The organism is Actibacterium lipolyticum (assembly GCF_900184935.1).
GTDB lineage: Bacteria > Pseudomonadota > Alphaproteobacteria > Rhodobacterales > Rhodobacteraceae > Actibacterium_A > Actibacterium_A lipolyticum.
The window spans coordinates 280,354-337,811 of record NZ_FXYE01000001.1; the positions used below are offsets into that span (position 1 = coordinate 280,354).

General features: G+C 57.4%; 54 protein-coding genes (2 of these 54 only partly in view). 20 read left to right on the plus strand and 34 right to left on the minus strand.

Annotation, left to right across the window (positions count from 1 at the left end; genetic code table 11):
* From lpdA to mdh, 9 genes are all read right to left on the minus strand, one after another.
* Nucleotides 1–687 carry the beginning of a dihydrolipoyl dehydrogenase gene (gene lpdA / locus COL8621_RS01430; RefSeq protein ID WP_093965560.1) on the minus strand. 702 nt of this gene lie to the left of the window's left edge, so 687 of the gene's 1,389 nt are visible here — the first part of the coding sequence; the start codon lies at nt 685–687; its stop codon lies beyond the left edge, outside the window.
* Between the two features lie 132 nt (nt 688–819).
* Complete coding sequence (locus tag COL8621_RS01435) at nt 820–1,230, minus strand: MAPEG family protein (RefSeq protein WP_093965561.1); 411 nt, start codon at nt 1,228–1,230, stop codon at nt 820–822.
* Entirely contained in the window at nt 1,227–1,544 is a 318-nt protein-coding gene (locus COL8621_RS01440) for a nucleotidyltransferase domain-containing protein (protein WP_141137799.1), read from the minus strand. The genes COL8621_RS01435 and COL8621_RS01440 overlap by 4 nt, the downstream gene beginning before the upstream one ends.
* Nucleotides 1,541–3,034 carry a 2-oxoglutarate dehydrogenase complex dihydrolipoyllysine-residue succinyltransferase gene (gene odhB / locus COL8621_RS01445; protein ID WP_093965563.1) on the minus strand — a complete coding sequence of 498 codons (1,494 nt, stop codon included), beginning with the start codon at nt 3,032–3,034 and terminating at the stop codon, nt 1,541–1,543. Before odhB ends, COL8621_RS01440 begins: the two co-directional genes overlap by 4 nt.
* Before the next feature lie 7 nt (nt 3,035–3,041).
* Nucleotides 3,042–6,002, minus strand: coding sequence for a 2-oxoglutarate dehydrogenase E1 component (locus COL8621_RS01450; protein ID WP_093965564.1), 2,961 nt, complete (start codon nt 6,000–6,002; stop codon nt 3,042–3,044).
* Nucleotides 6,003–6,065: 63 nt separating this feature from the next.
* A complete protein-coding gene (gene sucD, locus COL8621_RS01455; protein WP_093965565.1) occupies nt 6,066–6,947 on the minus strand; it encodes a succinate--CoA ligase subunit alpha in 882 nt (293 codons plus the stop codon).
* A gap of 5 nt (nt 6,948–6,952) precedes the next feature.
* Nucleotides 6,953–8,146, minus strand: a complete 1,194-nt coding sequence (gene sucC / locus COL8621_RS01460) for an ADP-forming succinate--CoA ligase subunit beta (RefSeq protein WP_093965566.1) — start codon at nt 8,144–8,146, stop codon at nt 6,953–6,955.
* Nucleotides 8,147–8,382: 236 nt separating this feature from the next.
* A complete protein-coding gene (locus COL8621_RS01465) occupies nt 8,383–9,390 on the minus strand; it encodes a glycosyltransferase family 2 protein (RefSeq protein ID WP_093965567.1) in 1,008 nt (335 codons plus the stop codon).
* Between the two features lie 63 nt (nt 9,391–9,453).
* The gene (mdh, locus tag COL8621_RS01470; protein WP_093965568.1) at nt 9,454–10,416 is read right to left on the minus strand and encodes a malate dehydrogenase; all 963 of its coding nucleotides are present in this window, start codon (nt 10,414–10,416) and stop codon (nt 9,454–9,456) included.
* A gap of 154 nt (nt 10,417–10,570) precedes the next feature.
* On the opposite strand from mdh, the gene COL8621_RS01475 reads away from it, so the two are divergent.
* The 9 genes from COL8621_RS01475 to COL8621_RS01515 all read left to right on the plus strand — a co-directional run bounded on the left by COL8621_RS01475 (nt 10,571) and on the right by COL8621_RS01515 (nt 17,207).
* A complete protein-coding gene (locus COL8621_RS01475; protein WP_093966857.1) occupies nt 10,571–11,326 on the plus strand; it encodes a sulfite exporter TauE/SafE family protein in 756 nt (251 codons plus the stop codon).
* Between the two features lie 106 nt (nt 11,327–11,432).
* The gene (locus COL8621_RS01480; protein ID WP_093965569.1) at nt 11,433–12,290 is read left to right on the plus strand and encodes an HpcH/HpaI aldolase/citrate lyase family protein; all 858 of its coding nucleotides are present in this window, start codon (nt 11,433–11,435) and stop codon (nt 12,288–12,290) included.
* Entirely contained in the window at nt 12,290–12,838 is a 549-nt protein-coding gene (locus COL8621_RS01485; RefSeq protein ID WP_093965570.1) for an NnrU family protein, read from the plus strand. The genes COL8621_RS01480 and COL8621_RS01485 overlap by 1 nt, the downstream gene beginning before the upstream one ends.
* 5 nt (nt 12,839–12,843) lie before the next feature.
* A complete protein-coding gene (locus tag COL8621_RS01490; RefSeq protein WP_093965571.1) occupies nt 12,844–13,047 on the plus strand; it encodes a DUF1737 domain-containing protein in 204 nt (67 codons plus the stop codon).
* A 2-nt stretch (nt 13,048–13,049) separates the two neighbouring features.
* Complete coding sequence (locus tag COL8621_RS01495) at nt 13,050–14,081, plus strand: MaoC family dehydratase (protein ID WP_093965572.1); 1,032 nt, start codon at nt 13,050–13,052, stop codon at nt 14,079–14,081.
* Between the two features lie 213 nt (nt 14,082–14,294).
* Nucleotides 14,295–14,678 (plus strand): succinate dehydrogenase, cytochrome b556 subunit, encoded by a 384-nt coding sequence (sdhC, locus tag COL8621_RS01500; protein ID WP_093965573.1) that lies wholly within the window; start codon nt 14,295–14,297, stop codon nt 14,676–14,678.
* A 10-nt stretch (nt 14,679–14,688) separates the two neighbouring features.
* Complete coding sequence (gene sdhD, locus COL8621_RS01505) at nt 14,689–15,060, plus strand: succinate dehydrogenase, hydrophobic membrane anchor protein (protein ID WP_093965574.1); 372 nt, start codon at nt 14,689–14,691, stop codon at nt 15,058–15,060.
* Nucleotides 15,061–15,075: 15 nt separating this feature from the next.
* The gene (gene sdhA / locus COL8621_RS01510; protein WP_093965575.1) at nt 15,076–16,881 is read left to right on the plus strand and encodes a succinate dehydrogenase flavoprotein subunit; all 1,806 of its coding nucleotides are present in this window, start codon (nt 15,076–15,078) and stop codon (nt 16,879–16,881) included.
* Complete coding sequence (locus tag COL8621_RS01515) at nt 16,881–17,207, plus strand: hypothetical protein (RefSeq protein ID WP_093965576.1); 327 nt, start codon at nt 16,881–16,883, stop codon at nt 17,205–17,207. The genes sdhA and COL8621_RS01515 overlap by 1 nt, the downstream gene beginning before the upstream one ends.
* Nucleotides 17,208–17,310: 103 nt before the next feature.
* Here the strand turns inward: COL8621_RS01515 and COL8621_RS01520 are convergent, their stop codons facing one another.
* Genes COL8621_RS01520 through COL8621_RS01530 form a run of 3 tightly spaced genes read right to left on the minus strand, consistent with a single transcriptional unit; the run spans nt 17,311 to nt 20,085 of the window.
* Nucleotides 17,311–18,153, minus strand: coding sequence for a Stf0 family sulfotransferase (locus tag COL8621_RS01520; RefSeq protein ID WP_093965577.1), 843 nt, complete (start codon nt 18,151–18,153; stop codon nt 17,311–17,313).
* Entirely contained in the window at nt 18,150–19,070 is a 921-nt protein-coding gene (locus tag COL8621_RS01525) for a polysaccharide pyruvyl transferase family protein (protein WP_093965578.1), read from the minus strand. The genes COL8621_RS01520 and COL8621_RS01525 overlap by 4 nt, the downstream gene beginning before the upstream one ends.
* A gap of 43 nt (nt 19,071–19,113) precedes the next feature.
* A complete protein-coding gene (locus COL8621_RS01530; protein WP_093965579.1) occupies nt 19,114–20,085 on the minus strand; it encodes a glycosyltransferase in 972 nt (323 codons plus the stop codon).
* Nucleotides 20,086–20,232: 147 nt separating this feature from the next.
* Between COL8621_RS01530 and COL8621_RS01535 the strand changes: the two genes are divergently transcribed.
* The 3 genes from COL8621_RS01535 (at nt 20,233) to COL8621_RS01550 (ending at nt 23,896) form a co-directional block, all read left to right on the plus strand.
* Nucleotides 20,233–21,012, plus strand: coding sequence for a succinate dehydrogenase iron-sulfur subunit (locus tag COL8621_RS01535; protein WP_093965580.1), 780 nt, complete (start codon nt 20,233–20,235; stop codon nt 21,010–21,012).
* 132 nt (nt 21,013–21,144) lie between these two features.
* On the plus strand, nt 21,145–22,797 hold the full coding sequence (locus COL8621_RS01540; RefSeq protein WP_093966858.1) for an FAD-binding dehydrogenase: 1,653 nt from the start codon (nt 21,145–21,147) through the stop codon (nt 22,795–22,797).
* Nucleotides 22,798–23,044: 247 nt separating this feature from the next.
* On the plus strand, nt 23,045–23,896 hold the full coding sequence (locus tag COL8621_RS01550; protein WP_093965582.1) for an urea carboxylase-associated family protein: 852 nt from the start codon (nt 23,045–23,047) through the stop codon (nt 23,894–23,896).
* Here COL8621_RS01550 and COL8621_RS01555 read toward each other — a convergent pair.
* The 4 genes from COL8621_RS01555 to COL8621_RS01570 form a co-directional block, all read right to left on the minus strand.
* Complete coding sequence (locus tag COL8621_RS01555) at nt 23,893–24,342, minus strand: hypothetical protein (protein ID WP_093965583.1); 450 nt, start codon at nt 24,340–24,342, stop codon at nt 23,893–23,895. The two genes, COL8621_RS01550 and COL8621_RS01555, sit on opposite strands and share 4 nt — an antisense overlap.
* Nucleotides 24,343–24,367: 25 nt before the next feature.
* Nucleotides 24,368–25,351 carry an aldo/keto reductase gene (locus COL8621_RS01560; RefSeq protein WP_093965584.1) on the minus strand — a complete coding sequence of 328 codons (984 nt, stop codon included), beginning with the start codon at nt 25,349–25,351 and terminating at the stop codon, nt 24,368–24,370.
* A 23-nt stretch (nt 25,352–25,374) separates the two neighbouring features.
* Nucleotides 25,375–26,079, minus strand: coding sequence for a purine-nucleoside phosphorylase (gene deoD / locus COL8621_RS01565; RefSeq protein WP_093965585.1), 705 nt, complete (start codon nt 26,077–26,079; stop codon nt 25,375–25,377).
* A 363-nt stretch (nt 26,080–26,442) separates the two neighbouring features.
* Nucleotides 26,443–28,452, minus strand: a complete 2,010-nt coding sequence (locus COL8621_RS01570; protein ID WP_268875513.1) for an ethylmalonyl-CoA mutase — start codon at nt 28,450–28,452, stop codon at nt 26,443–26,445.
* Nucleotides 28,453–28,743: 291 nt separating this feature from the next.
* On the opposite strand from COL8621_RS01570, the gene ccrA reads away from it, so the two are divergent.
* Together ccrA and COL8621_RS01580 are read left to right on the plus strand one after the other, a co-directional pair.
* Nucleotides 28,744–30,030 (plus strand): crotonyl-CoA carboxylase/reductase, encoded by a 1,287-nt coding sequence (ccrA, locus tag COL8621_RS01575; protein ID WP_093965587.1) that lies wholly within the window; start codon nt 28,744–28,746, stop codon nt 30,028–30,030.
* A 346-nt stretch (nt 30,031–30,376) separates the two neighbouring features.
* A complete protein-coding gene (locus COL8621_RS01580) occupies nt 30,377–31,858 on the plus strand; it encodes a hypothetical protein (RefSeq protein ID WP_093965588.1) in 1,482 nt (493 codons plus the stop codon).
* Between the two features lie 159 nt (nt 31,859–32,017).
* On the opposite strand, the gene COL8621_RS01585 is transcribed toward COL8621_RS01580, so the two are convergent.
* Nucleotides 32,018–34,384, minus strand: coding sequence for a hypothetical protein (locus COL8621_RS01585; protein WP_093965589.1), 2,367 nt, complete (start codon nt 34,382–34,384; stop codon nt 32,018–32,020).
* 397 nt (nt 34,385–34,781) lie between these two features.
* Between COL8621_RS01585 and COL8621_RS01590 the strand changes: the two genes are divergently transcribed.
* The 3 genes from COL8621_RS01590 to COL8621_RS01600 all read left to right on the plus strand — a co-directional run bounded on the left by COL8621_RS01590 (nt 34,782) and on the right by COL8621_RS01600 (nt 37,321).
* Nucleotides 34,782–35,321: a hypothetical protein gene (locus COL8621_RS01590; protein ID WP_141137800.1), complete on the plus strand. Its 540-nt coding sequence runs from the start codon at nt 34,782–34,784 to the stop codon at nt 35,319–35,321.
* Between the two features lie 215 nt (nt 35,322–35,536).
* On the plus strand, nt 35,537–35,731 hold the full coding sequence (locus tag COL8621_RS01595) for a hypothetical protein (RefSeq protein WP_093965591.1): 195 nt from the start codon (nt 35,537–35,539) through the stop codon (nt 35,729–35,731).
* A gap of 51 nt (nt 35,732–35,782) precedes the next feature.
* Nucleotides 35,783–37,321 (plus strand): ATP-dependent DNA helicase, encoded by a 1,539-nt coding sequence (locus tag COL8621_RS01600; RefSeq protein WP_093965592.1) that lies wholly within the window; start codon nt 35,783–35,785, stop codon nt 37,319–37,321.
* Nucleotides 37,322–37,400: 79 nt separating this feature from the next.
* Here COL8621_RS01600 and COL8621_RS01605 read toward each other — a convergent pair whose 3' ends face one another.
* The 14 genes from COL8621_RS01605 to trpS all read right to left on the minus strand — a co-directional run bounded on the left by COL8621_RS01605 (nt 37,401) and on the right by trpS (nt 50,024).
* Complete coding sequence (locus tag COL8621_RS01605; protein ID WP_093965593.1) at nt 37,401–38,165, minus strand: TIGR02186 family protein; 765 nt, start codon at nt 38,163–38,165, stop codon at nt 37,401–37,403.
* Nucleotides 38,165–39,079, minus strand: a complete 915-nt coding sequence (locus COL8621_RS01610; RefSeq protein WP_093965594.1) for a sulfite exporter TauE/SafE family protein — start codon at nt 39,077–39,079, stop codon at nt 38,165–38,167. Before COL8621_RS01610 ends, COL8621_RS01605 begins: the two co-directional genes overlap by 1 nt.
* Nucleotides 39,080–39,132: 53 nt before the next feature.
* Nucleotides 39,133–40,098: an ABC transporter permease gene (locus COL8621_RS01615; RefSeq protein ID WP_093965595.1), complete on the minus strand. Its 966-nt coding sequence runs from the start codon at nt 40,096–40,098 to the stop codon at nt 39,133–39,135.
* Nucleotides 40,098–41,192, minus strand: coding sequence for an ABC transporter permease (locus COL8621_RS01620; RefSeq protein ID WP_093965596.1), 1,095 nt, complete (start codon nt 41,190–41,192; stop codon nt 40,098–40,100). Before COL8621_RS01620 ends, COL8621_RS01615 begins: the two co-directional genes overlap by 1 nt.
* A gap of 1 nt (nt 41,193) precedes the next feature.
* The gene (locus COL8621_RS01625; protein WP_093965597.1) at nt 41,194–42,759 is read right to left on the minus strand and encodes an ABC transporter ATP-binding protein; all 1,566 of its coding nucleotides are present in this window, start codon (nt 42,757–42,759) and stop codon (nt 41,194–41,196) included.
* Between the two features lie 11 nt (nt 42,760–42,770).
* Entirely contained in the window at nt 42,771–43,760 is a 990-nt protein-coding gene (locus COL8621_RS01630) for a BMP family lipoprotein (protein WP_093965598.1), read from the minus strand.
* A 166-nt stretch (nt 43,761–43,926) separates the two neighbouring features.
* A complete protein-coding gene (locus COL8621_RS01635; RefSeq protein ID WP_093965599.1) occupies nt 43,927–44,337 on the minus strand; it encodes a GNAT family N-acetyltransferase in 411 nt (136 codons plus the stop codon).
* On the minus strand, nt 44,334–45,032 hold the full coding sequence (gene tsaB, locus COL8621_RS01640; protein WP_093965600.1) for a tRNA (adenosine(37)-N6)-threonylcarbamoyltransferase complex dimerization subunit type 1 TsaB: 699 nt from the start codon (nt 45,030–45,032) through the stop codon (nt 44,334–44,336). Before tsaB ends, COL8621_RS01635 begins: the two co-directional genes overlap by 4 nt.
* Nucleotides 45,032–45,592: a NifU family protein gene (locus tag COL8621_RS01645; protein ID WP_093965601.1), complete on the minus strand. Its 561-nt coding sequence runs from the start codon at nt 45,590–45,592 to the stop codon at nt 45,032–45,034. The genes tsaB and COL8621_RS01645 overlap by 1 nt, the downstream gene beginning before the upstream one ends.
* 77 nt (nt 45,593–45,669) lie before the next feature.
* Nucleotides 45,670–46,125, minus strand: coding sequence for a universal stress protein (locus COL8621_RS01650; protein ID WP_093965602.1), 456 nt, complete (start codon nt 46,123–46,125; stop codon nt 45,670–45,672).
* Nucleotides 46,126–46,188: 63 nt separating this feature from the next.
* Nucleotides 46,189–47,052, minus strand: a complete 864-nt coding sequence (locus COL8621_RS01655; RefSeq protein ID WP_093966859.1) for a branched-chain amino acid aminotransferase — start codon at nt 47,050–47,052, stop codon at nt 46,189–46,191.
* 282 nt (nt 47,053–47,334) lie between these two features.
* The gene (locus COL8621_RS01660) at nt 47,335–47,823 is read right to left on the minus strand and encodes a VOC family protein (RefSeq protein WP_093965603.1); all 489 of its coding nucleotides are present in this window, start codon (nt 47,821–47,823) and stop codon (nt 47,335–47,337) included.
* Between the two features lie 105 nt (nt 47,824–47,928).
* The gene (locus tag COL8621_RS01665; RefSeq protein WP_093965604.1) at nt 47,929–48,993 is read right to left on the minus strand and encodes a hypothetical protein; all 1,065 of its coding nucleotides are present in this window, start codon (nt 48,991–48,993) and stop codon (nt 47,929–47,931) included.
* Nucleotides 48,993–50,024, minus strand: coding sequence for a tryptophan--tRNA ligase (gene trpS / locus COL8621_RS01670; RefSeq protein ID WP_093966860.1), 1,032 nt, complete (start codon nt 50,022–50,024; stop codon nt 48,993–48,995). Before trpS ends, COL8621_RS01665 begins: the two co-directional genes overlap by 1 nt.
* A gap of 76 nt (nt 50,025–50,100) precedes the next feature.
* On the opposite strand from trpS, the gene COL8621_RS01675 reads away from it, so the two are divergent.
* The gene (locus COL8621_RS01675; RefSeq protein ID WP_093966861.1) at nt 50,101–50,787 is read left to right on the plus strand and encodes a rhomboid family intramembrane serine protease; all 687 of its coding nucleotides are present in this window, start codon (nt 50,101–50,103) and stop codon (nt 50,785–50,787) included.
* A 1-nt stretch (nt 50,788) separates the two neighbouring features.
* Here the strand turns inward: COL8621_RS01675 and murJ are convergent, their stop codons facing one another.
* Genes murJ through COL8621_RS01690 form a run of 3 tightly spaced genes read right to left on the minus strand, consistent with a single transcriptional unit; the run spans nt 50,789 to nt 56,287 of the window.
* Nucleotides 50,789–52,330, minus strand: coding sequence for a murein biosynthesis integral membrane protein MurJ (murJ, locus tag COL8621_RS01680; RefSeq protein ID WP_093965605.1), 1,542 nt, complete (start codon nt 52,328–52,330; stop codon nt 50,789–50,791).
* Nucleotides 52,330–55,146 carry a [protein-PII] uridylyltransferase gene (locus COL8621_RS01685; RefSeq protein WP_370804542.1) on the minus strand — a complete coding sequence of 939 codons (2,817 nt, stop codon included), beginning with the start codon at nt 55,144–55,146 and terminating at the stop codon, nt 52,330–52,332. The genes murJ and COL8621_RS01685 overlap by 1 nt, the downstream gene beginning before the upstream one ends.
* The gene (locus tag COL8621_RS01690; RefSeq protein WP_093965607.1) at nt 55,106–56,287 is read right to left on the minus strand and encodes a penicillin-binding protein activator; all 1,182 of its coding nucleotides are present in this window, start codon (nt 56,285–56,287) and stop codon (nt 55,106–55,108) included. The genes COL8621_RS01685 and COL8621_RS01690 overlap by 41 nt, the downstream gene beginning before the upstream one ends.
* Nucleotides 56,288–56,385: 98 nt before the next feature.
* Between COL8621_RS01690 and rsmI the strand changes: the two genes are divergently transcribed.
* Nucleotides 56,386–57,246: a 16S rRNA (cytidine(1402)-2'-O)-methyltransferase gene (gene rsmI / locus COL8621_RS01695; RefSeq protein ID WP_093965608.1), complete on the plus strand. Its 861-nt coding sequence runs from the start codon at nt 56,386–56,388 to the stop codon at nt 57,244–57,246.
* Nucleotides 57,243–57,458 carry the 5' portion of a YraN family protein gene (locus COL8621_RS01700; RefSeq protein WP_093965609.1) on the plus strand. The gene runs 138 nt beyond the window's last position, so the window shows 216 of its 354 coding nt (coding positions 1–216); it begins with the start codon at nt 57,243–57,245; its stop codon lies beyond the right edge, outside the window. Before rsmI ends, COL8621_RS01700 begins: the two co-directional genes overlap by 4 nt.

A 57,458-nucleotide genomic window follows, 5' to 3' on the forward strand; every position in this document is an offset into this window, starting at 1 on the left:
AAGGATAAAGTTGATGCCCTGCTTTTTCAGGATGCGCTGGAAGGTTTTGGAAACCTCGGCGTCCATGCCCGGTGTGATATGGTCAAGGAATTCAACCACGGTCACTTCGGAACCCAGACGCGCGTAGACGGAGCCCATTTCCAACCCGATAACACCCGCGCCGATCACGACGAGTTTCTTCGGGATTTTTGGCAGTTCTAGCGCACCCGTGGAGGTGACGACGACTTTCTCGTCAATCTCAATCCCTGGAAGCGAGGAGGGTTCGGAACCCGACGCGATGACGATGTTCTTCGCCTCGTGTACTTCGTCGCCAACCTTGACCTTGCCAGCCTCAGGAACAGAGCCCCAACCTTTCAGCCAATCGACCTTGTTCTTTTTGAACAGGAATTCGATGCCCTTGGTGTTCTGGCCGATCACGTCGTCCTTGTAGGATAGCATCTGTTTCCAATCGACCGAGGGGGATTTGCCCTTCAGGCCCATCGCGGCGAAGTTATGTTCCGCCTCGTGCAGTTGGTGCGACGCGTGCAGCAATGCTTTGGATGGGATGCAGCCAACGTTCAGGCAGGTGCCGCCCAGAGTTTCGCGCCCTTCGACGCAAGCCGTTTTCAGGCCCAGCTGTGCGCAGCGGATGGCGCAGACATAGCCGCCGGGGCCGCCGCCGATTACGATGACATCATAGTTTGCCATTTTTACTCTCCTTGGCCCGGGTGGGCATTTTATCAGTCTGTGCTGCAGTTTCGAGGTGGGGAAGGGGGCTGTCTGCCCCCTCTGGGCCGATGGCCCATTCACCCCCGAAGGTATTTGCGCCAAGATGAAGCATCATATTAATGCTGCCAAAAGCATGGCGACGGTGGCAAGGAACCCGACGCTCCAGATTAGTGAGCGCCACGGGGTCAGGCCGAACGCGTAGGCGGGGACGTAGAGGATGCGCGCGCCGAGGTACGTCCAGGCGCATGTCGCGGTGAAGCTGGTGGATTGGTCAGACAGGGTGATGACCACGACCGCGAGCGTGAACAGGATCAACCCTTCGAAGTGGTTGTTCATGGCGCGGTAGAGGCGTGCGGTGCGAATGCTTAGTTGGTCTTCTAGGCTGCCGCCCAGCCGTGCGCGATCCCGCGGGCCGAGGGTTTTGCCCTGACCAAGTTCAATGTTCGCAGGAATGGACATGAGTGCAAATTGGATAACTTGCAGTAGGCCGGCGAGGGTGAGGGCGGTGAGTTCTGGGGTCATTTCGTTCTTTCGAAAGCTAAGACGCCGTGAGCTTCAATTGCTTGCTGCACGATTTGGTTCGGCAAGGAGCCGCCCCCGCGCAACAGATGTATTTTGAATGGTGACATCTTCTGCAAATCCGCTTCCCATTCGTCGCTTTCAAAAAGCCAGTCGCCGTATCCGAACCTCTCAGTCAGCGTGATAGCGACGTCCAAGTCGCTATCTGGTCGTTCAGTTTTCGTTGCTCGACTGCCGACGATGAAGGCTGTCTCAATTTTTGGATTGGCCGCAGCCCAAGCTGCGACCATTTCGATTTGTTGTTTGAGCGAACTCAAAGATCCATCAGCAACCGGCGCGGATCCTCGAGCGCTTCTTTGACGCGGACAAGGAAGGTCACGGCGCCTTTACCGTCGACAATGCGGTGGTCATAGGACAGGGCCAGATACATCATCGGACGGATCACGACCTGACCTTTGATTGCCATCGGGCGGTCCTGAATCTTGTGCATGCCGAGGATACCGGACTGCGGTGGGTTCAGGATCGGCGAGGACATCAGCGAGCCGTAGACACCACCGTTGGAGATGGTGAACGTGCCGCCCTGCATTTCGGCCATCGACAGTTTGCCGTCACGGGCGCGCGCGCCTTTTTCGGCGATCGCTTTTTCGATGTCGGCGAAGGACATTGCGTCGGCGTCACGGATCACCGGAACCACAAGGCCGGTGGGTGTGCCAGCGGCGATGCCCATGTGAACGAAGTTCTTGTAAACCACGTCGGTGCCGTCGATTTCGGCGTTCACCTCGGGGATTTCTTTCAGGGCGTGAACACAGGCCTTGGTGAAGAACGACATGAAGCCAAGCTTGACGCCGTGTTTCTTCAGGAACAGGTCTTTGTATTCGTTGCGCAGGGCCATCACCTCGGTCATGTCGACCTCGTTATAGGTGGTCAGCATGGCTGCGGTGTTTTGGCTGTCTTTCAGGCGCTTGGCGATGGTCTGGCGCAGGCGGGTCATCTTTACCCGCTCTTCGCGGGCGGCATCGTCTGCGTGGACGGGTGCGCGTGGCGCGGCGGCGGGGGCCGCAGCGGCGGCAGGTGCGGTGACTGCTTTCAACACATCTTCTTTCATGATGCGGCCATCGCGGCCCGAGCCGGTGACCTGATCAGCCGAGATGCCTTTTTCAGCCATCAGTTTCTTGGCGGCTGGTGCATCTTCTACGTCTTTACCGGTTGCAGCGGCGGCAGGAGCAGCAGCAGGCGCAGCCGCTGGTTTGGTCGCAACAGCGCCGGAACCAGAGGTCATGATTGCCAGCTTGGCCGATGCTTCGACGGTGTCACCCTCTTTCGCGAGGATTTCAGTGATCGTGCCAGCAGCAGGTGCGGGAACTTCGACCGATACTTTGTCGGTTTCCAGCTCGCACAGCATTTCGTCTTGGGCAACGGTGTCGCCGACCTGTTTGAACCATGTGGAAACGGTTGCCTCGGTGACGCTTTCGCCCAAGGTCGGGACCATCACGTCAATCGCTTCGCCTGTATCGCTGGAGGCGGCCGCTTCGGCGGGTTTGGCAGCCGGGGCAGGGGCCGCAGCTTCGCCGCCTTCGGAGATGGTTGCCAGCAGCGCATCAACGCCGACGGTTTCGCCTTCGGCTGCTACGATCTCTCCCATGGTGCCTGCGGCGGGGGAGGGCACTTCGACGGTGACCTTGTCGGTTTCCAGCTCGCAGAGCATTTCGTCAACCTCAACGCGGTCGCCGGGGTTCTTGAACCATGTGGCAACGGTTGCTTCGGTGACGCTTTCACCAAGGGTGGGTACGCGGACTTCTGTGGACATGTTCTATTTACCCTTCGATGGTCAGCGCTTCGTTTACGAGCGCTGTTTGCTGTGCTTTGTGCATGCTTGCCAAACCCGTCGCGGGCGAGGCGGAGGCGTTACGGCCAACAAAGCGCGGGCGCTTGTGCTTGGCCTTGATGCGGGTCAGAACCCATTCAATATTCGGTTCAACGAACGTCCAGGCGCCCTGGTTCTTCGGCTCTTCCTGACACCAGACAACTTCGGCGCCCTTAAAGCGTTCCAGCTCCTTGACCAGAGAGATCGCCGGGAACGGATAGAACTGTTCAAGACGCAGCAGATAGATATCGTCGATGCCGCGTGCGTCACGCTCTTCCAGCAGGTCATAGTAGACTTTGCCGGAACAGATAACGACGCGCTTGACCTTGTCGTCTGCGACCAGCTTCGTTTCCGAAGCGCCGGTTTCAGCGTCATCCCAAAGAACGCGGTGGAAGGACGAACCCGTTGTAAATTCGTCTGCTTTGGAAACGGCCAGCTTGTGGCGCAGCAGCGATTTAGGCGTCATCAGAACCAGTGGTTTACGGAATGTCCGGTGCAACTGGCGACGTAGGATGTGGAAATAGTTCGCCGGGGTCGAACAGTTGGCGACGATCCAGTTATCTTCGGCCGACATCTGAAGGAAGCGTTCCAGACGGGCAGAAGAGTGTTCTGGGCCCTGACCTTCGAAACCGTGTGGCAGCAACATCACAAGACCCGACATCCGCAGCCATTTGCGTTCGCCCGAGCTGATGAATTGGTCAAACATGATCTGCGCTCCGTTGGCGAAATCGCCAAACTGGGCTTCCCACATGACCAGCGCGTTCGGTTCGGACAGCGAATAGCCGTATTCGAAACCAAGCACCGCGTATTCCGAAAGCATCGAGTCGATGACTTCGTAATGCGCCTGACCTTCGCGGATGTGGTTCAGCGGGTAATACCGCTCTTCCGTATCCTGATTGATAAAGGCCGAGTGGCGCTGAGAGAACGTGCCGCGGGTCGAATCCTGCCCGGCCAGACGTACAGGGTAGCCTTCGGTCATCAAGGAACCGAACGCCAATGCCTCTGCTGTGGCCCAGTCAAAACCTTTGCCCGATGCGAACATCTCTTTCTTGGTGTCCAACAGGCGGCCCACAGTTTTGTGGATCGGGAACCCGTCAGGCGCGGTGGAAAGGGCAGCGCCCACGTCTTTCATTGTCTCTTCCGAGATCGACGTTTCACCGCGCTGATAATCTTCGCCCTCGCGGTCCAGATGGGACCAGCGGCCATCAAGCCAGTCGGCTTTGTTTGGCTTGTATTCCTTGCCCGCCTCGAACTCAGTGTTCAGGTGGGACTGGAACGCGGCCTTCATATCCTCGATCTCTCCCTCGGGGATCAGGCCGTCTTTGACAAGGCGATCGGTGTAAAGCTGAAGGGTCGTCTTCTGCTTTTTGATCTTCTTGTACATCAGCGGGTTGGTGAACATCGGCTCGTCGCCTTCGTTGTGACCAAACCGGCGATAGCAGAAGATATCGATAACCACGTCTTTGTGGAACTTCTGACGGAATTCAGTGGCAACCTTGGCTGCGTGAACCACGGCCTCTGGATCGTCACCATTCACGTGGAAGATCGGCGCCTCAACCATCAGCGCGATATCCGTTGGATAGGGGCTGGAGCGGCTGAAATGCGGCGCAGTCGTAAAGCCGATCTGGTTGTTCACAACCAAGTGGATTGTGCCGCCGGTGCGGTGACCCACAAGGCCGGACATGCCGAAACATTCGGCCACAACACCCTGACCCGCAAACGCGGCATCGCCGTGCAGCAGGATCGGAATAACCGCTTCGCGATTGGCATCGTTCAGCTGGAACTGTTTCGCACGCGCCTTGCCCAGAACAACCGGGTTCACGGCCTCAAGGTGCGATGGGTTCGCGGTTAGCGACAGGTGAACAACGTTGCCGTCAAATTCACGGTCAGAAGATGCGCCAAGGTGGTATTTCACATCGCCCGAACCATCAACGTCTTCGGGCTTAAAGCTGCCGCCCTGAAATTCGTTAAAGATCGCGCGGTAAGGCTTTGCCATCACGTTGGCCAGCACCGAAAGACGCCCACGGTGGGGCATCCCGATAACGATGTCTTTGACACCAAGGTTACCGCCGCGTTTGATGATCTGTTCCATCGCGGGGATCAGGCTTTCGCCGCCATCAAGGCCGAAACGCTTGGTGCCCATGTATTTCACGTGCAGGAACTTTTCAAAGCCCTCAGCCTCGACCAGCTTGTTCAGGATCGCGCGGCGACCTTCACGGGTAAAGGTGATCTCTTTGCCGAACCCTTCGATGCGCTCTTTCAGCCAGCTGGCCTGCTCTGGGTCGGAAATGTGCATGTATTGCAGGGCAAAGGTGCCACAATAGGTGCGTTTCACGATGTCCAAGATTTCGCGCAGGGATGCGATCTGAAGGCCCAGAACGTTATCGATAAAGATCGGGCGGTCCATGTCGGCTTCGGTGAAGCCATAGGATTTTGGGTCCAGCTCTGGGTGCGGCGTGTGTTCGTGCATCCCAAGCGGGTCAAGGTCAGCGACCAGATGGCCGCGAATACGATAAGCGCGGATGATCATCAGCGCGCGGATCGAATCCAGCACGGCGCGTTTGATCTGTTCGTCCGAAACGGACACGCCCTTTTCGGCGGCCTTGGCTTGAATTTTCTTGCCGGCGTCTTTGACCTCGGCAGCGGCTGCGGGCCATTGCCCATCCAGCGCGGCGGTCAAATCGTCATTCGGCTGTGGGGGCCAGTCGGTGCGCGCCCACGATGGGCCCGTGGCCTCTGCCTTTACGTCCAGTTCAGCATCGCCAAGGGTGGCGAAGAACTGCTGCCACGCCTCATCAACCGCGTTCGGGTCGTTGGCATAGCGGGCATACATCTGTTCCAGATATTCCGCATTATGCCCCTGCATAAAGCTGGAGGCATGGAAGACGTCGTTAGGGCTTTGGTCCGTCATGGCTGCACCTGATAAATTATGGGCCACGCCCCTGATATGGGGCGCGGCATTCGTAAGTTGGAATTAGCCGATTGCCTTAAGCACAGCTTCGCCAAGACCGGCGGGGCTGTCTGCGACAACGATACCGGCCGATTTCATGGCTTCGATCTTGTCCTCAGCACCGCCTTTACCGCCAGCGACAATCGCGCCAGCGTGACCCATGCGGCGGCCCGGAGGCGCCGTGCGGCCAGCGATGAAACCAGCAGTTGGTTTCCAACGGCCTTTTTTCTTTTCATCGGCTAGGAACTGAGCGGCTTCTTCTTCGGCAGAACCACCAATCTCACCGATCATGATGATCGATTGAGTTTCTGGGTCGGCCAAGAACATTTCCAGCACGTCGATATGTTCGGTGCCTTTGATGGGGTCGCCGCCGATGCCAACAGCCGAAGACTGGCCAAGGCCGGAATCCGAAGTCTGTTTCACGGCTTCGTATGTCAGCGTACCGGAACGGGACACAACGCCAACCGAACCACGCTTGTGGATGTGGCCGGGCATGATGCCGATCTTACATGCGTCAGGCGTGATAACGCCGGGGCAGTTGGGGCCGATCAGCGTGGATTTAGAAGTTTCCAGCGCGCGCTTAACCCGCATCATGTCCAGCACCGGAATGCCTTCGGTGATGCAGACGATCAGTTCCATTTCAGCGTCGATCGCTTCAAGGATCGAATCCGCCGCGAAGGGCGGGGGAACATAGATCACCGATGCGTTAGCTTCGGTCACGTGCTTTGCTTCGTGAACCGAGTTGAACACGGGCAGGTTAAGATGCGTCTGGCCACCTTTGCCCGGCGTCACACCGCCGACCATCTTGGTGCCATAAGCAATCGCCTGTTCCGAGTGGAAAGTACCCTGCGAACCGGTAAGGCCCTGACAGATTACCTTTGTGTTTTCGTCTACGAGAACTGCCATCAGTCTTACCCCTTCACCGCTTTAACGATCTTCTCGGCGCCGTCTTTCAGGTCATCCGCAGCGATCACGTTTAGGCCGGAGGTCTTGATGATCTCTTTACCCTTCTCGACGTTCGTACCTTCAAGGCGAACGACAAGCGGGACTTCAAGACCAACTTCTTTCACCGCAGCGATAACGCCTTCGGCGATAACGTCACAGCGCATGATGCCACCAAAGATGTTCACCAAGATGCCTTTGACCTGAGGGTCAGAGGTGATGATCTTGAACGCTTCGGTCACTTTCTCTTTCGTGGCGCCGCCGCCAACGTCAAGGAAGTTCGCAGGTTCAGCACCATACAGTTTGATGATGTCCATCGTCGCCATGGCAAGGCCAGCGCCGTTCACCATGCAGCCGATTTCACCGTCCAGCGCGATGTAGTTCAGATCGAACTTCGATGCGGCCAGCTCTTTGGGGTCTTCTTCGGTTTCGTCGCGCAGGGCGGCGATATCGGCGTGGCGATAGATTGCGTTGCCGTCGAAGCCAACCTTGGCGTCCAGAACTTTCAGATCACCGCTATCTGTAACGATCAGCGGGTTGATCTCCAGCATCTCCATATCCTTCTCCATGAAGGCTTTATAGAGAAGGCCCATCAGCGAAACGCACTGCTTAACCTGCTTGCCCTCAAGGCCAAGCGTGAACGCGATGCGACGGCCGTGGAAAGGCTGATAGCCCGTTGCAGGATCAACCGAGAAGGACAGGATCTTTTCAGGGGTCGCTGCTGCAACCTCTTCAATGTCCATGCCGCCTTCGGTGGAGCATACGAACGAAACGCGGCTGGTCTGGCGATCAACCAGAAGGGCCAGGTACAGTTCGGTTTCAATGCCGGAGCCATCTTCGATGTAGATGCGGTTGACCACTTTGCCCGCTGGGCCGGTCTGGTGCGTCACAAGTGTGCGACCCAGCATCTTTTGTGCTTCTTCGGCGGCTTCCGAAACGGATTTGGCAAGGCGGACACCGCCCTTTTCGCCAGCATCGGCTTCTTTGAAGGAACCCTTGCCGCGGCCACCCGCGTGGATTTGTGCTTTGACGACCCAGAGCGGACCTTCAAGTTCACCTGCAGCGGTTTTCGCTTCGTCGGCTTTCAGTACGACACGGCCATCAGAGACCGGGGCGCCATAGTCACGAAGGAGTGCCTTCGCTTGGTATTCATGAATGTTCATGAAACTGTCCCGTCTTAGTACAATTCTTGGCCTTAATGGCACAGTCGCTGAACGCCGAAAAACGTTTTCGATCAATATGCGTGGATTTTGACAGGTATTGTGAGTTTGTGATCACACTCTCAAAAAGCGTGATCACAAAACGATATCGGGCGCCGATTCTTATCATCGCAGGCGTTTGAACGTTGGTCGCGCTAACAGGCGTTCCCAGTCTGCGCGGCTAGATAACCCCAATGCATTTAACTAAAATTGAACAGTTCGAAGATTTGCGCATCGTGCTGGCGAAGCATGTCATCAAAATGCTGGGGCGAAAGGTCGAACGCGACGCTGGGAAAATGGCGTTTGATCGCGGGGGCGGGGTCGAACGTGGTGTAATCCAACATGCCGCGGGATCGCAGTTCGGGTTCAAGTGCTGGGTCCACGACCTGAATGATGTTGTGAAGCTGCATGATGCGGTCAAAAGACCGTCTGTTTCGACGCACAAATTTGATCTGTTCAAGCCGTCCAGCGCCAAGTTCGGTACGCTTTTTAATCGCGATACCCTTCGTCTTTTTGGCCAGCTTTTCGGCCCAATGCAGCGGGGTCAAACCATCAAAATGCAGCAATTTCGTTTCTAACGCCCATTTGGGGTCAGTCTGCGGCATGGGTTTGGGGTGGTGAATGCCCACTTGGCAGCCCAATCCAGTGCGCACGAATGTCTTGCTGCCTGTGTAGCCCCCGAACCCGTCCTTGGTATAGGCAGCGCTGACGCCGAAAAGTGATGGGTCGTTGCGGTGCTCTTTAGGTCGATTGCGAAAAACGCCTTCGAAGATCGAGTTGTCCGGAACCGCGCCAAGGTAAGCGCGTTCAGAGTTCGGCGTTTGGACGCAGCCAACTGAGCTTGGAAGGGCTGACAGCTTGGTGCTGATGTCGCCGGTGCTGATCAGGAATTCGTCGGCGTCGCAATGCAACAGCCAATCAAGGTCGCAGGTTTTGTAGATAAGGTTGGCGTTCAGAACCTGCCGGCGCGGATGGCGCGACGGGCGTTCGATGCCATGAGAAATCTGCCAGTAATTCTCAGTGCATGTGAACACCTGACAATGGTCGGTCGCGGATAGGATTTCCTCAATCTCGGGCGCTGGCTTGTCCAGAAAGATGAAGATGCGCGACGCGCCGAGCGACAGATAGTGCGCGACGAAGGCAAGGATCAGGTCCTTGGGCTCGTCCACAGTGGCGACGACGCCCCATCTTTGAAGGTCGGCACTCATATAGCGCCGACCCAATGTTTTTGATTTCGCAGCACACGCCAACAGGTGACGTGTGGCGAAACTTTAAGCGAGGGAGTCGTCAATGCCCTTACACGCTTCAACAAGGCCCTTAACCGCATCAAGCGATTTGTCGAACATTGCTTGCTCATCTTTGTTGAGCTTGATGTCGACGACCTTTTCAATACCGCCAGCGCCGATGATGGTAGGAACACCAACATACATGCCGTCCAGGCCGAATTCGCCGTCACAGTACGCTGCGCAAGGCAGAAGACGCTTTTGGTCTTTCAGGTACGCTTCGGCCATTTCGATTGCCGATGTCGCCGGGGCATAGAAAGCCGAGCCAGTTTTCAGCAGGCCAACAATCTCTGCGCCGCCGTCACGGGTGCGCTGAATGATTGCGTCCAGCTTGTCTTGCGTGGTCCAGCCCATTTCGACCAGATCAGGCAGAGGGATGCCAGCAACGGTCGAATAACGCGACAGTGGAACCATCGTATCACCGTGGCCACCCAGAACGAACGCGGTAACGTCCTTCATGGAAACGCCGAATTCGACCGACAGGAAGTGACGGAAGCGGGCGGAATCAAGAACGCCAGCCATGCCAACGACCTTCTGGTGTGGCAGACCAGAAAATTCGCGCAGCGCCCAAACCATCGCGTCCAGCGGGTTGGTGATGCAGATCACGAACGCATCTGGTGCGTTGTCGCGGATGCCTTCGCCAACGGCTTTCATGACCTTCAGGTTGATGCCCAGCAGGTCGTCACGGCTCATGCCCGGCTTGCGCGGAACACCAGCGGTAACGATGCAGACATCAGCGCCCGCGATATCGGCGTAATCAGTGGTACCCTTCAGTGTGGCATCGAACCCTTCGGAAGGGCCGGATTCGGCGATATCAAGCGCCTTGCCTTGAGGAGTGCCTTCAGCGATGTCGAATAGTACAACGTCGCCAAGTTCCTTGATCGCGGCCAGATGAGCGAGCGTGCCGCCGATCTGTCCCGCACCGATAAGGGCGATCTTGGGTCTGGACATGAGTTAGTTCCCCGTCAGTTGAAATTGCGCGATGCGTAGCCATTCGCGGCGCTTCACGCAAGGGCGCTGCGCTGCGGCATGCCAGAACTTCGCCTTTTGCTGGCGCTAACACTGCGCTATGGCTGAAAAAAGAGCAGTTTCAGCAGGTGTCGCAGTGTTTGAACTTGATTTGATGTTTTTTGCGCTGGCGATACCCGCAGTGATCTTTGCGGGGATTTCTAAGGCCGGTTTTGGGTCTGGTGCGTCTTTTGCCGCGACGCCGATTCTTGCGCTGGTATTGCCGCCAGCTGCGGCGATCGGGTTGATGTTGCCCCTGTTGATGTTGGTCGATCTGGTCACGCTTGGCCCTTACCGCGGTCAGTGGCGTTGGCCTATCGCCAAGCGGATGATCTTGGGCGCGGTGCCGGGCGTCGCGCTGGGCGCGCTGTTATACAACCTGACGAACCCCGACATTTTTCGGTTTCTGATTGGGGCTGTTGCCCTAGGGTTTGTTGCCTTTCAGCTGTCGGTTCGCATGCGTTTGTTCCGATATCGCGCAGAACCTTTTTCGCCAAAGGCGGGCGTGTTTGCGGGCACTGTGGCCGGGTTTACCAGCTTTGTCAGCCATGCGGGCGGTCCGCCGGTTGCCGTCTACCTTTTGGCCGAAGGACTGGGCAAAACGGCCTTTCAAGCGACGACCGTGATGGTGTTCTGGGCGATCAACATCATGAAGTTTGTGCCCTATGCCTTCCTTGGAATCTTCACGTGGGAAACGTTCGTGGCGGATTTGTTTCTTGCCCCGTTTGCCCTATTGGGCGCGTGGATTGGCATAAAGGCGCATCACATGGTGCCCGAGCGCGTTTTCTTTGCGCTGACCTACATCTTTCTGTCGATAACGGGCGCTAAACTAATTTGGGACGCGCTGACGTAAATCGCGCCTGAATTGCCACGTAATTCTGCGATGCGGCAAAACGGGGGTTGCGCAATGCTGCGCAATCGTGATCGTTTGCGCAACAAAATTGCGAGGAAGAAGAATCATGGCCCAAGCTGCACGCCCCTACCGCTCTGTTCTTTACATCCCCGGCTCGAAAGAGCGGGCGCTGGAAAAAGCCAAGACCCTTCCTGTGGATGCGATCATCTTTGATTTGGAAGACGCGGTCGCGGTGGAAGAAAAGGTTTCCGCCCGTGAAACCCTTCGCAATGCGTTGGCCGAAGGTGATTATGGGTCGCGCATGCGGATCGTTCGGATCAACGGCCTTGATTCCGAATGGGGGCGCGACGATGCTTTGGCCGCGGCAAGCATGGATTGCGATGCTGTCCTGCTGCCTAAGGTCGAATGCCCAGAGCAAGTGCAGCAGCTAAGCGAACTGGTTCCAGGCAAAGCGATCTGGGCGATGATGGAAACCCCGTTGGGCATCCTGAACGCGGCTGCGATTGCTGCACACGATCGGATGGTCGGTTTTGTGATGGGCACCAATGACCTTGCCAAAGAGCTGAAGTGCCGCTTCCGCGCAGACCGGATGCCCATGCTGACATCGCTGCAAATGTGCCTGTTGGCGGCGCGCGCCGAAGGGATCGTTGTGGTCGATGGCGTCTACAATGCCTTCAAAGACGAAGACGGGCTGCGCGCCGAATGCGAACAGGGCCGCGACATGGGTTTCGATGGTAAAACCCTGATCCACCCGGCACAGGTCGCCATCGCGAATGCCGCCTTTGCGCCAACCGAAGAAGAGGTGGACCTTGCCCGCCGTCAGATCGCCGCCTTCGAAGAAGCAGAGGCAAAGGGCCTTGGCGTTGCAGTTGTGGATGGCCGAATTGTCGAAAATCTGCATATCGTGACGGCGCAAGAAACGTTGGCCAAGGCGGCCGCGATTGCGGAATTGGAAGGTTCTTGATGACTTGGCTGGTTCTGGGCCTCTTATTGTGGAGCGTCCCGCATCTTTTCAAACGCATCGCGCCAGACGCGCGCGAAAGACTGGGTGACAAGTTCAAAGGGGTTGTGGCCCTTCTGGTTGTCGCGGGCATTGTTCTGATGGTGATCGGATACCGATCATTTGACTATGTTCCTGTCTGGACGCCTCCGTCTTGGGGGATGCATTTGACGGATCTGTTGATGCTGTTCTCTGTCGCGTTGTTCGGTTTGGGGAACTCCAAAAGCCGTCTGCGCAAGAAGTTGCGCCATCCCATGCTGCTCGGCGTGATCGTTTGGGCGGGCGCGCATCTGTTGGTGAATGGCGATCTGGCCTCGGTCGTTCTGTTCGGTGGAATGGCTGTTTGGGCGGTGGCGTCGATTTTCATGATCAACGCCCGACAGCCTGAATGGGCACCTTATGTCGGCGGCAGCGTGGCTGGTGACGTGCGCTTAGCGCTGATCACTGCGGCTGTTTATGCGGTTATTGGCGGCATCCACATGTGGATCGGCCCGTCACCTTTTCCGGTGTAATCCATATGCAAGCATACCGTTTATTGACCGAAGAAGACACATCAGCCTTTTGCCACAAAGTGACAGAGGCATTGTCGAAAGGGTGGGATCTGTATGGTGATCCTTCCTACGCTTTTGACGCCGCCACCGGCAAAATGCGCTGTGCGCAAGCCGTGGTGAAAGAGGTAGAGGGCGACTATTCGCCCGACATAAAACTAGGAGCGCTGTGAGTATGGCCAAAACCAATCCGGGCCGGTTTTTCGAAGACTATAAGGTAGGGCAAGTGATTGCGCATGCCGTTCCCCGCACGCTTTCGGGTGGTGAACGGGCGGCCTATCACGCGCTGTATCCTGCGCGGCATGCACTGTATTCATCCGACGAATTCGCGCGGGCCAGCGGCCTGTCCGCGGCTCCGTTGGATGACATGATCGCGTTCCACACCGTCTTTGGCAAAACCGTTCCGGATGTGTCGCTGAACGCGGTGGCGAACCTTGGCTATGCCGAGGGGCGTTTTCTTAAGCCGGTTTATGCGGGCGATACGCTTCGGTCGGAAAGCGAAGTGATTGGGGTTAAGCAGAATTCCAACGGGAAGTCGGGCGTTGTGTATGTGCGTACGCGCGGGCTGAACCAGCGGGACGAGGTCGTTCTGGAATATGTGCGCTGGGTGATGGTTCGCAAACGCGATCTGGATGCACCCGCACCGGAAACGGTTATTCCCGAACTGGCCAAGGTGGTTGACCCTGCTGATCTGGCGATCCCCGAAGGGCTGGATTTCACCAACTACGATTTCACCCTTTCGGGCGAACCGCACCGTTGGGGCGATTACGAGGTTGGTGAAACGATCGACCATGTCGATGGCGTCACGATTGAAGAGGCCGAACACATGCTGGCCACGCGCCTGTGGCAGAACACCGCCAAGGTGCATTTCGACGCGACCTTCCGCCCGGATGGTCAGCGCCTGATCTATGGCGGGCACGTCATCAGCATGGCACGAGCGCTGTCTTTCAACGGCTTGGCGAACGCGCAGATGATCGTGGGCCTTAACGGCGGGGCGCATGCCAACCCTTGCTTCAGCGGTGATACCGTAAAAGCCTGGAGCGAGGTTTTGGACAAAGCTGAAACCAGCGCGCCGGGCGTTGGGGCCATCCGGCTTAGACTGGTCGCCACCAAGGGTGGGGAGCCGTTCGCCCTGAAGGGTGAGGACGGTAAATACCGCCCCGAAGTGCTGTTGGATCTGGACTACTGGGCGTTGATGCCGGTCTGATTCCAGCCGCGCCGAAACATCCGGGCGCCCGGAATAGTTGACTAAAACAATCAAATTTATTTGTGATCACACGGCCCAATCGTGTGATCACAAATCTGCATTTTTCAGCATTTGAGCGATTTTTCCGGGTGGTTCAGCGCTAACGCACCGTGACTTACTCCGAAAAATCCGTAACACCACCCATAAGGGACCAGATAGCAAGAAGGCACCAACATGGCTGATGTAAACCGGGGGAACCGGCCACTTTCCCCCCACCTTCAGATTTACCGCCCACAGCTCACCTCCATCACCTCGATCCTTACGCGGATTTCGGGCAATGCGCTTTTGCTTGGCGCGCTGTTGGCTGTTTGGTGGTTCTTGGCCGCCGCTTCCGGGCCAGAGCATTTCGCAATTGCGGATGGCTTTATCACCTCGTGGTTCGGCGATCTTATCATGCTCGGGTCCACTTGGGCGCTGTGGTATCACGCGCTGGCTGGCGTTCGTCACCTGATCTGGGACACGGGCCGTGGTTTTGAGTTGCAGACCGCCGAAACGCTTGGCTGGGCTGTTATCATCGGATCGGTCGTCATGACCATCTTCACACTCATCGTTGTTTGAGGGGGCTGACATGTCATTCCTGACAGATCGTAAACGCGCCGTCGGCATGGGTGCTTCGCATGTCGGCACGCACCATCATTGGTCCATGACAGTCAGCTCTGTTGGGCTGCTGATCTTGGTTCCGCTGTTCGTCTTTACCTTTGGCCCGATGCTGGGCGCGCCTCATGCAGAGGTTGCTGCCTTTTTCGCACGCCCATTCCCGGCCATCGTTGCCGCGCTGACGTTTGTTGTGGGCTTCATGCACTTCAAAAACGGCGTGCAAGTCGCAATCGAAGATTACACCTCTGGCATGACCCGCAAGATCCTGATCATTGCGATGATCTGCCTAAGCTACGGCGCAGCCGCGACCGGCGTGTTCGCCGTCGCCCGCCTTGCGCTTTAAGGAGCACCGAAAAACATGGCAGCTTACGAATACGAGACGCATGAATATGACGTCGTAGTGGTTGGTGCTGGTGGCGCGGGTTTGCGCGCGACGCTTGGTATGGCCGAACAGGGCCTGCGCACCGCATGTGTCACCAAAGTTTTCCCAACACGTTCGCACACTGTTGCGGCGCAGGGCGGCATCGCGGCTTCCCTTTCCAACATGGGCCCAGACAACTGGCAGTGGCACATGTACGACACGGTCAAAGGCTCTGACTGGTTGGGCGATACCGATGCGATGGAATACCTTGCCCGCGAAGCACCCAAAGCGGTGTACGAACTGGAACATTACGGCGTTCCATTTTCGCGCACGGAAGAAGGCAAGATTTACCAGCGTCCCTTCGGTGGGCACACCACTGAATTCGGCGAAGGCCCCCCCGTACAGCGCACCTGTGCTGCCGCTGACCGGACCGGCCACGCGATCCTGCACACGCTCTATGGTCAGTCGCTGAAGAACAACGCCGAGTTCTATATCGAATATTTCGCGATCGATCTGGTCATGTCCGAAGACGGCCAATGCCAAGGCGTTGTCTGCTGGAAGCTGGACGACGGCACGATCCACATCTTCAACGCCAAGATGGTTGTACTGGCGACGGGTGGCTATGGCCGCGCGTATTTCAGCGCCACCTCGGCCCACACCTGCACCGGTGACGGTGGTGGTATGGCGGCACGTGCTGGCCTGCCCCTGCAGGATATGGAATTCGTTCAGTTCCACCCGACCGGTATCTATGGTTCGGGCTGTCTGATTACCGAAGGCGCGCGGGGCGAGGGTGGTTACCTGACCAACTCCGAAGGCGAACGCTTTATGGAGCGTTACGCGCCAACCTATAAAGACCTTGCGCCGCGCGACTATGTCAGCCGGTCTATGACGATGGAAATCCGCGAAGGTCGCGGTGTGGGTGCCGAAGGTGATCACATTCACCTGCACCTTGATCACCTGCCACCGGAAACGCTGGCGCTGCGCCTGCCCGGTATTTCGGAAAGCGCGAAAATCTTTGCCGGTGTTGACCTGAACAAAGAACCGATCCCGGTTCTGCCGACCGTTCACTACAACATGGGTGGCATCCCGACCAACTATTGGGGCGAAGTGCTGAACCCAACCGCCGAAGATCCAAACGCCGTTGCGCCTGGCCTGATGGCTGTGGGCGAGGCTGGTTGTGCGTCGGTTCACGGTGCGAACCGTCTTGGCTCCAACTCTCTGATCGACCTTGTGGTGTTCGGCCGCGCCGCCGCCATTCGCGCGGCAGAAGTGGTTGATGCCAACGCTGCAAACCCAGTGCTGAACCAAGCGTCCATCGACAAGGCGCTGGAGCGTTTCGACGGTCTGCGCCACGCCAAAGGCAATGTCTCGACCGCTGAACTGCGTCTAGAGATGCAGAAAACAATGCAGTCTGACGCAGCCGTTTTCCGCACATCCAAAACGTTGACCGAAGGCGTCGACAAAATGACGGCAATCGCCGCCAAGATGGACGACCTGAAGGTTACCGATACCTCGTTGGTGTGGAACTCTGACCTGATGGAAACGCTTGAACTGACCAACCTGATGCCCAACGCGCTGGCCACCATTCACGGCGCAGAAGCACGCAAAGAAAGCCGCGGCGCCCATGCGCACGAGGATTTCAGCGAGCGTGACGACGAAAACTGGCGCGTCCACACGATTTCGCGTGTCGAAGGTAACAACGTTGACCTGACTTATCGTCCGGTCGTCGTTGACCCGCTGACCACCGAAACCGAAGGCGGCATTTCGCTTAAGCGTATCGCCCCCAAAGCGCGGACGTTCTGATGCGTCGGCTGGCGGCTTTGTTCGTGGGCGCGCTTGCGCTTTCTGGCTGCGATGTCGCAAATGGCATCGCAGAACAGACCACGCGGGATTTGGCCAAGCAAACCGTTAACGGCGTCGTTGAACAGCGCTTTCCGGGGGCAAACGTTGCCCCCTATACGGACTGCGTCATCGATAACGCCAGCACACAGGAAATCCTGACATTGGCGGGCGAGGCTGTTTCGGGCTCGCCTTCGCAGAAGGCAGTGGAAACGGTCGTGGAAATCGCGGCACGCCCCGAAGCAACGAAATGCCTGACACAGGCCGCCCTATCCTCGTTCGTGGGCTAGGCGCGTCAGAGCCCGCATGCTTGACCTGAAGACCAAGGATCACGTCCAAGACGCCTGTTTATGAAGCTCAACACTCAGTCGGCAGCAATAGCTAGCTTGGTGTTCACTTCGAAAAGCCACTCAGTGCAGCCCAAAAACCTGATCGATTTTTATTTTTCGAAACTTGTTGCTTCGCGCGAGATGTAACGATCCCAGCGATTTTTTCAGTGCCTTCAGCTAGAAAAGATTTGGACCAGTCTGCGCCACCACTTCTTGCTTGTTTTTGTGGTTTGAATTTCACGGCAGATGGTGGGGCGTTCGATATGTCAATGCCGCAGAATGAGCTAGCTGCGTTGATGGTAGCCTGAGAGTTCTGCAGGATGGTTTCGTATTCAAGCATTAGAGGCGAGATGCCCGATGCAAGAAAATAGGCTTGCCACTTGGCCTCATCGACAAGAATACTGGTCAGTTTGTCAAAAATAAGCTCCCAGTCGTAATGCGCCTCGGCCACTTCGGGCATATCCGAAATCCACGATTTCGTTTGAGAAGCGCGGGCGAATGAAACCGCTTGATCAATCTTGCTCTGACGGCTCACATGCAGAAAGCTGTACCTCTGGGGATCGGGTTCCAGCTTTAGGAAGAGGGGAAGATGACTATAATGCATTTTTAGGGCAAAAACCCCGTTCCGCCCAGTGCGCTTGCCCTTGATGAAATCAAAAACGGCCCTGTCATCGTCAGATCCAGAAAGGCGTGCCCACTCTCGGAAGTTTGCAGGATTGAGGTATTCCAGCGGATACCCAAACGCGCCTGTTTCATGCAGTTGATGGCTTAGGAAATGACTGCCTGACCGTGGCGTGCTGCAAATGACCACGTGCGTGGTTGCATCTGTCGGTGGGAAGTCAAAGTCAGATGAGAACTGTCTGTCCCAAAGGTTGGTTGGGCGATCTCGGTCAGATCGATTACTCATTGCGAACCTCGCACAGAATAGTCGGCTATCGTTTCAGAGAAAATGCGCTCTATTGTGTCTAGCTGCGCGTCTAGAATACTCTTGTCGCTCAGGTTGAATTCCTGACGAGACAAATCGGTGAGAGCTTTTATCAACCGCGATTGGGTGCTTGTGATCTCTTCTACTGAAGGTTCGCGGTCGACTAGTTTCGGTTTCTTGCCCTTTAGCCTAAAGATTAGGCCCCGCACCCCCCGAGGAGTGGGCGCGGCTTCGGTCGTTTGAACGGCAGGAAGTGGTGTGATCTCGACATTCATCTCCAGACTCGCAGCCCAATCTTGCCATTTGAAGTTGTTGAAATTGGCTACCTGTGAAACGGCTTTCCACGGAATTCTGAAGGCGTCAGCAAGAATAGCTCCGTGCATGGATTCCGTTATGACCTTTTCAGAGCGTGCTATCTGTTCGATGACCGTCCGAGCCTCTTCCCGCGGAGATATATATCTAAGGCCGGCATTTTCGCAGATAGTTTGCCAGTCATAGTATGGGCTAACATCGCTATGGCAATGTGGGATGAAGGCAATGCCTTTACGTTCGGAAAGGCCAGAAAATTCTGGAAGCCGAGATATGAGCGCGGCCGGGTCGGTGGCAAATTTCTCCATGCCCAAACCCATTTTTTCTGCGGTTAGCGGGCCACGAACGAAGCGAATGTCCCACTCCGAGTTGGCATTCAAATCGGGTAGTTGGCCGAAGCCGCTTCCACTGCCCAGTACGAGGTAGCTGCCCGCATCCGGTAGATTGCGTGTGTTTAATATGGTCCCAACCCCGACAAGGGTTCGCTGCTCGTCCCATTCGCGCCATCCAGGAAGAAACCGATCCCACAGCCAAAGATTCAGATCGTCGCCAAAGTTTCCGGCCGGGCTTTTCCAGTAAAAAAGTTTCATTGATCGTAAGTTTCCCAGTGCGAGACTTGCCCTGATACGGGCGTCAGTGTTGCTTGCGTATCGCCAACGTTTTCTTCATTTCCCCCAACAGTCGTGCGAGCGCTACAAGTTTTTCTGCTGCTTTAGACGAGCGACCCAGGCTTGCATATAATACCGCGCCCAAACCTAGTGAAAGTGCTGTGCGCATGCCCTTGACTGGGACGTACAAAACGACTGGTCCCAATTTGTTATGTGGGTAATCTTGGCGTGCTGCGCGCACCATACCTATGCGTACTTCCCGCTGCCAGACTGTGCGCAAGCTGATTTGATCTGGGCGGATGATGTGCTGTACGCAGGCATCGGGCACGAAAACCCCTCGCTGGCCGGTCCCGAGGATTTCCTTGATTAAGCCAGTGTCTTCCCCTCCGGCAGAATTTGCAGCGAAGTTCAGGTGTTCCGTATCGAAGCAATGCTCATTTAGGGTCGCACTGCGGACCATCATATTTGCGCCTTTGAACTGCCAGAACTTTGCATCTGCAACTCGGCTATTTCGTTCGACCGGCGTTGATCCGAATGCACGCCCCTTATCAGAAAGGTGAAGCAGCCATTTTGGCGCGGGCGCATCCCAACGGGGGCGGACTTGCCCCGCAAACGCAATGACTTCCGGCAGGTTTCGAGCGGCTTCATAATATGCTCTCAACCAGGTCGGGGCGGGCAATATATCGTCGTCTGCAAAAACGACTAAGCTTCCGGTCGCAGCCGCGATCCCGGTGTTAAGCGCGTAGGATTTTCCGGGACGCGGTTCTTCTTTAATTACAGTCGGCCATGGAAGGTGCGCATTTGCGAGTATTTGCGCCGTCTCATCAGTGCTAGCGTTGTCCACAAAGATAATTTCAACTTCGAGGCCAACAGACTCAACACTCTTTAGATGCTCTAGCAATCGTGGCAGAGTTCTTGCACCATTGAAGGTGCAGATGACGACCGAGATACGTTCCATCTCTTGTAAAACCCGCAATATCCCGTTTGCAGCCAGCATAGGGGTGCATCGAGCGTTGTAAATGCCACATATTTAACCATTATTAGGACGCCCGTTAGCGAAAACTTCGCCCGTTGGTCATTGGCTTTCCGTTGACCGTCGAGTAGGTTAGCAAAGAAAAATGACCTGCAAGACTAGGCGGTAGCAATGGTTCAGTTCACACTACCCAAGAACTCCAAGATCACGACCGGTAAAACATGGCCGCGGCCGACCGGCGCAACCAACGTTCGCAAGTTCCAGATTTACCGCTGGAACCCTGATGACGGTCAGAATCCACGCGTGGATACCTATTTCGTCGATATGGATACCTGCGGTCCGATGGTTCTGGATGCGCTGATCAAGATCAAAAACGAGATTGATCCGACGCTGACCTTCCGCCGGTCTTGCCGCGAAGGTATTTGCGGGTCCTGTGCGATGAACATCGACGGGATCAACACGCTGGCCTGTATCTATGGCATGGACGAGATCAAGGGCGACGTGAAAATCTATCCTCTGCCGCACATGCCGGTGGTGAAGGATTTGATCCCCGATCTGACGCATTTCTATGCCCAGCATGCGTCGATCATGCCGTGGCTGGAAACCAAAACGAACCGCCCTGCGAAGGAATGGAAGCAGTCGATTGAAGACCGTAAGAAACTGGATGGTCTTTACGAATGCGTCATGTGTGCAAGCTGTTCAACCTCTTGCCCATCCTACTGGTGGAACGGTGATCGGTATCTTGGCCCTGCGGCGTTGCTGCACGCGTATCGCTGGATCATCGACAGCCGTGATGAAGCAACCGGTGAGCGTTTGGACGAGTTGGAAGATCCATTCAAACTGTACCGCTGCCACACCATCATGAACTGCGCTAAGACTTGCCCCAAGGGTTTGAACCCTGCGAAGGCGATCTCGGAAATTAAAAAGATGATGGTTGAACGCACGGTCTAATCTGACCTTCGGCAATCTATCGCGACATTGAACCGGCCCCTTGTGGGCCGGTTTTGCATTTTGGCGTCCCGCTACGTCAAGGCTCGACCGGTGGCGGGTCTTGCCCTTACCCTGTCAAAAAGCGGAGGGGCCATGACCGAACATTTAGCGGCAGATGTAATCGTTGTGGGCGCAGGGTTGGCCGGTTTGGTCGCCGCAAGCGAGGCCACCGCGCGTGGGCGCAGCGTGTTGGTTTTGGACCAAGAGGGCGAACAATCCCTTGGCGGGCAGGCGTTCTGGTCCCTTGGTGGTTTGTTTATGGTCGATACGCCCGAACAGCGGCGCATGGGCATTTCCGATAGTCGCGATTTGGCGGCGACTGACTGGATGGGCTCGGCCGGGTTCGATCGCCCCGAAGATGCGAACCCGCGCAAATTCGCCGACGCATATTTGGACTTCGCCGCGGGCGAGATGCGCAGCTGGCTGCATGGGCTGGGCATGCGCTGGTTCCCCGTGGTCGGCTGGGCCGAACGTGGTGGCGAAATGGCGGATGGCCACGGCAACTCTGTCCCGCGGTTTCATTTGACTTGGGGCACGGGGCCGGGCGTCATCGCGCCGTTTATCCGGCAGGTGCGCGAGGCCGAGGCTGCAGGAAAGCTGCGGTTCGGATTTCGCCATAAGGTGAGCGAGCTTCTGATCGAAGGTGGCATCGCAACGGGCGTTGCGGGTGTGCAGTTGGCGGCGGCCACGGAGGCGCGAGGGGTATCAACGACGCGCGAACAGGTTGGCGATTTCACCGCAAAAGGCGAAAGCATCGTTGTGACCAGCGGCGGTATCGGCGGCAACCACGAACTTGTGCGCAGCTATTGGCCGGTCGATCGGCTTGGCCCGGCGCCGAAACACATGATCGCGGGTGTGCCGGACTATGTGGACGGGCAGATGCAACAGGTGGCCAAAGACGCGGGGGCGGGGCTGATCAACGGTGATCGCATGTGGCATTACACCGAAGGCGTGCAGAACTGGGCGCCAATCTGGCCCAAGCATGGGATTCGCATTTTGCCCGGCCCCAGCTCCCTTTGGTTCGATGCACTGGGCGACCGTATAGCCGCGCCCTGCCTGCCGGGGTTTGACACGCTTTCAACGTTGAAGCGCATTCTGCAAACCGGGCACGAACATAGCTGGTTCATCCTGACTCAGAAGATCGTTGAAAAGGAATTCGCCCTATCAGGGTCGGAACAGAACCCTGATTTCACCTCGGGAAAATGGCGGGAGGTTCTGAAATCCCGTCTTGGAAAGGGCGCGCCGCCCGCCGTCGAAGCGTTCAAAGCACACGGCGCGGATTTCGTTGTGCGCGATACGCTGGAGGCGTTGGTCGAAGGCATGAACGCTCTGACGCCGGATGCGCCGGTCGACTTGACGCATATTCGCCAGCAGATAGAGGCGCGCGACGCACAGCTTGAAAACCCCTTCGCAAAGGACGCGCAGATCACGGCCATCCGTGGCGCGCGTGCGTATCGTGGCGACAAGCTGATACGCACGGCGAAGCCGCACAAGATACTGGACCCTGCAAACGGCCCACTTATCGCTGTGCGCCTGAACATTCTGACGCGCAAATCACTGGGTGGTTTGCATACGGATCTAAGCGGTCAAGTTCTGCGGCCGGATGGTTCGCCGTTTCCGGGCTTGTTCGCCGCTGGTGAAGTTGCTGGTTTCGGCGGAGGCGGTTATCACGGCTACAACGCGCTAGAGGGCACATTTTTGGGCGGGTGCATCTTTTCTGGCCGGCAGGTCGGAAGGTCCGTCTAGGCCCGTCAGATGACACGCGCGCTGCGAAGGAATTGGGGCGTCTATGCTGGTACCATTGGGCCTGATCGTGGCCTTTCTACTTATGCTGCTGTTTGCCAAACCGGGAACGCGCCAGTGTCGTTGGCGCGAAGACCGCCGCCTTAACAAGAATGGGGAAACCTATTTTGCTTGTGTGGCATGTGGTGCCACCACCTATTGCAAGCCGGGAAAATCGCCGCAAACCTGCCTGCGCAACAAGGAACGTTAGATGCATACTCCGCCAAAAGACGCCGCCGCGCGCCGTGCTGTTGCTCCTGTCATTTGCTACCCGGTGGAGGCCCTGCCACAGCCCGACCTAACGCTGCTGCGTACTGCACGAAAGCGGATGGTCAAAACTGACGAGGTGCTGATACCCGCGCGTCAGGCCCGTTGTTTTAACGCGAAGGCTGGGCAGTTCTTTCGTATTTCCTGCCCGGATGGTCCGCAGGTGGGTGACCTTAACATATGGAACGCCAACAATTTGGCCGAACGGTTCTACTCTGGGAAAACCCGTGCGCTGCATGGCACTCATCTTTCGACGGGGTGTCGCATGTGGTCGTCTTTTCCAAACCTGCGCCCCTTGGCAACCATCACGCACGACACGCTTGACTGGTACGGCATCGATGAATTCGGGGGTTCGGTTCACGATGTGATTGGCACCCGATGCGATCCCTATACGAACAATCTTCTTAGCGGTGGGCAGTATCACCATTGCTGTCATTCCAACCTGACGCGGGCCTTGGCCGAAGAAACCGGTATGGCCTTGGCCGAGGCTGAACAGCACGTGCATGATGTTTTGAACGTCTTCATGTGTACCGGGTTCACACGGGACACCGGCCAGTATTTCATGAAGGCCAGCCCGGTCCGTCAGGGCGATTTCCTTGAATTCTTCGCAGAGGTGGACGTTCTGGGCGCGCTGAGCGCTTGCCCTGGCGGCGATTGCGGAAGCGAACATTCAAGCGACACAGCGCAATGCCATCCGTTGCTGGTGGAGGTTTTCACGCTGGAAAGCGGTGCCTTGAAAGGATGGGTGCCGCCAGTGCCGAACGGATATGACCGATCCCATGGTGCGGGTGGTTAATTCAGGCGCTGAGCGATCATCGTGGCGCGGTCGATACGCCAATGCCCAACGCCAGTGGGGCAACAACGCGGATCACCGGGGTTAGGCATGGTTGTGGTTAGGGTGATGTCAGTCGGGCCAAACACCTGATCGCGGGGCTCAAACCCCAACAGCCCGTTGATTTGCGCGACACTGGTAAAACCGGAGTCCAGTTTTTGAAACAGCCCTGCGTGAATCGTCGCGCTACCTGCGGAACCGGGCACGTGTACATAGACGATGCCCAATGCTTCGGTCGCTGCTTGGGCCGTATCGGCGTTGGGCAACCAAATCGACGCGGCGGGCGCAGCGCCACCCGCAAGGGTTTGGCTTAGCAGCGCGTCCAGATCGCCCCAATCATCGTTGGCCTGCGCCTGCGAACCACTTGGGAGCAGGCCAAGAAAAATTGCGAAAATGATAAGCTTCAACATGTCATCACCACCCTAAGTGGCGGGGTCAGGAGTATCGTTCGACCCCGATCATTTGTTGGTCACTGTATCGGTCCCCATGTGCAAACCCAACCGGCAGCACCTGTTCAATTGCCGCGCGATCTGCATCTGACAAGGTAATGTTGACCGCACTTAGCCATTCTTTCAAGTGCTCTGCGGTGCGTGTGCCGGGAATTGGGATCAGGTGATCGCCTTTATCCAACACCCATGCAAGTGCTGCGGCCGAAACTGACCAGCCGCGATCACGGCAAAGGTCGCGGAACCCTTCGATTGCATGGTTGTTGTAACCATAGTTGGGTTCGGTGAAACGCGGCGACGTTTTGCGCCAATCCGTTTCCTCCATCTTGGTTGGATCAACCGAGGTTTCGCCGAACATTCCGCGTGCCAATGGCGAAAACGGGATGAAGGCTACACCCAATTCCTTGCAGGTCTGAATCATTCCAAGTTCGGGTTGGCGCGTCCACAGCGAGTATTCGTTTTGGACCGCCATGCAGGGGTGCACGGCATGGGCGCGGCGCAACGTTGACGGTGCGACCTCTGAAAGGCCGTAACCGCCGATCAAACCTTCTTCGATTAGGCGGGCCATGGTTTCGGCCACTTCTTCAATCGGGCGTTCCTGTTCGCGCCGGTGGATATAGTAAAGCTCAACCCGGTCACGGTTCAGCCGCTTAAGCGAGCCGTCAAGTTCAGACCGGATATAGTCGGCCTGGTTATTAAAGCTGCGCGGAGGGCCGGGAACGATGCCGACCTTTGTGGCCAGTGTCACCTTGGGCTTCTTTTGCGCCAGATAGGTTCCGATTACCCGTTCGGAAACGCCCATTCCGTAGATGTTGGAGGTGTCCCAGAAATCGATCCCTGCTTCGACAGCGGCATCAAGGCAGGCCAGACTGGTGGCTTCGTCCGTGCTGCCGAAAAAGCTTGCAAAGCTCATGCAGCCAAGGCCAATCGCGCTTACCTCTGGGCCATTTTGGCCAAGTTTACGTTTTTGCATGGGGCGTTTCCTAGGTTCTTTGATTAGGCGAATGCGGCTTCCAGAGCGATTTCAACCATGTCGCCAAAGCTGCGCTCGCGTTGGTCGGATGGCAGTGCTTCGCCGGTTTTCAGGTGATCGCTGACGGTCAGCACAGCAAGGGCGCGGCGCCCATAACGCGAGGCCAAATTATAAAGCTCTGCGGCCTCCATCTCGACCCCAAGAATGCCGTGGCGGACCATCTGTTCGTTCAGGTCAGGCCGTTCGTCATAAAAGACGTCAGACGAATAGATGCCCCCAACGTGGGTCGTGGCCGATTTGCCCTTCGCGGCATTATGCGCGGCCTGCAACAGGCCAAAATCGGCGCAAGGGGCAAAGTTGAATTCTTTGAAGATGCCGCTGGAAGGGGTGGACAGGCTGGACGCCGTCATTGCCAAGATCACGTCGCGCACTTTCACATCGTCTTGCATCCCACCACACGATCCGATGCGGATCAGCGTTTTCGCGTCATAATCCTTGATCAATTCGTTCGCATAGATCGACAGCGATGGCATGCCCATGCCCGACCCGTGAATCGTAACGCGGTTGCCTTTCCATGTGCCGGTGAACCCCAACATGCCGCGCACTTCGTTCACGCAAACGGCGTTTTCCAAAAACGTTTCCGCAGCCCATTTCGCCCGATAGGGATCACCAGGAAGAAGAACGGTTTCGGCAATATCACCGGGTTTGGCACCAATATGAACTGTCATGGGAAGGGTCCTGCGTTGTTTTGAAAAAAACTATACCCACGTGGGGCGAATGAAAACGGTGAATGCTTGGAAATAGATTCTAGGATAAAGGTTGATGGCGAAGATTTGCGAAAAATGGTTTTGGGTTGGCGATAATAGGCTCAGGCGAGATTTGTTCGCCTCCGAGGCTGCACATTAAGCCGGATATCGCGATGCTTTCCCGATCTGAGAGTAACAGCTTTGTGGCAGGTCTGAACATCAGCCATGCGTATTTCCCCATAGACTTGCACGATAGAGGCGGCATGCTTCTATCGTGCGAAGTAATAAGGATAGTCTTGCGCAGTTTCAGGCCGTCATCAAGCAAAGCCTGTGAATGGCCTTGTTTTACTCGGCCGCGACGGGGGCAGGGTCCACAAGCCCGACGATATCGAACATGATGCGGTTCAGTTCAAAATCCTTCGGAGTGTACACCTTAGCGACGCCCATGCCCAACAGACGCTGAGCGTCGTCATCGGGGATGATCCCGCCAACGACCACCGGGATATGCGTCAGCCCTTCGTCTTTCATGCGGCCCATCAGCTCTTCGATCAGGGGGATGTGCGAGCCTGACAGGATGGAGAGGCCAACAACGTGGGCATCTTCTTCTTTGGCAGCGGTCACGATCTCTTCTGGTGTCAGCCGGATACCTTCGTAAGAAATATCCATGCCGCAATCACGCGCTCGGGCGGCGATTTGTTCGGCGCCGTTCGAATGGCCATCAAGACCCGGCTTGCCGACAAGGAACTTCAGGCGGCGGCCAAGTTTATCAGACACGGTGCTAACCTGTTCGCGGATCTCTTCCAGCCCTTCGGTACGGTTCGACGGATTCTTGGATACGCCGGTTGGGCCGCGATACTGGCCGAACGCCGCACGCACCATGTCGCCCCATTCGCCGGTTGTTGCCCCAGCTTTGGCGGCTTCGATGGATGGGATCATGATGTTCGTGCCGGTTTTGGCGGCCTCGCGCACTTTGGCCAGTGCGGCTTGAACGCGGGCCTCGTCTCGGCTGTTGCGCCATTCGTTCAGGCGGGCCAGCTGGTCGGCCTCGGCTTCTGGATCGGCAACCATGATGGCCTCTTCGCCAGCGGTTAGCGGGCTTTCCTCGCCCTCGGTCCAGCGGTTCACGCCAACGACGGTGGTGTTGCCGGTTTCGATATGCGTGATGCGTTCGGCGTTGGATTCAACCAGCCGCGATTTCATGTATTCGATCGATGCAACCGCGCCGCCCATACCGTCAATCTGCGCCAATTCGGCCCGTGCGCCTTCTTTCAACGCCTCAACCTTTTTCGTAACGGCCGGGTTGCCATCGAACAGGTCGCCATATTCCAGAAGGTCGGTTTCATAGGCCAAAATCTGCTGCATCCGAAGCGACCATTGCTGATCCCACGGGCGGGGCAGGCCAAGGGCCTCGTTCCACGCAGGCAACTGCACGGCGCGGGCGCGGGCGTTTTTCGAAAGCGTTACAGCCAGCATTTCGATCAGAATGCGGTAGACGTTGTTTTCCGGCTGCTGCTCGGTCAAACCAAGCGAGTTTACCTGAACGCCATAACGGAACCGGCGGAATTTCGGGTCTTCGACGCCATAGCGTTCGCGCGTGATTTCATCCCACAGCTCAACAAAGGCGCGCATTTTGCACATCTCGGTCACGAAGCGGATGCCGGCGTTCACGAAGAAACTGATACGACCAACCATGGCGGGGAATGCTTCTTCGGACACCTTGCCTTTCAGGTCGTCCAGAACAGCCGTTGCCGTGGCAAGCGCAAAGGCAAGTTCCTGTTCGGGTGTCGCGCCAGCCTCTTGCAGGTGATAGGAACACACGTTCATCGGGTTCCATTTGGGCAGATGTTCGCGCGTATAGGCCGCCACGTCGGTGATCATCCGCAAGCTAGGCTTGGGCGGGCAGATATATGTGCCGCGGCTTAGGTATTCTTTGATGATGTCGTTCTGAACCGTGCCCTGCAGCTTGGACACATCTGCGCCTTGTTCCTCGGCCACGGCGATATACAGCGAAAGCAGCCAAGGCGCGGTCGCGTTGATCGTCATCGACGTGTTCATCTGTTCAAGCGGGATATCCTTGAACAGCGCGCGCATATCGCCCAGATGCGCAACGGGCACGCCAACCTTTCCGACTTCGCCGCGCGACAATTCATGGTCGCTGTCATACCCGGTTTGGGTGGGCAGATCGAAGGCAACGGAAAGGCCTGTCTGACCCTTCGCAAGGTTGCCGCGATACAGCGCGTTCGATGCCTTAGCCGTGGAGTGACCGGCATATGTACGGAACAGCCAGGGGCGGTCTTTCTGCGTGTCGGTCATCGGGGGCCTCGTGAATCGGGTTGGTAACTTTGTTTCGTTCAGTTGGTGATACGTGGAATTTTATGGCGTTGTCAATTCGCCGCACTGCGGCGCAAACGCCCCATTCCAAACCCATGATGTCAAAACTCGCGAAAAAGCCAAGGAAATGGTACGCTAATGCAAGAAAGGGGGCGGTCAGGGGACCCGCGACAAGGTTTTCCCGTTACGTCACTGAGACATAAAATTACAAAATATGCGTTTTCACGGTTGCAAAGTTTCGCGGCGAATTCTATTCCAAGCTAAATCAGGCATCGATTCTGCGATGCGGCAATCCATTCTAACGAGGAGGCTCTGATGGCTCTCGACACCAACACGGACGTAATTTCATACGACGCGCCCGAAAAGGACCTCTATGAAGTGGGCGAAATGCCTCCGATGGGTTACGTCCCTAAGCAAATGTACGCTTGGGCAATCCGTCGTGAACGGCATGGCGAACCGGATCAATCCTTTCAGGTAGAAGTGGTGGACACACCCGTTCTGGACAGCCACGAGGTTCTTGTTCTCGTGATGGCTGCGGGCGTGAACTACAACGGTATCTGGGCTGGTCTGGGCGTTCCGATTTCGCCGTTTGACGTTCACAACGCCGAATACCACATCGCCGGTTCCGATGCGTCGGGCATCGTTTGGGCCGTTGGCGATAAGGTTAAGAACTGGAAAGTGGGCGACGAAGTTGTCATCCACTGTAACCAAGACGATGGCGACGACGAAGAATGCAACGGCGGCGATCCGATGTATTCCCCAAGCCAGCGTATCTGGGGCTATGAAACGCCTGATGGGTCGTTTGCCCAGTTCACCAACGTTCAGGCTCAGCAGCTTCTGCCGCGTCCTAAGCACCTGACTTGGGAAGAAAGCGCCTGTTATACGCTGACGCTGGCCACCGCATACCGCATGCTGTTCGGCCACCACCCGCACGAGCTGAAGCCGGGCCAGAACGTTCTGGTTTGGGGCGCGTCGGGGGGGCTGGGTTCTTACGCGATCCAGCTGATCAACGCGGCTGGCGGTAACGCGATCGGCGTGATTTCCGACGAGGATAAGCGCGAATTCGTTATGGGCCTTGGGGCCAAGGGCGTCATCAACCGTAAAGACTTCAAATGCTGGGGCCAGCTGCCCACGGTTAACACGCCTGAATACAACGAATGGTTCAAAGAAGTTCGTAAGTTCGGCAAGGCGATCTGGGACATCACTGGCAAGGGCAACAACGTTGACATCGTCTTCGAACACCCCGGCGAGGCGACGTTCCCGGTTTCGACATTCGTCTGTAAAAAGGGCGGCATGGTCGTGATCTGCGCGGGCACCACCGGCTTTAACTGTACGTTCGACGTTCGTTACATGTGGATGCACCAGAAGCGCCTTCAGGGCAGCCACTTTGCGCACCTGAAACAGGCTGCTGCTGCGAACCGTCTGATGATTGAGCGCCGGATTGACCCTTATATGTCCGAAGTGTTCCCATGGGATGAAATCCCCGCCGCGCACACGAAGATGCTGCGCAACGAGCACAAGCCGGGCAACATGTCTGTTCTGGTTCAGGCCCCGCGCACTGGCCTGCGGACATTGGAAGACGCGCTTGAAGCTGCGAAGTAAACAACCGCTTTAGCGGTTATTAAAAGCCCCGCCCTGCTCAGCTGGCTCGTTCCGGGATTTGGGACATGAGCACCCGGAAACAATTTGTTTCCGGGTGTTCATAGTTTTCCTTAGGGCAAATTGGCTTTTGGGGTAGGCATCCGAAGTGCTATCGCAAACATGGTGGCAAGCGGTCGATTATGACCGAGTGCGTCAATCATGAGTTTTGTATGATGGCGTATGCACGACCTTCGTATTGTGGGAAGGATATGTTGCGCCCATGGAAGGTTGTTGTGCATGCCCTTGCATCGGTTCGGACGAAGGCTTCCATGGGGGATTCAAGACCTGACGCGAAGGATTTTTTGAGATGACAGCGGGATTACATCTACCGATCAAGGCTCTTGCGGCGATTGGGGCAATCCTATCGGCGACCTCTCTCAGTGCCGATACATACTGCGTCCGGGATGTCGTTGGCGGCGAAGCGAAACTGCCCGTCGAAATCGAACAGCCATATCGCATTGCCAGCGATCCGATCACCATCCCTGGTTTTGATGGCTTGGTTTTCAAAGCAGTCAATCGTCATCAGCTCTACGAATACGACGGGTCGCGCTACAACCTGATCGAAAGCGACTTTCCACATGTCTGGGGCTTTGCCTTTGAGCATGGGATACATGTGAACCTGAATGGAAATGCCTATGGTTTCGGTTCCAAACCGAAGGTGATTTTCTACCATCAAGATGGGACTTCATCATGGGAACCCATTGAAGCGACACGGGACTACTGGGACGCCTTCTTTGATCAGGGAGCGGGTGAGGCTTATTTTCGCACATCGAGGCGAGCCGACGCATGGAACCGTATCGTAGCGGGACGGGTGCAACCGCAAGAGCCATTGCCAATTTTCCATGGCGACATAACGAGGTCAGTCCGCACTGTCCCCGAAATTTCAGGCGCGTTCGCACTGACAGGTGGGCCGAGCCTGACCGTTCGACAATCAAGTTCGATCTGGTTTCGCGCCGATGGTGGCACATGGCGCAGAATACCGATGACCCTGCCAGACGGCGCGCGACTGTTCGACACGTTGCTGGATGCGGTGATCGAGGTCAGCGGCGATCTTGTCAGGATCTTCCCTGAGAACAACGCCTTCAAGCCCCTGTTTTTCAAGCTGGCCGATGGTAATATGACGTTCGCAGGTTTCGCGCCGGCCGGGGACTGGACCCGTCATCCGGCAACCGGGGTCTGGTTCGGTTGGAGCGGTCCAGATGCCCAGACGAAGCGGGGTGTGGAAAGGATGCGGCCAAAGGCCTTCATGCTTGGCCCGGGGGAGGTCAGGGCCACACTTGTCGAAAACCTCGAACCACCCGTCTTGGACAAGGACTTCTACCTGCCCAAAACCGTGATGTTGAGTGGAGAGATGCCAGCTTTTCTCAGCGATAGCCACGGATTTCTTGCATTCGACGGCTCGGGCTTCTCAAGACCGGCGGGCTTGAGCTACGAAAATCTCGGTGACCTTCCCCGCGTTCGATCACTGGGCGGAAAACATCTCAGCCAGTCCGAAAAGGGCGTTTTCGAGATAAAGGAAGACCTTTCCGTCGTCCGGTTCGACAATTTCCCCATCGTCCAGCCTTGGACGCATCTGGTCAGCATTGACTATGTCGACGCATGGGAGGTTTTCGTCATCGCGGACAAGGCTTCAGGCAAACTGTTCGCATCAAGCAACATGCAAGAGTTTGAGGTCATCCCCTCAACGGAGCCACTTCGGTCTATAATCTCCATCTTGGATGAACCGCCCTCGGTTTTGATTGGTGGGCAGGCTGGCCTCGTGTCAATGACCGATCGCTGCCCGCCATGATGTGGGGACTTTGTCCGGGTTTGCTGGGGAGCGTTTGCCCCCTGACCGAACTTTTTGCTTAAGAGAGATGGGATTGATGTTCTTCAGTGAAGAAACCGCCTGATAGGGATATAAGAGTGGCGATAAATCTGGCGAGAGCGATATCCACTTGCGAGTGGTTCACCGGTTCTCGAACTTCCTCCATAACGGCGTTCCGTGGTAAAGCCATGGCCGGTAGAGAACCCGCCTCGGGTCAGGTGCCTTGCGCGGACGTCCGTTCGGTTTCTCCGGATCTGCCCCGAGCCGCATTGCTGGCGTGAGCATAACCGGCGCCGTCGTTGCCATTTTCGGGACCTCGAGTGACTCCTTGGTACCCGGGATGCGGATGGAGGACATCCCTGCTGGGACCGGAGACTCGCTTCCGGCGGCCGCTCCCGGCCCCTTGTATTGTCGTGCCTCGAACCAGTTGTAATAGACCCGAAAAATGTTGAGGAACGCCATTAGCACGGCAGGATTGAAGACCGCTCCATTGATGTATGCCGGACCAGTTCGTGCTCCCTTACCGCCGGCCCGTTTCGACGGGCTTGTGCGATGGCGCAGGGAACTCATGAAGGTCGATACGGGCTGAATGGTCGCTTTCAGGGCTCGTCGCGTCAGCGCTGCGCGAAGTTCAGGGTCATGGACCTTCTGGTCGAAAGCCAGCTTCTTCAAAGGGTCTCGATACTTCTTCCGAAGGACAGGAAACCCCACGACTTTCTGTGTCTCCCCAAAATACTGAGCCGGCGTCTTTATCCAGACCTGGGGGAACTGGCGAGACTGGAAGTTCGGGATCGCATGCGAGTATTTCGTGCCATTTCGTCCCTCGATGCATGCTGTTGACATCCGTTTGGTGCAATAGTGCTCTAAGAGTTCGCGATCCGAAATATCGTCTCCGAGCTTTGCCCGCGCCCTTTCCTTGAAGGCCTCCAAACCCTCAGTGAAACGGGCCATACGCTCCTTGCTTTTGGGTGCGGAGACTTCTTTGTCGAAGGAGATCACGAACCACTCGAACATGTCTTCGTTGATCATGTCGCGGAATACGTGTGGCACGACGCGAACCATCGTCGCTTCCTGCTCACCGACCAGGGTAATCTTGCCCTTGGGCAGCATATCCCGGAGGCAGGCAAGATGCGCCGCCTTGGTGTATGTCGGCTTCACAACGCTCCCATTGAAGCTGCCCCGAAAGTCGCGATCCGTGTCGTGGAAGCCGAAATACCCCTGCCGGATCTGGTCCAGCTGATATCTCTTGTCGTCGGCTTCAGCGATCTTTTCCTGGGCCTCAGGAGGAAGGGCGAAGCCGGCATTCACGGTCTTTTCGTATGCATTCTGCACACGCTCGGAGAACACCCTCCAGCGGCCTTCCGCGCTGGCGAATAGCATGGCCTCATCGAGCCGTCCGCTGGGGCGCTGGAATTGCATCTTGGGTGCGGTGAAGGTGACTCCCGATTTCTGGGAGTAATGTTGCCGGAGGTTCGTGGGCTGGCCTGTGTCGTCGAGATAGTGCTCTTGGATGAACTCCACGGGATCGACATTCGGGTCGAAGTTTGCGTCGATCCGGAAGACATATCCGCTCCGAATGTCGGCGGAGACCGAAAACTGAAGGGGCGTCAGCCGTCGATCGAAGCGGCTTTCCCAGTTGACCGAGATCGTGACGTCGTCGAGGGCGATCCGCATGTGGCTGAAGCGATCGGACGCCTCTACTCGCTGCTTCCATTCCTTTAGCTTTGCGCGCTCGAAGGCGAGCAAGGTCTTCTCCAACCAGAAGACTCGGCTGTAGAGGCGGCTCACGCCGATCTGCTTTCCGGTGTCGGGGTCAGCCAGAACACGGCGCATGGTCGTGATGCTGTCTCCGTTGACGATGCATCTTAGGATGCGGACGTTGTCGCGCAACTCCTTCTGGGCTTGGTGATCCAGCGATACCGAGAGCCTCGCACCAGGCTTGCCTTTGCAGGGGCGGTGGATGATCCGGAACCCTGATGGTTTTGCCTTTCGGCGATTGCCACCTGGTGCCAGCTTCCCGTGCGTGCCGTTGAAGATGAACTCGTCGGGGTTCTCAAGATACCGCGCACCGCACGCGCCGCAAACAGGACCTTCAAGGCAGCCGCCAGCTAAGAGCAGCCGGTAATACTCTTCCAGGAAATGCTCGTTCGACAGGACCGCGAAGCTGATGTTGCAGATGCTGTTGCCGCGCTGATGACCGCACTCCATGGAGCGACCATCATCCCATCCAACCGGATCGCCGGCGTATTCGAAGACCTCCGAGATACGGGGATGATGATCATCGCTCGACATGGTGTAGGAGCCGAGCCCGGTCGTCAGGGCCGGGATGCTCGCCGCGGCCGCCTGTTTGCGTTGCGCAGCGTTTTTTCCCTTGAACACCGGGATAGTGAAGTCCGGCGCAACGCCGAAGTTGCCGCAGTCCGGGTCACCGCAGGTATTGAGGTTGAAATCTGCCAGAACGGCAGGGTAAACTTGAGAAAGGTTCATATGCTGGAGCGTCTTGACCATTCGATCTCCGATCTTTCGGTATTGATGTGTCAAGAATGCCTCCGGGACCGAATGGGATGTTCGCCGTTTTGCCCGACAACGAAATCCCAAAACGATTTTTCTGCTTACTGTTGCGTCGGGACAAAAGTCCCGCAGCTCGTGTAAACGGCCCTGGAAAATATGCTCGCAAAATCAAACGGCTACCGAGGATTTTCTCGATAGCCGCTGCAGTTGTGTCCCAAAAGCCGGAACTAGCCACTGCTCAGCAGTGGCGGGGCTTTGCTTTTCTGGGTTCGAAACGGCGCTGATGTTAGATCGGTCCGCTTGCCCGTCGGCGACCCAGAAAACCGGCGCTTGGCAAGGTTATGTCAACACGTCACTGTCAGCCTCATTAGATATCGCCTTTGGAGTGCAGCATTTGAGAAAACTAATTTTTGTCCTGTTCAGCTTGATGGCAGGGCCGGCCTTCGCGGATGGGTTTTGGGAATACGGCTCGTGGCGCGTATTCGTGCAAGAGGTAGACACCGGAGAGGATCTGCGCAGATCTTGCAGCGCGATGACCGGCGGTGACGGCGAACCAAGCGTTGTCGTTTCGATGAGCAATGGCGATGCCGGGCCACCCGACTTCTTCCCTTCGGTTCTGGTCCGCGAGCACGCTCCAAGGGGCCACCGAACCATGCTGCAAGACGGCCAAGCCGCCTACATCCGGTTTGATAACGAGGATGTCATGGATGGCGTGGTTAAGGGTGATTTCGATGAAGAAGGCTTTGCCTATGCAGAAATAGCCTTCGATCATCCGCTTAGCCAATGGGTCCTGCGTGCGATGCGGGTAAACGGCCAATTTGATGTGGTCGTCGATGACAAGGTTTTCATGTACGCCTATTTGGATGGCTTTACGGCCTCGTATCTGAAAATGGCCGAGGAATGCGGGTTCAATGGCGCAGGTGTCGTTGATTAGCGCGGGACACTTTGGCATGCACAAGAGGGGGGACTCCTAAGGCCCGGCCACTGTGTTGATCAATCGAACTGGCCAGCTTCAACCCGCAGCGCAAAGTAATCTGATGTTCACCAGCAGACCCTAATTTTCGAGAAAACACAAAAGGGTATGCAAATGTGGATTTCTCGGTATGGTTGAATCTGCATACAAAACAATCACGCATGAGATGTTTTTCTATGGCAGATGAGTGGATAATCGAGGTGCTATCTGACTTGCGCAATTTTGCGCAAAACAACGGCCTTCCGCATTTGGCGAGTGAGCTGGAAAACACAGTCGCCGTCGCCAGCCAAGAGCTTTGTACTGGTGTTGGTGCCGGCGCTGCGGCTGGCGGCGGGGCTGGGCAACACACAAAGCACCACAAGAAGATGTAAGCGCGTCGATCTCACTGGTACCTCGTGGTCAGTGGCGATAGGTTCCGTGTCATGTCTTTGCCCACGTTAACCTTCTCTGATGATCAGGCCGAAGCCTTTGATCGCGTGGCCGAAACGCTGCGCGGTGTTGGCGTTGATCTTGAACAATCAATCATCACGCCCCGCGCCGAAGGCAAAACAACGCGCGTGCTTTCGGTCATTGGCAAGGCCGGTTCCGGTAAGACAATGCTTCTTGCCAAGCTTTACGAGGCGTTGGAGGAAGCCGGCGTCGAAATCGTTTCGGGCGACTATGAAAACCGCCGACGTAAAGACCGCCGCACGCTTGCGATTTTGGCACCGACGAACAAAGCGGCCAGCGTACTGCGTACCCGTGGTGTGCCGGCCACCACGATCCACCGCATTCTTTATACGCCCGTCTACGATCCGGAATACGAAAAGATCGCCGATTGGCTTGCCGGAAATGGTGACCGCCCCGAGGTTGAGGGCCTGACAGACGCCGCGCTGGACCGCGCCTTTGCGTTCTATCAGTCGAACAAATCAATTCCGGGCGCTTTGGCTGCGGCTGGTCTGCGCGGATCAGATTTCATTTTGGGGTGGAAACGGCGCGACGACCCGCTGGATATCGGGTTCGTGGACGAAGCATCGATGTTGGACGCCAAGCAATTCGCCGATTTGCAGGAAATCTTTCCCACGCTGGTCATTTTCGGCGATCCTGCGCAGCTGGCGCCCGTCAACCAATCCGGGCAGATGGTGTTCGACACGCAGCCCGAAGATCACAAGCTGATCTTGCACCGCATCCACCGTCAGGCCGAAGATAACCCCATTCTGGATTTGGCCCACGCCCTTGCCGACCCCGAACTTGGGTTCGAGGATTTCGAACGGATGATCGAACAAGCCGCCGCGCGTGATGATCGCGTGGTCATGGCCAGCCGGGTAGAGGCTGATCTGATGGCGCGTTCGCCCGTGTTGGTGTGGCGCAACGCGACGCGCATCCGCTTGATACAGGCGTTTCGCGCGGCCTATGGCGCGCCCGCAGACGAATTGCTACCCGGAGAGCCGCTGATCTGCGACGGTATCGAATTGCCGCTAAAGCACCGTAAAAAGCGGTTGGACCTAGAGGCGCGTGGCCTGATCAAAGGCGCGCAGGTGATTTACCTCGGCCCTGGCCGCCGGGCTGGGTTTTCGCGGTTGCATGTCATCGGTGCCGAAGACCCGCAAGTGTCCGCCGCGTCCATCGTTAAAATCGAATTGCCGGATGAGGAGGAGCCGTTCATCCCCTTCGCCGCGAATATGGGGGCGGCCTTCCTTCATGGTGCCGCAGTCACGATTCACAAAGCGCAGGGATCGCAGTGGGAAAACGTTCAGGTATTCGCGCCTGATTTGTTTGCCGCCGCGCGGATGGGGCGGGTCGAAGCCGGACAGCCCCTGTGGAAACGGCTGGCCTATGTCGCCATTACACGGGCCGAAAAGAGGTTGATGTGGGTCGTTCGCAACCGGCTTGCACGCCCAACAGCACCACTTTCGGTGGAAGACCTGCGCAGCGCCCCAGCGCCGTTAGAGTTGACGGCTGAAACCACGGATGAAGCATAGAGCCTGATAAATAAGGGGCTGCGCCGTGGTGAGACTTTAGTCTCACGCGTTGTGGGTCACCTGTAACACTGCTGCAAAGCTATCCGCGGATGTAACGGAACACGGCGGACGCCGCCCAGCCTGCCGTAATCGCGATGATCAACGACAGAATGCCGTAAATCAGCGGCTGTTCGTGCGCGAGGTTGAAGGCCCAGCGTTCAAACCCGACCATGGTGACATCCAGTGTCGTTTCGTAGGTATCAATCACCTTGCCGTCCCGTGTCAGGAAAATGCGCGTCGCATAAAGGCCTTCGGTCAAGTTCGCGGGCAGGGCGATTGCACTTCGAAATAGGGTATCCTCTGACAGGATCACGCCGCTTTCGTTCATCACGTAACGGCCGGTGTTTTCGCGCACACGAATAAGAGCTTCGGTAAAGGCTTCGGCGTCGGGCACATCCTTGGGCGCACCAACCGATCGGATCATTTGCGGGATCGTAACCTTGTGGCGCAGATCTTCGGTATGGGAAAGCACCTCGCCCATCGGGGCGGTGGTCGCGATGGCATAAAAGCTGGCTGCGGAATCGACCTCTACGGATGATGTGTTCACCCAAATGCCAAAGCGGCGGCTTTTACGGCGCACGACGACGGGTTCATGCGGGCCAGAAACCGTGACGATCACCTGCAAAGGCGACCCTTCGGGGATCGGAGAGTTACGTTTTACCGCTCCGAACACCAAAATCTCGGACCCGGCAAAATCGGCGGTGATGGCAACGCGGGCTTGACTTAGGCCAGCGACAACCTCTTCCTCGGCCTGGGCGGCAAACGGAAGGACAAGCGTGAACAGCAGGGCAATCAGCGCGCGCATCACAGACGACCCCGCGTGATCGAATAAAGCTCGTTCGGTTCCAGCAGTAGATCAAGGGCGAGCTTAACGCAGACGGCGATAACGATGACGGCCAGCAAAATCCGCAACTGTTCAGCCCGCAGTTTCAAACCGATCTGCGTTCCGATTTGCGCGCCGACCACACCGCCCAAAATCAAGATCGCCGCAAGCGCCATATCGACCGTGTAATTGGTGACCGCGTGCATCAAAGTGGTGAACCCGGTAACAAAGATGATCTGGAACAGCGACGTTCCCACGACCACTTTCGTCGGCATGTTCAGCAGATAAATCATGGCCGGAACCATGATAAAGCCACCGCCAACGCCCATAATTGCGGCCAGAACCCCGACCGAGGCACCGACCAAAATCGGCGGAATGATGGAAATATAAAGCCCCGAGGTGCGGAATTTCATTTTAAGGGGCAGGGCATCCACCCACCCGCGATGCCGCCGTTTGGGAACCACGCCTTTGCGTTTCGACCGTTGCAACGCACGCAGGCTTTCGATCAGCATCAGCGTGCCGACGATACCCAGAAACACCACGTAACAAAGGGTAACCAGCAGATCGACCTGCCCAAGCTTTGACAGCAGGTTAAAGATCCAAATCCCGACGCCCGACCCCATAAGCCCGCCAATCAAAAGGACGGTGCCCATCTTAAGGTCTACGGTTTTCCGCCTAAGATGCGCCAGCACCCCCGAAACAGAGGACGCGACGATTTGGTTCGCGCCTGTCGCGACGGCCACCGCCGGGGGTACGCCGATGAAGAACAGCAAAGGGGTGATCAGAAACCCACCGCCGACCCCAAACATACCGGACAAGATGCCGACCAACCCGCCCAGCCCCAACAGGAGGAACAGGTTGACCGATACTTCGGCGATAGGGAGGTAGATTTGCATATCCTATCCCTAGTCCAGCACGCACATGGCGGGCAAGAGGCTGCGCGCGCGGCTCACCTTTCCTTCGCGTATGGTTCGCCGCCAGCGCGTGGAGGGATTGCTTTGCCAACGAAGCCTGCAAGGATCACCACGGTCAGGATATATGGAAGTGCATCCATGAACTGCACGGGAACCACGAACCCGCCCAAGTCGATATTCTGATACCGCAGCGCGATTGCCTGAAGGAAGCCGAACAGCAAAGTGGAAGACAGCGCATACCAAGGCCGCCACTTCGCAAAGATCAGTGCCGCCAGCGCGATATATCCACGCCCCGCCGTCATATCCTTAACAAAGCCCGCTTGTAGTGCTGTCGCCAGATAGGCCCCCGCAATGCCGCACAGAAGCCCACAGATGGCCACTGCGGCGTATCGGATGCCGATGACCGACACGCCTGCTGTATCAACCGCTGCGGGGTTCTCCCCCACGGCGCGCAGGCGCAGGCCAAACCGTGTGCGGAACAACAGCCACCATGTCAGCGGCACCATCGCAAAAGCGATGTACACCAAAGCCGTGTGACCCGAGATAAGCTGGTAATAAGTTTGACCAATGATCGGCACATCCTTCACGGCCTCGGCGAAGGGTAGTTCAATTGGCGAAAACCGCGCCCCGCCGACAAGCGAAGGGGTGCGCCCGCCTTGTTGGAACCAGTCCTGCGCAATGACCACCGTCAGGCCCGCGGCCAGAAAGTTGATCGCAACGCCTGAAATCAGCTGGTTCCCGCGGAACGTAATCGATGCCAAGCCATGGATGCCTGACAGCGCCATCGACGCGGCGATGCCTGCCAATAGTCCCAGCCAGACCGAACCGGTCACGGCCGCCACTGCGCCCGAAAAGAAGGCTGCGGCAAGCATCTTGCCTTCTAGGCCGATATCAAAAATCCCGGCGCGTTCTGAATAAAGCCCGGCCAGACAGGCCAGCAGCAAAGGCGTGGCCAGACGAACGGTAGAGTCAAAGACTTGAAGAACGGTCGCGAAATCCATCACACGTCCTCCTTGCGCAAAGTGAGGAACAGCTTTTCAAGCGGCACGCGTACCATGTTGTCTAACGCGCCCGTGAATAGAATGACCAAAGCTTGAATGACGACGATCAGTTCGCGCGGGATCGACGTCCACAGGGCCAGCTCTGCGCCGCCTTGATAGAGGAACCCAAACAGGATCGCCGCTAGGAACACGCCAAACGGGTGCGAGCGGCCCATCAGGGCCACGGCGATACCGATAAAGCCCGCGCCTTCGACCGAGTTCATGACAAGACGCTCGGCCTCGCCCATGACGTTGTTGACGGCCATCATGCCAGCCAAACCACCCGATATCAGCATCGACACCATGATGATTTTAACAGGCGATATCCCTGCATAAACCGCGCCCGGTTCCGACTTGCCATAGGCACGCAGTTCATACCCAAGCCGGGTGCGCCAGATCAGCAGCCAAACGCCAAAGCACGCCAGAACAGCAATGATGAAGCTGATGTTAGCCGGGGCCGCTTTGGAAAACGGAATGCCGAACACCGCCAGAATGTCGTGCAGGGTGGGCAAATGCGTGCCTTCGCTGAACTTTGCGGTTGCCGGGTCCATGGACCCAACGGGCCGCATGACGTTGACCAGAAGGTAGTTCAAAAGCGAGGCGCCGATGAAGTTGAACATGATCGTGGTGATCACGATGTGGCTGCCGCGTTTCGCCTGTAGATAAGCAGGAATAGCGGCCCAAAGCGCGCCGAACAATGCCGAACCAAGCACCGCGACAGGCAAGGCAATGGCCCAGTGCGGCCATGGCAACGCCAGACAGACAACTGCAACGCCCAGCCCGCCCAGTGTTGCCTGCCCTTCGCCGCCGATGTTGAACATCGACGCATGAAAGGCCACAGCAACGGCCAAGCCGGTGAACATGAAGTTCGTCGCGTAATAAAGCGTATAGCCCCACCCGTAGGTCGAACCGACCGCGCCCTTTACCATCATTTGCACGGCGGCGACGGGGTCTTCGCCGATGGCGATGATCACAAGGCCCGACAGGATAAAGGCAATCAGCAGGCTGATTAGCGGAATAAGGACAACGTCGGCCCATTTTGGCATGCGTTCCATACTATGCGACCTCCCCGTTGACCCCGGCCATCAACAGGCCCAGTTCTTTTTCGTCGGTTTCTTGGGGCAGGCGTTCGCCCATAATCTTACCATCGAACATCACCGCAATGCGATCGGACATCGATAGGATTTCCTCCAACTCTACGCTGACCAATAGGATGGCTTTACCGGCGTCCCGCAGTTCGATGATCTGTTGATGGATGAACTCAATCGCACCAATATCGACGCCGCGTGTGGGCTGCCCGATCAAAAGTAGGTCGGGGTTGCGCTCTATCTCTCGGGCCAGAACGATTTTCTGTTGGTTCCCGCCCGAAAAGCTTTTGGCCGGAAGGTTCGGGTCGGGTGGGCGCACGTCAAAGCGCTCCATCTTGCCCTCGGTTTCGTTTTGGATGGCCGCATTGTCCATCAGAAACTTGTTTTTCTGATAGGCCGGATCGTGGTGATAGCCGAACACGCTATTTTCCCACGCCGTGAAATCCATGATCAGGCCTTCGCGCTGGCGGTCTTCGGGCACATGGGCGATGCCGCGCGCGCGGCGCGATTGCGCATCAGAATGCTTGCCCGTCAGGTCAATTTCTTGCCCTTTGATCCGGATAGAGCCGGTGCCGTGAGCAACGCCCCCCAGTACTTCCAGCAATTGCGACTGGCCGTTGCCCGCCACGCCAGCGATCCCCAAAATCTCTCCGGCGCGGACGTTAAGGGAAATGCCTTTCAGCCGCTCTACGCCGTCTTCGTCGACCACGCGCAGGTTTTCGACCTCCAGCACGTTTGCACCGGGGGCCGCGGGCTTCTTGTCGACCCGCAGCAACACTTTGCGCCCGACCATCAACTCTGCCAGCTTTTCGGGGCTGGTTTCTGCGGTTTTCACCGTCGCCGTCATCTCTCCGCGTCGCATCACGCTGACTGTGTCGGTGATATGCATGATTTCCCGCAGCTTGTGGGTGATCAGGATGATCGTCTTCCCCTCGCGCTTCAGGTTTTCAAGGATGCGGAACAGGTGGTCGGCTTCGGCTGGGGTTAGCACGCCGGTGGGTTCATCCAAGATCAGGATGTCCGCCTCGCGGTACAGTGCTTTAAGGATTTCGACCCGCTGCTGGTGGCCGACGGACAAATCTTCGATCAACGCGTCGGGATCGACGTTAAGTTCGTATTCCTCAGCGAGGCGTTTCAGCGTGCCTCGAGCTTTGGAAAGGGAAGGTCTTAAAAGCGCGCCATCCTCGGCCCCGAGGATCACGTTTTCAAGAACCGTAAAATTCTGCACCAGCTTGAAATGCTGAAAAACCATACCGATGCCCGCGCGAATGGCGGTTTGGCTGTCAGGAATGGGGGTAAGATTGCCGTTGATGAAAATCTCGCCGGCGTCGGCTTTGTAAAAGCCATAAAGAATCGACATCAGCGTGGATTTCCCCGCGCCGTTTTCGCCGATGATCCCATGGATCGTGCCGGGCATAACGCGGATCGAAATATCCTTGTTGGCCTGTACAGGCCCAAAGGCTTTGGAAATACCGCGAAGTTCAATGGCTGGGGCGGCAGTTTCCTGCCGCCCCGTTTGTGTGACCGTATTCACCGACGCCGCCCTTATTTAACCGGGCAGGCGTTATCGGACATGTAGTCATGTACCGCGATTTCACCGGCAACGATTTTGGCTTTCGCAGCTTCAACAGCGGCAACCATTTCGTCAGAAACGAGCGGTGCGTTGTTGTCGTCCATTGCGTAGCCAACGCCGTCTTCGGCAAGACCCAGCACGTTAAAGCCGGTTTCCAGATCCATACCGCCAGCGAATGCATCGTATACAGCGATATCAACACGCTTGGTCATCGACGTCAGAACTTTGCCAGGGTGCAGGTGGTTCTGGTTGCTGTCCACGCCGATCGACAGGATGCCTTCGTCGGCAGCAGCTTGCAGAACGCCAACGCCCGTACCGCCAGCAGCGGCATACACCACATCAGCGCCTTGGCTGATTTGTGCTTTCGTCAACTCACCGCCCTTAACCGGGTCGTTCCATGCGGCTGGGGTGGTGCCGGTCATGTTCTGAATGATGGTCGCGTCTGGGTTTGCCGCTTTTACACCCTGAACATAGCCACAGGCGAATTTGCGGATCAGCGGAATATCCATCCCGCCGATGAAACCAACGGTGCCGGATTCGGATGCCATCGCGGCCATCATGCCAACCAGATACGAACCTTCGTGTTCGTTAAACACAACCGAACGTACGTTTGGCGCATCGACGACCATGTCGATGATTGCAAATTTCGTGTCGGGGTAATCTGGGGCAACTTCACCCAAGACAGAGCCGAACGCGAAGCCCGTCATGACGATCGGGTTGTTGCCAGCTTCGGCAAAGCGGCGCAGGGCTTGCTCACGCTGAGCTTCGGACTGAAGTTCGATCTCGTTGTAGCTATTGCCGGTATCGGCTTTCCACTTTTCTGCGCCAACATGGGCAGCTTCGTTAAAAGATTTGTCAAACTTGCCGCCAAGATCATAGATCAGGGCAGGGTCGGCCAATGAAGCGCCGGCGCTAAGGGCAAGCGTCGCAGCAGCGCCCAGAAATTTTTGCATCATGGTCATGAACGAACTCCCGATTGTTTTGGGTTGGCATCGACTGTTTGGCGCACACCCAGCGTCAAACCCTCTCGCCTATTAAGATCATATTCAATTTAGGCCGCAGCAGGCGCAGAGGGTCAACCGGTTTTTGCTTATTTGGTCAGAGAATCGGGTGACGCAGCGGCATTCTCTAAAGGGATTTCCGCAGTATAAGCGCGTCAACGGGTTGCCCATCTGCGCCCTTATAATACCCAAGTCGGCGTCCCGCTTGGCCGTATCCAGCCGCAGAATACAGCGCCAGCGCTGGGGTGTTATCGGCGGCCACTTCCAAGAATGTCTCGGTCGCACCAAGGTTTTTGGCGCTTTCGTCGAAAGCGGCCAATAGGCGGCGACCGTTGCCTGATTGGCGGGCATCGGGATGGACTGCGATGGTCAAAACTTCGGCCTCGTCGGCGATGACGCGGCCCAAGACGAATCCGTTTTCGTCGCCGTGCAAGAACGCGCCAGAAGTTCTCAAAACGCTGCGAAATTCATCGACGCCCCAAGGTCGCGGGGTCGTGAAGCAAAGCGCGTGCAGTTCGGCCAGCGTTTCAGGCGTCATGGAAGGATCACAGGGGGCGGGTCAGACGCAGGCGCGGCATCCGCCGGGCGTACATACAGCGGGGCAGGGCGTGCCGATGCATCAAAGCCGTCCGCCTTAAGGCGGATTGCCGCGATACGCGCCATATGGGCAGCCACACGTGACGGGCCGACAAGCTGAAACGCTGCTTGATGAGGTTTGGCGATCTCGTCGGCGCGAAAACCGCGCACGATGATGTTGGCAGGAAGGTCCAAATCGGTCGGAGGAGCCTCCGGGTCGATCAGCCGGGGGGCTGATTGTGCGCTTCCATAGCTGAAGTGCTGGATATACGCGCGGCCTCGCGGGGCTTCGATGCTTAGGAGTTCGGCGGGCTGGGAAAGTGGGTCGTCCCAATCCAGCAATGCTTCGAACATGGACACGCCGATGGCCGGAATGCCCAGCGAAAGCGCCAGACCACGTGCCGCAGAAACAGAGATTCGGATGCCGGTAAAGTTGCCCGGCCCCACGCCGACGGCGATGGCATCAAGGTCGCCCCAGGTACCGCCAGCTTCGCCCAACAACTCTTCCAGCAGCGGCATCAGGCGTTCAGCCTGGCCGCGCTTCATGGCTTCGTCGCGCTCTGCCAGTATGGCGTCGGACATGACCGCGCCCGACACATGCGGCAGGCTTGTATCAAAGGCTAGAATATTCGGGGATAACCCGCCCTTGGGCTTCATCACGCCGCGACAGGGCGCACTTCAAGCACTTCTGGGATGTAGTGGCGCAGCAGGTTTTCAATGCCCATCTTCAGCGTCAATGTCGACGAAGGGCAACCGGCACAGGCGCCTTGCATGTGCAGATACACCACACCGCGCTCAAAGCCGTGGAAGGTGATGTCGCCACCATCCTGCGCAACGGCAGGGCGCACGCGTGTATCCAAAAGCTGTTTGATCTGCTCCACGATGTCAGAATCGGGACCGTCGTGATCGGCGTGGCCCGCATCCGCGGCTTCGCCCATCATCACCGGCTGGCCCGACTGGAAATGTTCCATGATCGCGCCAAGGATCGCGGGCTTGATATGTTCCCATGCGACGGCGTCGTTTTTCGTGACGGTCACGAAGTCATTGCCGAAAAATACCCCGGTTACGCCTTCGACCGCGAAAATACGGGTCGCAAGCGGAGAATTCCCCGCAGCATCGGCTGTTGGGAAATCAGCGGTTCCCGCGTCTAGCACGGACTGGCCGGGCAGGAATTTCAAAGTTGCCGGGTTCGGCGTGGATTCTGTTTGAATAAACATTTGGCGCGTCCTCATCTGACGCAGTGGATATGCGCCTTCGTGCCGTCTAAGTCAAGGTTTAGAACTGTTCTAAACTATTAGGTGACTGCTTCCAGCCGCTCTTTCGAAAGCTCGCCGGGCACAATTGTCAGTGGAACCGGCAATGTTCCGGCGCTACGCGTCAGCTGTGTGATAACCGGGCCGGGGCCCTTTTTACCGCTGCCCGCGCCAAGCACGATAACGCCAATTTCGCTGTCTTCGCGCACCTGATCCAACAGTTCGTCGGCGGCTTCGCCTTCGCGCACGACCAGTTCTGGTTCGATTTTGTGCTTATCGCGCATCCATTTTGCGAACACTTCGAAATGCGCTTCGATCCGTTCGCGGGCTTCTTCGCGCATCAGATCACCAACACCGATCCAGTGGTTGAACTCTTCGGGCGCGATGACCGAAAGGATGATCACCCCGCCGCCGGTATTTTCGGCGCGCATCGCGGCGAACCGCATCGCGTTCAGGCATTCGCGGCTGTCGTCCAGAAGAACAAGAAACTTTCGCATACTTACCCCCTCCCCAGCTTTCCGGGATGATGAAGTGCCCGTGTCGGCCATGCAAGCGCGCTGTTACGTGGTGGAATGTGCCCAGTCCCAATAAAGGTCGCGCACGCGCCGTGTCATAGCACCGACCTGATAGTGCGTACCGTCAAATTCAGTGACCGGGGTGACCTTCATCATGTTGCCCGAAAGGAAAACTTCGTCCGCTTGGTGGAAGTCGTCAAAGGTAAGCACCGTTTCATGCACGCGCAGGCCATCGGCGGCCAGATTGTCGATATGGCGCGCGCGGGTGATGCCGGACAGGAACGTGCCGTTTGGCACCGGGGTAAACACCTCTCCGTCTTTGACCATGAACACGTTGGCAGTGGCGCTTTCGGCGACATTACCCAGCGCATCGGCGACCAACGCGTTGCCGAACCCTTTTGCGCGGGCTTCGGCCAGCATGCGGGCGTTGTTTGGGTACAGGCAGCCCGCTTTGGCGTTCACAACTGCGTCTTCCAGCACGGGGCGGCGGAAACGGGTTGTCGTCAGTGTGGTGGACACACTGGGCGGTGCCATTGCGATTTCTTCCAGACAGATCGCAAAGCCCGTAGAATTGGGTTTAGGTACGATCCCCAGATCACCGCCATCAAGTGCCCAGTACATCGGGCGAATGTAAACCGCCGCAGCAGAGGAATATGCCTTCAGCCCGGCCCACACGATGTCGACCATATCTTCGGGCGACACTGTGGGCGTGATCATCAGCGCTTCGGCCGAGCGGTTGACCCGCGTGCAATGCGCCAGCAGATCGGGCGCGATCCCTTCGAAGTAGCGCGCGCCGTCGAAGACAGTTGTGCCAAGCCAACTGCCGTGATCGGCGGCATTCATCACGGGCAGGTCGCCCTTGTGCCATGCGCCGTTGAAATATGTTCGGATATTTGTGCCGGTTGCCATCATTCCCTCCGGATTTGCGCCACGGTAGCTGAGCATTCGGCCATGCGCCAGACCCAGAAACAAAGCGCCCCCAGCGTGGAAGGGCTGGGGGCGGGGCGCCTGGGGTGGGGTAACCTGTTTGGCACCAAATGTCCGGGGAACGGATCGGTAAGAATCCGACGACCCTTGGGGATGACGAGAGGCAGCTTTCCCCGGGAAAGTCGCGCATCGCGCGACTGGACAAGGCCAGGCTACGAACGGCGAGATTCTCTTTAGTGACGGTTCTGAATCGGTTTCGTGAATCTATTTCTTCCGTTCGGCCAAAAGCGCGGGCACATCCAGCGGTGTGTTGTTCATCACAAGCTGGCCGGATTCGTCGCGTGGCCATTCGTTTTCGGGACGGTCACGGTAAAGCTCTACGCCGTTTCCATCGGGGTCGCGCAGATAGACCGCTTCGCTGACGCCATGATCGGCGGCACCGTCCAATGGGATGCCCGCATCCAGCACGCGGGCGATGGCATCGGCCAGTTCTGCGCGGTCAGGATAAAGAAACGCGGTGTGATAAAGCCCGGTGTGCCCGGCAGGTGGTTGGGTTCCGCCAAGGCTTTCCCATGTGTTCAGCCCGATGTGGTGATGGTACCCGCCTGCAGACAGGAACGCTGCCGAGCCGCCATAGTATTGCTGTACCTCAAACCCCAAAACGCCTGCATAAAAGGCGATGGCGCGATCAAGGTCAGAGACTTTCAAATGGACATGCCCGATACGGGCAGCCGGGTGCACTGGATTGGTCATTTCGTTTCGTCCTTTTCAGATTTGCAGCAAAAGTACGAATGTGTGTGGCTTGACAAAAGGCTTCTTGGCGCATGGAGTTCGTTCGTAATCGCACAGAGGCGGCGGTCAGATGGCACGCGCGATCCGTCGTGAGAGCCGCGCCCATATGAATGACCCGAGCAGTGACAATGCCGCCAAGAACAACGCCAACACGCTTGCGGCCAGTACCCATGCTGTGCGCGAAAAGCGGATGGTTGTGCGCAATAAGCGCGATTTCCCCAGCACCTCCATCCGGCCAACGGTTCTTGCGCCCAGAACCTCGCTTACCTTGGCGATCTGTTTGGCCTCTGCGGCGTCATCGACATATCGCAGCATGTGCAATGTCGCGGTGCCGCCCAATGCGCCCCGCATCCGCCCGATGTTTTGGGCGGTGTCTGCCAGCGGGCCAATCACATCGGGCCGCAGGGTGGCGGAAAGGTCATCAATGCTGCGCGCGCTGGGCACGGCCTGCCAGTCAACGCCACGGGTTGCGGCATCATTGATCATCCGCCCCAAACGGGGAGAGATGACATTCATCTTCCGCGCTAGTTTCAGACTGCTTGCGCCAATCTTGATGCTGGCGGAGCTTCCGCCGGTTATGACAACCAGCCCAACAGCGGCCAAACCGATCAGTGACAGGGTCAGGTTGACCTGATCAACAGGTTCCCCGGCCACGAAATGCGCCCCTTCGGTTGCAACACCAGCGATGTCACCAATGGGCGTCAGCGCGACGGGGGCCTGACACAGCAACACTGCGGAAAACTCGCAGTGCGCGGCGTCGATCATGCAGCGCCCGCATTTTTGGGCTTGGGTGATCAGGCCGGTATCATCGGTGCGGGCTTGATCAAGTTGCGCCACTAACGTGGCAGAGGGGGCAATCCCACGATCCGCCGCGACCTGAGCGACGGCATCAATCGCCAGCCAGTTGCGCGGGGTTTCCGACAATAGTGTGAAAAGCCGCTGTTCGATCCGCGCGGGCGTCGCAGCGCGTGCCATAGCTTGGTCCGAGGCGCGCGCGATTTCGTCCGCCGTTCGGTCAACGAAGATGCGAACGGCCGGGTTGTTGGCCAGTTGAAAGGCGGTCAGCGCGGTGCAAGCCAGCGACACGATCATGACCAAAGTCAGAACCGCGCGTGCCGCTGGCCGCAACATTATGCGCCTGTCGAGCGGACCATCCCGACGATGTCATAGGTCCGTTCCAAGATCGGGTTGGCGATTTCACGCGCCCGATCAGCACCTTTGCCAAGGATCCGGTCGATTTCGGCCGGGTCTTTCATCAGGCGGTCCATCTCTTCGGAAATGGGCGACAGCTTGGAAACCGCCAAATCCGCCAGCGCGGGTTTGAACTGTCCCCAACCGGCACCGGCATATTCCGTTACAACCGCTTCGGCAGACGTGTCGGAAAGCGAGGCGTAGATATCGACAAGGTTCCGCGCCTCGGGCCGTTCCGAAAGCTCTTTATAGGTTTCGGGCAGCGGCGCAGGGTCGGTGCGGGCCTTTTTGAACTTCTTGGCGATGGTGGCGGCGTCATCGGTCATGTTGATCCGCTCCATATCGCTTTCGCCGGACTTCGACATCTTCTTGGTCCCGTCGCGCAGGTTCATCACGCGAGTGGCCGGGCCTTCGATCACGGGTTCGGGCATCGGGAAGAACCCGTCGGCCTTGTAATCGTGATTGAACTTGGCGGCGATGTCGCGGGTCAGTTCCACATGCTGTTTCTGATCCTCGCCCACAGGTACGTGGGTCGCGTGATACAGCAAAATGTCGGCGGCCATCAGCGAAGGATAGGCATAAAGGCCCAGCGACTGCTTTTCAGCGTTCTTGCCAGCCTTTTCCTTGAACTGGGTCATCCGGTTCATCCAGCCAAGCCGCGCAACGCAGTTAAAAAGCCAGCCCAATTCCGCATGGGCCGACACTTGGCTTTGGTTGAACAGGACAGATTGATCCGGGTCGATGCCCGATGCCAAATAACCCGCTGCAACTTCGCGCGTTGCATTGCGCAGATCAGCAGGGTCTTGCCAGACGGTGATGGCGTGCAGGTCGACCACGCAATAGATGGTGTCCATGCCTTGGCCTTGTGTTTCCACAAAGCGTTTGATGGCGCCAAGATAGTTGCCAAGGGTCAACCCGCCCGAGGGTTTGATCCCCGAAAAGACGCGCGGTGTGTGTGCCACGTCCGTCATGATGCGTTCTCCGTCTGGAATTTCATGCTCTGCTCGCTTACCCATGGTCGGCAAGCCCGTCAACCGGAGGCGCCAAATGGCCCAAGACCCAAACGCATCACCCATCAACCCGCTGCCGACCGTTGTTTGGCTGCTTGTGTTGCCCATCATTGCGCTGGAAATCGTATTCGGTGCCGGTGCGCGCGGACTGGCCGGTGGCCCCGCGGCGATCGGATGGCGGCTGGATGCGATACAAGACTATGCAGTGTCTGGCGCGGTGGTGAAGTGGATGTTTACAACATGGCAGTTCCCGACCGAACACTTGCTGCGCTTCGTCACTTACCCGTTCGTGCACTACAGCTTTACCCACGCGCTGTTCGTCGTGGTGTTCATGCTGGCGCTTGGCAAAATGGTGGGCGAGGTGTTCCGCCTGTGGGCGGTGCTGATCATCTTTTTCGCCTCGGCGATTGGGGGCGCGCTGGCCTATAGCTTGCTGTTGAACGAATCCATCCCATTGGTGGGCGGATACCCGGCGGTCTATGGGTTGATCGGTGCCTATACGTTCTTGCTGTGGGTCAGCATGTCGGGCCGCGGGTCGGACCAATTCCGGGCGTTTTCGCTTATCGGGTTCTTGCTGGGCATACAGTTGCTGTTTGGCATTCTGTTCGGCGGATCGCGCGATTGGGTGGCTGACATTTTCGGCTTTGCCACGGGCTTCGCGCTGTCGTTCGTTGTTGTGCCCGGCGGCTGGGCGCGGCTACGCGCGCGCCTTCGCCACCGATAGGTTAGCCCCGGCGCATGGCCCGGCGGAATTCTGACAACCGGAATGCGCCAAGTACGTGGCCAAGGCCAAAATACGCAACGATGCCAATCGCAACCAAAACCGCCAGCGCGGCGTAACGGATGGTGCCCGCCAGCAGCCAAGGTTCAAGCAATTTCGCCGCGCCGAACAAGATGCCGCCCATCAGAGCAGAGGCAAGGACGATCCGGCCAAGCCGCTGGCGAAAGCGGTCATCCATGACCGAAGCCTCGCCCATGTCGCGTGACCCGTTCCAAAGCAGAACAACCATTGCCCACCCGGCAAGCGTCGTCCCAAGTGCGGCAGCAAGGTAGCCGATGAACGGAGCAAGCCCGACGGCGACAATCACATTCACCAGCAAAGAAACCAGCGCGTAGTAGAAGGGCGCGCGGGTGTTTTCACGCGCGAAGAAAAGCGGTTGCAGCACCTTTTGCATAACAAAGGCAGGCAGGCCCAAACCGTAAACGGCGACGGCTGCGGCGGTGGCGGCTGTATCGGTCGCATCGAACGCGCCGCGCTGAAACAGAACGCCGATCAGCGGGCCGGGAATTGCGATCAGGGCAAAAGCGGCAGGGACGGTCAGGGCCAGCGAAAGCTCGCCCGCGCGGTTAAACGCGTCTTGCCCGCCCGCAGTGTCGCCTGCACGCAACCGGCGTGACAGGTCGGGCAAAAGGACCACGCCAATGGCGATGCCCACAACGCCCAGCGGCAGTTGATACAGCCGGTCGGCATAGTTCAGCCAAGCAATCGCACCGTCGAAAAAGCTGGCGACCTGACGGCCAACCAACAGGTTTACTTGCACCACACCACCGGCCAGTGCGGCTGGACCTGCGATGATGGCAAGGCGTTTCAGTTCTGGCGTCATTCTGGGGCGGCGGGGGATCAGGCGGTACCCGGCACGCGACGCGGCCACCCAGACCAGCGCCATTTGCGCCAAACCCGCAACCGGCACGGTCCAGGCAAGGGTGTCTCCGATCGGCCAGCCTGCGAAGCTGGCCACGGCCATCGCACTGATAAACAGGATGTTCAGAAGTACCGGCGCAGCGGCGGCGGCAACAAAACGGCCCGTCGCGTTCAGCACCCCCGAAAGCAATGCCCCCAGCGAGATGAACAAGATATAGGGAAAGGCGATGCGCCCGAAGTGAACCGCAAGGTCAAAGCGGTCATCGGTGGCAAAGCCCGACGCCATCGCGAGAACCAGCCATGGCATGAAAACCTGAGCAATCACCGTGAACACGATCAGAATTGTCGCAAGCCCAGTGAATGCATCGCGGGCAAAGGTTTCAGGGTCTTCGCCGCCCTCTAACTTTTTAGAAAACATCGGCACAAAGGCCATGTTGAACGCGCCTTCGGCAAAGAACCGGCGGAACATGTTGGGCAGAGAAAACGCGATCAGGAACGCCTCGGCCACGGGGCCGGAACCCAGATAGGCGGCAATCAGGATGTCGCGTACGAACCCCAAGATGCGGCTAAGCAGGGTCCAAACGCCGACCGTCAGAAACCCCGAGACAAGGCGAATAGGTTTCATTAACTGCGCGCCCTTTTCGCACCTTGCTCAACAGCTGCTCGCAACTTCTTTTCCAGCCCGTCTTGTTTGGCTTTGGAGTGCAGCTTTAGCCCGAACATGTCTTTGACATAGAAGCTATCGACCACCTGCGCGCCGTATGTCGCGATCATAGCCGAGGCGATATAGATGTTGTTGTCCGCCAACACGCGGGTCAGATCGAACAACAGGCCGGGACGGTCACGGGTATCAACTTCGATGATCGTGTAGATTTCCGAACCTTCGTTGTCGAACGTGATGGTCGTCGGGAACTGAAAGCCGCGCTCGCGTTTGCCAAGCTTGTCGCGGTCAGCCAGCTTTTCGCGCGCGATGATTTCACCGGCCAGCGTCTTTTCGATCATCTGGCGTAGACGGGGCAGGCGGCCCGCTTCGTACGGGGCGCCATCAGCGTCTTGAATCCAGAACACGGCGGTCGCATAGCCATCTTTTGAGGTATACGTCCGCGCATCCACCACGTTCGCGCCGACCAGCGCCAGCGCGCCTGCCAGACGGGAAAAGATACCGGGGTGATCTTCAAGTGCGAAACACGCACGTGTGGCATCGCGATCTTCGTCAGGCTTTAGGTCGATGTGGATTTCATCGCTTGCCAGATTGTTCAAAAGCTCGGCGAAAATCACGTGGCTGGCGGTTGGAAGGCCTTGCCAATAGGGGCCATAGTGGCGACCGGTTTCGACACGCAGCGCCTTTTTGTCCCAATCCGGCAGCGCGTCGCGGAGGGCCTTTTTAGCCTCGCTTTCACGTGCTTCGCGGTTCAGATCTTCAAGCCCGTTTTCAAGTGCGTCTTCGGTTTCGCGGTAAAGCGTGCGCAGCAGCTGCGCTTTCCAGTTGTTCCACGTGCCGGGCCCAACGCCGCGAATGTCGCAGACGGTCAGCACGGTCAGCAGATCCAGCCGTTTTTTGCTTTTCACAACCTTCGCGAATTCGCGCACGGTACGCGGGTCTGAAATATCGCGCTTTTGCGCCACATCGGACATCAACAGGTGATAGCGCACCAGCCATTCAACGGTTTCGCATTCGTCAGGTTTTAGCCCCAAACGCGGCGCCACCTTGCGCGCGATCCGCGCCCCCAGAAGAGAGTGATCTTCAGGGCGCCCCTTGCCGATGTCATGCAGCAGCAAAGCAACGTACAAAATCTTACGGTTCACACCTTTTTTCAGGATGCGGCTGGCGACGGGCAGTGCCTCCACCAGCTCTTCACGCTCAATCTGCGCCAGAACCGAGATGCACTGAATCGTATGCTCATCAACGGTGTAGTGGTGGTACACGTTGAACTGCATCATCGCGAGGATGGGTTCGAATTCTGGAATGAACGCGGCCAAAACGCCCAGTTCGTTCATGCGGCGCAGCGACCGTTCGGGATTGCCGTGCTTTAGCATGAGATCAAGGAAGATACGCTGTGCTTCCTTGTTGTTGCGCAGCTCATCGTCGAACAGTTCCAGATGGGACGAGATCAGGCGCATCGCGTTCGGGTGAAGCAAGGTGCCTGTGCGCAATGCCTCTTCGAAGATGCGTAGGATGTTCAGCTTGTCATCGAAAAAGGTCGTTTCGTCCGCAACGCCCAGCCTGTTCTGCACGATTTCGTAGCCCGGCTTGGCCCGCTTTTTGCGGCGGAAGAAACCGATCAGCATCGGCTCGCTTTTCACGTGGCTTGCTTCCAGCGCGGTCAGGAAGATGCGCGTCAGGTCGCCCACGTGGGTCGCGTGGCGGAAATAGTCTTGCATGAAATGCTCAACCGCGCGCCGGCCATCGTGATCAGTGTATCCAAGGCGTTCGGCCACTTCGACCTGAAGGTCAAAGGTAAGCTGATCCATCGCGCGCCCGGTAATCAGATGCAGATGGCACCGCACGGCCCAAAGAAAATTCTCTGCGTTTTCGAAGTCGTGGAATTCGTCTGCGGTAAAGACACCCAGATCGACCAAGGCAGCGGTCGTATCAACGCCGTGCACGTATTTCGCGATCCAGAACAAGGACTGAAGGTCGCGCAGGCCGCCTTTGCCCTCTTTGACATTGGGTTCCAGCATATATCGCTGGCCACCCTGTTTACGGTGCCGTTCGTCGCGTTCAGCCAGTTTCGCTTCGACGAAGTCAGAGGCCGTAGAGCTGAACAATTCGTTCCAAAGGCGCGTCTTCAACTCGTCTGCCAATGGTTCATGCCCGCCTAGGAAACGATGCTCCAGCAGGGCGGTGCGAATGGTGTAATCTTCGCGGCCAAGGCGAACGCAGTCTTTCACAGTGCGGCTGGAATGGCCCACCTTCAGGCGCAAATCCCAAAGGATATAAAGCATCGACTCAATCACGCTTTCGGCCCATGGCGTGATTTTGTAAGGCGTCAAAAACAACAGATCGACGTCGGACGACGGAGCCATCTCTGCGCGGCCATAGCCGCCCACGGCGATAACGGCGATGCGTTCGCCCTCTGTCGCGGTTTGTAGCTTGTGAAGGCGCTGTGTGGCGACACTCAGCACCGTGTCGATGATGCCGTCCATCAGGTAGGAATATGACCGAACAACCTGACGCGCATCAAAGGGGCGGGCCGCAAATGCGTTGGCAATAACAGCATTCCCGGCTTTGCGTGCAGCAGCCAGTTGCGTGACAGTGGCGGCACGAATTTCGCGGCTATCGGTCACGCCGTCCAATGCGGCGTCCAGCGCTGCATTAACCGCGTTCTGGTCAAAAATATCGATCGCCGGGCAGATCAAATCGCCCGGCGATAATTCGGATGGGTCGGTTTCTGCTGGCTTAGAAGCCAGCGCCACCGAAGCTTTTGGGGGCAGGGTCAATAACAACTACCTGATTATTGCGGATTTCTGCGACAGCAAGGCCGCGTTCGTTAGTGCCATCGCCAAGAAGACGGAATACGCCGTTTACCCCGGCAAAGCCAGCCCCTTGGGTCAGTGCAGTTGTTGTCAGGGCGTTGGATTTACCCTTGCGCACCAATGCGCCGATCGCCGCGATGCCGTCATAGGCAAGGCCCGAAATCGGATGCGGCTGAGCGCCATACGCCGCCTGATAACGCGCGTTGAAGCGGTTTGTCAGGCCGGGGTCTGGCAAGGCGAACCAGCCCCCCTGAACGCCGGGCAGTGATAGCGTTGCATTGGGAACGTCCCAGCGGGTCAAGCCGATGAATTTGGTGACCGCTGGATTAACGCTGTTTTCTGGAAGCAGTTGCGCCAGCAGCGGAAGTGCGCCAGCGGTGTCAGCAGTAAAGAACATCGCCTGCGCGCCTGAATTGCGCGCCTGCGCGGCAATACCGGGAACGGCTTGAACGACGCCGTTTTGCGAGAATTCGTAAGATCCCTCTGCAACGATAGATGCGCCACCTCGTGCTGCCGCCTGACGGATGGCCGCCGCGCCCAATTCACCGGCTACGTTCTGGTCACGTACGACCATGATCTTTGAACGACCGGTCTTTGCAGAATAGCGCACCAACCGGTTCGCGGTGTTCTGGAAGGTTGGGCCCAAGACGAACACGTTGCCGCCCGCGATCTGGGTGTTGTTCGAAAAGCTAAGAACATTCACGTTCCGACCCGCAACGGCAACACCGGCTGCGTTCGCGGATTGAGCGTACACAGGGCCAAGAATGATCTTTGCGCCATCGTTTACCGCTTGGGTCGCTACATTCGACGCCATCGCCGCGCTGCCCGCCGTATTGTAAACGCGCAGATCAATCTGGACGCCGTCAAGGTCTGCGATGGCCAGACGTGCCGCGTTTTCCAACCCTTTCGCCAGCAACGCGTCGCTTGCTTGGCCCGATCCACCAGGAACCAGAAGGGCCACGGGTACAGGCGCTTTCGTGTTGATGCTGGGTCCAGTGTCACCACTTAAAGAAACGGGCTGACATGCGGTCAGTGCTGTGACAGCGGCAAGAGCCATCACTCCCTTTGTGATTGACTTGCGGACAGGCCCAAAAACGGCAAACATGGCATTTCTCCCTACACCCGGGCCACCGGCCCGTATCTGCTGCGGACCCTAAGCGGTTCGGCAGTCCAAGTAAATGTCAGAGAAAGCCCGAGGCCCCCTTGCAGATCGAAACAAAGCCCCTTTCGCCCGGCCTGTATTTTGTCGCCACGCCGATTGGCACCGCGCGCGATATTACGCTGCGGGCGCTGGACATCTTGGCCTCGGCCGATGTGATCGCGGCCGAAGACACGCGAACGGCAAAGCACCTGATGCGAATTCACGGGGTTTCGCTGGGCGACCGCCCGGTGATTGCATATCACGATCACAGTGGGCCAGATATGCGCGCGCGGATTGTTCAGATGATTTCTGACGGTAAATCAGTTGCTTACGCAAGCGAGGCGGGCACGCCATTGGTGGCGGACCCCGGTTTTCAATTGTCCCGCGCTGTCATCGACGCAGAACTGCCATTGATCGGGGCGCCGGGGCCGTCGGCGGTTTTGGCGGCCCTGACTGTGTCAGGTTTGCCGACCGACAAATTCATGTTCGCGGGATTTGCGCCAACCGCAAAAGGCGCGCGCAAAAAATGGCTGACAGAGCTGACGGACCTGCAGGCAACGCTTGTTCTCTACGAATCGCCCAAGCGTCTTTACGCCCTGTTAACCGACCTTGTGCAAACCTTTGGGGAAGAGCGGCAGGCCGTCGTCTGCCGGGAACTGACCAAGAAGTTTGAAGAGGTGGTTCGCGCCCCGCTTGCGGAATTGGCCGAGTCATTCAAAGACCGCGCTGTGAAGGGCGAAATTGTTGTTTTGGTAGACCGCGCACCCGTGCGGGTCGCCGACGAAGCATCGTTGGAGGATGCATTGCGCGACGCGTTGAAAAGCCAATCGGTGAAAGATGCGGCAACGGATGTGGCCGAAGCGTTGAACCTGCCACGGCGGCAGGTTTACCAGGCGGCGTTGAAGCTGGCCAAAGACGAATGAGCGGCTCCGTCGCGTATCACTCCGGTCGTGTGGCCGAAGATATCGTGGCGGAGCATTACATTCGACGCGGTTTCAAGATCGCGCACAAACGCTGGCGCGGCGCAGGTGGCGAAATTGACCTGATCGCGCGCGATGGGGATGCGCTTATTTTCATCGAAGTAAAGAAAAGCCGTTCGTTCGCGCGGGCGGCTGAACGTCTTTCTCCGCGTCAG

Bases quoted from the DNA above. Each gene is read 5' to 3' on its own strand.
- COL8621_RS01435 (WP_093965561.1), bottom strand. From the start codon at position 1,230: ATGACCCCAGAACTCACCGCCCTCACCCTCGCCGGCCTACTGCAAGTT.
- odhB (WP_093965563.1), bottom strand. From the start codon at position 3,034: ATGTCCACAGAAGTCCGCGTACCCACCCTTGGTGAAAGCGTCACCGAA.
- COL8621_RS01450 (WP_093965564.1), bottom strand. From the start codon at position 6,002: ATGACGGACCAAAGCCCTAACGACGTCTTCCATGCCTCCAGCTTTATG.
- sucD (WP_093965565.1), bottom strand. From the start codon at position 6,947: ATGGCAGTTCTCGTAGACGAAAACACAAAGGTAATCTGTCAGGGCCTT.
- sucC (WP_093965566.1), bottom strand. From the start codon at position 8,146: ATGAACATTCATGAATACCAAGCGAAGGCACTCCTTCGTGACTATGGC.
- COL8621_RS01465 (WP_093965567.1), bottom strand. From the start codon at position 9,390: ATGAGTGCCGACCTTCAAAGATGGGGCGTCGTCGCCACTGTGGACGAG.
- mdh (WP_093965568.1), bottom strand. From the start codon at position 10,416: ATGTCCAGACCCAAGATCGCCCTTATCGGTGCGGGACAGATCGGCGGC.
- COL8621_RS01480 (WP_093965569.1), top strand. From the start codon at position 11,433: ATGGCCCAAGCTGCACGCCCCTACCGCTCTGTTCTTTACATCCCCGGC.
- COL8621_RS01485 (WP_093965570.1), top strand. From the start codon at position 12,290: ATGACTTGGCTGGTTCTGGGCCTCTTATTGTGGAGCGTCCCGCATCTT.
- COL8621_RS01490 (WP_093965571.1), top strand. From the start codon at position 12,844: ATGCAAGCATACCGTTTATTGACCGAAGAAGACACATCAGCCTTTTGC.
- COL8621_RS01495 (WP_093965572.1), top strand. From the start codon at position 13,050: ATGGCCAAAACCAATCCGGGCCGGTTTTTCGAAGACTATAAGGTAGGG.
- sdhC (WP_093965573.1), top strand. From the start codon at position 14,295: ATGGCTGATGTAAACCGGGGGAACCGGCCACTTTCCCCCCACCTTCAG.
- sdhD (WP_093965574.1), top strand. From the start codon at position 14,689: ATGTCATTCCTGACAGATCGTAAACGCGCCGTCGGCATGGGTGCTTCG.
- sdhA (WP_093965575.1), top strand. From the start codon at position 15,076: ATGGCAGCTTACGAATACGAGACGCATGAATATGACGTCGTAGTGGTT.
- COL8621_RS01515 (WP_093965576.1), top strand. From the start codon at position 16,881: ATGCGTCGGCTGGCGGCTTTGTTCGTGGGCGCGCTTGCGCTTTCTGGC.
- COL8621_RS01520 (WP_093965577.1), bottom strand. From the start codon at position 18,153: ATGAGTAATCGATCTGACCGAGATCGCCCAACCAACCTTTGGGACAGA.
- COL8621_RS01525 (WP_093965578.1), bottom strand. From the start codon at position 19,070: ATGAAACTTTTTTACTGGAAAAGCCCGGCCGGAAACTTTGGCGACGAT.
- COL8621_RS01530 (WP_093965579.1), bottom strand. From the start codon at position 20,085: ATGCTGGCTGCAAACGGGATATTGCGGGTTTTACAAGAGATGGAACGT.
- COL8621_RS01535 (WP_093965580.1), top strand. From the start codon at position 20,233: ATGGTTCAGTTCACACTACCCAAGAACTCCAAGATCACGACCGGTAAA.
- COL8621_RS01540 (WP_093966858.1), top strand. From the start codon at position 21,145: ATGACCGAACATTTAGCGGCAGATGTAATCGTTGTGGGCGCAGGGTTG.
- COL8621_RS01550 (WP_093965582.1), top strand. From the start codon at position 23,045: ATGCATACTCCGCCAAAAGACGCCGCCGCGCGCCGTGCTGTTGCTCCT.
- COL8621_RS01555 (WP_093965583.1), bottom strand. From the start codon at position 24,342: ATGTTGAAGCTTATCATTTTCGCAATTTTTCTTGGCCTGCTCCCAAGT.
- COL8621_RS01560 (WP_093965584.1), bottom strand. From the start codon at position 25,351: ATGCAAAAACGTAAACTTGGCCAAAATGGCCCAGAGGTAAGCGCGATT.
- deoD (WP_093965585.1), bottom strand. From the start codon at position 26,079: ATGACAGTTCATATTGGTGCCAAACCCGGTGATATTGCCGAAACCGTT.
- ccrA (WP_093965587.1), top strand. From the start codon at position 28,744: ATGGCTCTCGACACCAACACGGACGTAATTTCATACGACGCGCCCGAA.
- COL8621_RS01580 (WP_093965588.1), top strand. From the start codon at position 30,377: ATGACAGCGGGATTACATCTACCGATCAAGGCTCTTGCGGCGATTGGG.
- COL8621_RS01585 (WP_093965589.1), bottom strand. From the start codon at position 34,384: ATGGTCAAGACGCTCCAGCATATGAACCTTTCTCAAGTTTACCCTGCC.
- COL8621_RS01595 (WP_093965591.1), top strand. From the start codon at position 35,537: ATGGCAGATGAGTGGATAATCGAGGTGCTATCTGACTTGCGCAATTTT.
- COL8621_RS01600 (WP_093965592.1), top strand. From the start codon at position 35,783: ATGTCTTTGCCCACGTTAACCTTCTCTGATGATCAGGCCGAAGCCTTT.
- COL8621_RS01605 (WP_093965593.1), bottom strand. From the start codon at position 38,165: ATGCGCGCGCTGATTGCCCTGCTGTTCACGCTTGTCCTTCCGTTTGCC.
- COL8621_RS01610 (WP_093965594.1), bottom strand. From the start codon at position 39,079: ATGCAAATCTACCTCCCTATCGCCGAAGTATCGGTCAACCTGTTCCTC.
- COL8621_RS01615 (WP_093965595.1), bottom strand. From the start codon at position 40,098: ATGGATTTCGCGACCGTTCTTCAAGTCTTTGACTCTACCGTTCGTCTG.
- COL8621_RS01620 (WP_093965596.1), bottom strand. From the start codon at position 41,192: ATGGAACGCATGCCAAAATGGGCCGACGTTGTCCTTATTCCGCTAATC.
- COL8621_RS01630 (WP_093965598.1), bottom strand. From the start codon at position 43,760: ATGACCATGATGCAAAAATTTCTGGGCGCTGCTGCGACGCTTGCCCTT.
- COL8621_RS01635 (WP_093965599.1), bottom strand. From the start codon at position 44,337: ATGACGCCTGAAACGCTGGCCGAACTGCACGCGCTTTGCTTCACGACC.
- tsaB (WP_093965600.1), bottom strand. From the start codon at position 45,032: ATGAAGCCCAAGGGCGGGTTATCCCCGAATATTCTAGCCTTTGATACA.
- COL8621_RS01645 (WP_093965601.1), bottom strand. From the start codon at position 45,592: ATGTTTATTCAAACAGAATCCACGCCGAACCCGGCAACTTTGAAATTC.
- COL8621_RS01650 (WP_093965602.1), bottom strand. From the start codon at position 46,125: ATGCGAAAGTTTCTTGTTCTTCTGGACGACAGCCGCGAATGCCTGAAC.
- COL8621_RS01655 (WP_093966859.1), bottom strand. From the start codon at position 47,052: ATGGCAACCGGCACAAATATCCGAACATATTTCAACGGCGCATGGCAC.
- COL8621_RS01660 (WP_093965603.1), bottom strand. From the start codon at position 47,823: ATGACCAATCCAGTGCACCCGGCTGCCCGTATCGGGCATGTCCATTTG.
- COL8621_RS01665 (WP_093965604.1), bottom strand. From the start codon at position 48,993: ATGTTGCGGCCAGCGGCACGCGCGGTTCTGACTTTGGTCATGATCGTG.
- trpS (WP_093966860.1), bottom strand. From the start codon at position 50,024: ATGACGGACGTGGCACACACACCGCGCGTCTTTTCGGGGATCAAACCC.
- COL8621_RS01675 (WP_093966861.1), top strand. From the start codon at position 50,101: ATGGCCCAAGACCCAAACGCATCACCCATCAACCCGCTGCCGACCGTT.
- murJ (WP_093965605.1), bottom strand. From the start codon at position 52,330: ATGAAACCTATTCGCCTTGTCTCGGGGTTTCTGACGGTCGGCGTTTGG.
- COL8621_RS01690 (WP_093965607.1), bottom strand. From the start codon at position 56,287: ATGTTTGCCGTTTTTGGGCCTGTCCGCAAGTCAATCACAAAGGGAGTG.